Origin of the sequence: Streptomyces spiroverticillatus, from assembly GCA_014650415.1 — a bacterium.
Taxonomy (GTDB): Bacteria; Actinomycetota; Actinomycetes; order Streptomycetales; family Streptomycetaceae; genus Streptomyces; species Streptomyces spiroverticillatus.
On sequence record BMUX01000015.1, the window covers coordinates 168,987 to 226,657 of the forward strand.

Here is a 57,671-nt window from a genome sequence, read left to right on the forward strand (position 1 = left end):
GAGGACCTCCGGGCCGGGCCGCTCGCCCAGCGTCAGCAGCACGCCCGCGATCGGCGGCGTACCGGCACTGTGCGCGGCCAGCGAGCCGACGACCAGGTCGGAGCGGTCGCCGGGGGCCACCACCAGGCAGCCGGGGGTCAGCGCGTTCAGGAAGTTCGGCAGCATCGCGCCGCCGAAGACGAAGTCCAGGGCGTCGCGGGCGAGGCCCGCGTCGTCGCCGAGGAGAACCGTTCCGCCCAGTGCCTGGGTGATCTGCGCGACCGTCGGCGCGGCCAGCGCGGGCTCGTCGGGCAGGACGTACGCGGGGACCGGCAGACGGCTGGTCAGCCGCTCGGCGATCTCGGCGCGGTCCGCGGGGACCACCCGGTTGACGACCATCGCCAGGACTTCGCAGCCCAGGCCGTCGTAGGCGCGGTAGGCGTTGCGGGTCTCGGCGCGCACCGACTCGGCGGTCTGCTTGCGGCCACCGACCACGGGTATGACCGAGGCCCCGAACTCGTTCGCCAGCCGCGCGTTCAGCGCCAGCTCGTCGGGGAGCTGGGTGTCGGCGAAGTCCGTACCGAGGACGAGGACGACCTCGTACCCGCGCGCCGCCTTGTGGAAGCGGTCCACCAGCTGGGAGACCAGCTCGTCGGTGCCCTTCTCGGCCTGCAGCGCGGACGCCTCGTGGTAGTCCATGCCGTACACCGTCGCCGGGTCCTGGGACAGCCGGTAGCGGGTGCGGAGCAGGTCGAAGAGGCGGTCCGGGCCGTCGTGCACCAGCGGGCGGAAGACGCCCACCCGGTCCACCTGGCGGGTCAGGAGTTCCATGACTCCCAGCTCGACGACCTGGCGGCCGTCCCCCCGGTCGATGCCGGTCACGTACACGCTGCGCGTCACGCGTGCTCTCCGTCTCGTGTCGTCGGTAGGCGTGGTAGGTAACTTTGCCTATTTTGTGCGGTTAGGGTGGCCTTGCACCCTTGACAATACCTTTGGGGCTGGATACGGCGCCCGCCGGAAGAAGTACCCGCGATCGAGGGACGAAGGCCCCTGAGTCCCGCTTGTACCGGAGTATCCGAAAGCGCGCGGCCTGTTCCGGCCGTGGAACAATCGGAACCTGGCTCACAAGTACCACCAAGAGCAGGAGACACAGCACGATGCGTATCGGAGTTCTCACCGCAGGCGGCGACTGTCCCGGGCTGAACGCAGTGATCCGGTCGGTCGTGCACCGTGCCGTAGCCGGTCACAACGACGAGGTCATCGGGTTCGAGGACGGCTTCAAGGGCCTCCTCGACGGTCACTACCGCCCCCTGGACCTCAACGCCGTGAGCGGCATCCTGGCCCGCGGCGGCACCATCCTCGGCTCGGCCCGCCTGGAGCGCGACCGGCTGCGCGAGGCCGCCGAGAACTGCGCGGAACTGACCGCCAAGTACGGCATCGACGTCCTCATCCCGATCGGCGGCGAGGGCACCCTGACCGCCGCCCGGATGCTCTCCGACGCCGGAATGCCCGTCGTCGGCGTGCCGAAGACCATCGACAACGACATCAACGGCACCGACCGCACCTTCGGCTTCGACACCGCCGTCGGCGTGGCGACCGAGGCCATAGACCGTCTGAAGACCACCGCCGAGTCGCACCAGCGCGTCATGGTCGTCGAGGTCATGGGCCGCCACGCGGGCTGGATCGCCCTGGAGTCCGGCATGGCCGGCGGCGCCCACGGCATCTGCCTGCCCGAGCGCCCCTTCGAGATCGACTCGCTCGTCAAGATGGTCGAGGAGCGCTTCGCGCGCGGCAAGAAGTTCGCCGTCGTCTGCGTCGCCGAGGGCGCCCGTCCCGCCGAGGGCACCATGCCGTACGAGAAGGGCATCATCGACCAGTTCGGCCACGAGCGCTTCACCGGCATCGGCACCCGCCTCGCCGTCGAGCTGGAGGCCCGGCTCGGCAAGGAGGCGCGACCGGTCATTCTCGGCCACGTCCAGCGCGGCGGCACGCCCACCGCGTACGACCGCGTCCTCGCGACCCGCTTCGGCTGGCACGCGGTGGAGGCGGCGCACGCCGGGCAGTTCGGCAAGATGACCGCGCTGCGCGGCACCAGCATCGAGATGGTTCCGCTGGCAGAGGGCGTGTCCGAGCTGAAGACCGTCCCCGAGGGCCGCATGTACGAGGCCGAGTCGGTCTTCTAGCACCCGCTGGAACCCGCGAGCCGCCAACTGCGCGAAACGGCCCCCGTCGTCTCCCCTGTGGACGACCGGGGCCGTTTCGCGTTCCCCCGCAGTTGGCGCTTCCCACTCTTGAGTTGCGCGGGCGGATCAACAAGGCTTCAGCCTGTCCGGGACATGTCCCAACTCCCTTTCCACGGCCCTCCGGACGCAGGTCAGGCGAGGGGACAGGAGACTTCCCGATGCTGCAACCCGATCCGCGCGGTGCGCTCACCCCCGCCGAGTTCGTCTCGCTGCTGCACGCGCTGAAGGAGTGGTCGGGCCTCACCTACCGCGAACTCACCGCCCGCGCCGAGGCCGGCGGCGACGTCCTGCCCCGCTCCACGGTCGCCAACATGCTGTCCCGCACGACCGTCCCCCGCGAGGAGCTGGTGGCGGCCTACACCCGCGCCTGCGGGTGCGGTCCCGCGTCGGTGGAGGAGTGGCTCTCGGTACGGAAGGAACTGGCGGTACGGGGGAGACGTGCGGCAGAAGCGGGGGAGGGCGGGGCGGAATCCGGGGAGCGCGGGGCGGAATCCGGTGAAGGCGGGGTGGAATCCGGGCTTCCGGAGCCGGAAACTTTGCCGGAACTGGAGACTCCGCCTCCCTCTCCGGCGGCCGGTCCGGGCCCTGTGACCCTGCCCGCCACACCCCGGACGGCCCTGCCGCACCCGGCCGTTCAGCCATCCCCCACCGGGCCGGAAGCCACCACTCCGCGACGGATTTCCAGGGCCAAGGTCCTGGTGCTCGCCCTCGCCCTCGCGGTGGTCGGGGCGACGGTCGCCTGGGTGGTGCAGACCCCGGACGGCGCCGAGGCCCCCGGCGGAGTGCCCGCCGCGCCGTCACCCGGCGAGCGCACCCTGCGCGCCGCGCACTCCGGACTGTGCCTGGGGGAGCGCCCGGAGACCAAGGAAGGCAAGGTCTACCAACGCCCCTGCGAGGCCGCAATCCCGCAGTACTCCCTGGTCAGGACGGGCGAACTGGACTGGCGGGTCGCCTCCTGGCACCCGGAGTACGAGGACGGGTGCATGGGCGTGCACTGGGCCTGGAAGAAGGTCGGCGCCTGGCTGGAGGACGACTCCTGCGAGAACCGCATCCCGGGCGCGGAAACGTTCCGCTTCGAACCGGTGGGCCAGCCGGTCCGGGGCTACCGGATGCGGGTGATGCACACCACGATGTGCATCACCGTGCCCGGGGCCTCCCGCGAACCGTGGACCGCGCTGGAACAACGCCCGTGCACCGAGGACGCGGCGGGCCAGCTCTTCCGCTTCGACCCGGCCTAGGCCCTCGCCGTCAGACCTTCCGCACCCTCTCCCAGAAGTGCCCCACGATCCCCTCCAGGAACTCCCGCCCCGCAGCGCCGTCGCCGGCATCCCCCACGCCACCGCCCCAGCCCAGGGTCGCGACCATGCGGGACTGGTAGTCGGCGTGCAGCCGCGGCAGGGCGTCCTCGATCGTGGCACGGTCCACCGGCACCAGTTTGGCCAGCGGCTTCACGTACGCCTGCCACCGCGTGCTGACGGCACTGCGCAGCATCTCGGCCAGCTCCCCGTCCCGCCCGGCGGCCGTCATGAACTGGGCGGGGGAGAGCCCGAGCACGGCGATCAGCGCGGCGGACTGCCGCTCGGTGCCGCGCCACAGCCCGCTCTCCTCCATCTTCCGATACGCATCCACGCCCAGCCCGACCCTGCGCGCCAGGTCCGCGACGGCCACCCCACGCACGGTCCGGTGCTCGCGCAAGGTACGTGCGGCATACAGCAGTTCAGCCGGATCACACCACAACACCCCGGCCAGCGCGGTCACTTCCCGACTGTCGGGCGTCCGCAGCCCCCGCTCCCAGGCGCCGACCAGATCCGGCCCCACGTCCAGCCCGTACTGCGCCCGCAGCCCGTACGCGACATGCCCGGGCAGCATCCCGAGCGCCTCCCGCAGCCGCCGCGCGGCGGCTGCGTCGAACGGCGGGGCTTCGGCGGGCGTGCCGTCTGACGGCGGGGTGTGCTGCACGCGCACACGGTAAGGAGGAGATGCGGGAGTTGGCTACGGTGCGTTCGGCCAACGTCACGGCTCGTAGGAACGTCCAGGGTGTACGAGGCCCGGTGCGGGGTGTACGAACGAGCCGATCTGTGAACTCTACGACCGTAAGGGTGTGTTGGCGCGCGGGGTGATGCATAGTCGCGGGACCCACCCCCACGTGGGCGAAGCCGGTGAGACGAGGAGGGCCCTGTGGCCGTGGCGGAGACGGAGGCCGGGCAGGCGCCCGCGCCGAAGAAGCGGGACCGGTCGCACTTCCTGTACCTGGCGGTGATCCTCGCGGTGCTGCTCGGCATCGCCGTCGGCTTCCTGGCGCCCGGGGTGGCCAAGGACCTGAAGCCGATCGGCACCGGGTTCGTGAACCTGATCAAGATGCTGATCTCGCCGATCATCTTCTGCACGATCGTGCTGGGCATCGGTTCCGTCCGCAAGGCCGCCAAGGTCGGTGCGGTGGGCGGGCTCGCCCTCGGCTACTTCATGGTCATGTCGACCGTCGCCCTCGCCATCGGCCTGCTCGTCGGCAACCTGATCCACCCGGGTACGGACCTGGACCTGGACGCGCACAAGGGCGAGGGCGCGAAGCAGGCCAAGGGGGCGAGCGAGGGGACGTCGGACTTCCTGCTCGGCATCATCCCGAAGACGCTGGTGTCCGCCTTCACCGAGGGGTCGGTGCTCCAGACTCTTTTCATCGCCCTGCTGGTGGGCTTCGCGCTCCAGTCGATGGGCCGGGCCGGTGAGCCGGTGCTGCGCGGGATCGGGCACATCCAGCGGCTCGTGTTCCGCATCCTCGCGATGGTGATGTGGGCGGCTCCGGTCGGGGCCTTCGGCGCCATCGCGGCGGTGGTCGGCGAGACCGGGGGCAAGGCGCTCACCGCGCTCGCGACGATCATGATCGCCTTCTACATCACGTGCGTGCTCTTCGTGTTCGTCGTGCTCGGCGCGATCCTGAAGATCTTCACGGGGATGAACATCTTCCGGCTGCTGCGGTACCTGGGGCGGGAGTTCCTGCTGATCCTGTCGACGTCGTCGTCGGAGACGGCGCTGCCGAGGCTCATCGCGAAGATGGAGCACCTGGGGGTCAGCAAACCGGTCGTCGGCATCACAGTCCCGACGGGGTACTCCTTCAACCTCGACGGCACCGCCATCTACCTGACGATGGCCTCGCTCTTCATCGCCAACGCGCTGGGCGACCCGCTGAACATCGGCGAACAGATCGCCCTGCTCGGGTTCATGATCATCGCTTCGAAGGGGGCGGCGGGGGTGACGGGCGCGGGCCTGGCGACGCTGGCGGGCGGGCTCCAGTCGCACCGGCCCGAACTGGTCGACGGGGTCGGGCTGATCGTGGGGATCGACCGGTTCATGAGCGAGGCTCGTGCTTTGACGAACTTCGCGGGGAATGCGGTGGCGACGGTGCTGGTGGGGACGTGGACGAGGGAGATCGACCGGGACCGGGTCGAGCGGGTGCTGTCGGGGCGGGCTCCTTTTGACGAGCGGACGCTGTTGGACGACGGTCACGGGGTGGCTCCGGAGGGCGAGCCCTCCGCCACGGGGCCTTCCTTGGCCAAGTAGGGCTTGCTGCCGGGGGCGAGGCCGTTCGGTGATGCCCGTGGCGCCGGGGTCCTGTTCGGGTCGGCAGCCGGTGACGGGGCGTTTTCGCCCCAGCCCCGCCCCTTCACCTAAAGCGCTCGCCGCGCGGCATCATTCAGCCCGTCCGGCGTTTGAGGACGCGCGGGCGCAGCCCGTGCAGGGGGCAAGGGGCGTAGCCCCATCAGGAACAGCACCCCACCAACCGCCCCGCAGGGTCTAGGTGAAGGGGCGGGGCTGGGGCGAATCCGCCCCGGTACCGGGTGCCGATCCCGACCGTTCCGCCCCGCGCCTCAGCGCCCGGTACCGGGTGCCGATCCCGACCGTTCCGCCCCGCGCCCCAGCGCCCGGTACCGGGTGCCGATCCCGACCGTTCCGCCCCGCGCCCCAGCGCCCGGTACCGGGTGCCGATCCCGACCGTTCCGCCCCGCGCCCCAGCGCCCCGCACCGGGTGCCGACCCGACTGCCCCCTACGACCCCACCCGCGCCAGCAAACCCTCCGCCTCCTCCACCCCCACCCCCGCCGACAACAGCGCCGTCCGCGCCGCCGCCCGCCCGGCATCCGCAGCGTCCAGGGCGCCCGAGTTCACCGCCTCCATCAGCCCGAACAGCGTCTGCTCGTGCACGTACGCCAGCGCCCCCGCCGGCACCGGCGACCGGAAGACCCCCGACTCCTGGCCCCTGCGCAGCAGCGCCACACAGTCCTCCCGGACCGGCGTCAGCCGCTGCTTGATGCCCTCCATCGTCACGCTCCGCTGCGCCAGCGCCACCAGCAGCCGGTAGCGGTCCGCGATGTCCCACACCGCGAGCATCGACCGTGCGAGCGCCTCCGCCGGGTCGTCCACCCCGGCCCGCCCCGCCGCATGGGCCTCGATGACCGCTTCCGTCGCCCCGTCGACGAGCGCGGCGATCAGCGCCTCCCGGTTGGGGAAGTGGCCGTACACCGTGCGCCGCACGACCCCCGCCGCCCGCGCGATCTGATCCATGCTCGCGTCCGGATCGTGCAGCAGCTCCGCCAGCGCCACGTCCATGATCCGTCGCCGGTTCGTATCGGCCCTGCTGGAGGAGGAACTGCCTGAGCTACCCGTGGTCATACCCCCCATTTTGCACACGGCTGTGCATTGACGTAACTTGCACACCGATGTGTAATTGCACAGCCGTGTGCAATCAATGACGTGCAGTGAGGTGACCCCGTGCCCCTGGTCGCGAACCAGCCGGTCGACGCAATGGACAAGCCCTACCCCAAGCGCTGGTGGGCCCTCCTCGTCCTCTGTCTCAGCCTGCTGATCATCGTGATGGCCAATACGGCCCTCACCGTCGCCGCCCCCGACATGACCAAGGACCTCGGTCTGGGCAGCGCCGACCTCCAGTGGGTCGTCGACGGCTACACCGTCCCGTACGCCGCGCTGATGCTGCTGCTCGGCGCCATCGGCGACAAGTACAGCCGCCGGGGGGCCCTCGTCCTCGGCCTCCTCGTCTTCGGCGGCGGAGCCGTCGCCGGCTCCCTCGTCGACAGCGCCAACGGCGTGATCGCCGCCCGCGCCGTCATGGGCGTCGGCGCGGCGATGATCATGCCCGCGACCCTCTCCCTCCTCGCCGCGGCCTTCCCGCGCGCCGAACGCGCCAAGGCGATCGTGATCTGGACCGCCACCGCCGGGCTCGCCATCGCCGCAGGCCCCCTCGTCGCCGGTGCGCTCCTCGAACAGCACGGCTGGGCATCGACGTTCCTCATCAACGTGCCCGTCGCCGCCCTCGCGATCATCGGCGCGTTCACCCTCGTACCGCCGTCCAAGGCGAGCGAGCACGGCCGTATCGACTACGTCGGCGGGCTGCTGTCCGTCGTCTGGATCGCCGCGCTCATCTTCGCGATCATCGAGGGCCCGCACTTCGGCTGGGACGGCAAGGCCATCGGCGCGGCAGTCGTCGCCGGTGCCGGGCTCGTCGCCTTCGTGCTCTGGGAGCTGCGCCACCCGCGCCCCGTCCTCGACGTCCGCCGCTTCCTCGACCGCGCCTTCGCCGGGTCCAACCTCGCCGTCGCGCTCTTCTTCCTCGCCGTCTTCGGCGCTTTCTACTTCCTCACCCAGCACCTCCAGTTCGTGCTCGGGTTCAACGCGCTGGAGACCGGCGTACGGATGCTGCCGCTGGCCGGTGCCGTCTTCGTCGGGTCCGCGCTCACCGGGTTCCTCACCCCGCGCCTGGGCATGAAGGTCACCGTCACGGCGGGCATGGTCGGCGGCACCGTCGCGCTGGCCCTGCTCACCCGGGTCGACGCCGCCTCCTCGTACGGAGACCTCGTCCTGCCCCTGGTCATGCTCGGCCTCGCCATCGGGCTCGCCCTCTCGCCCTGCACCGACGCCATCATGGGCGCCTTCCCCGAGTCGGAACTCGGCGTCGGCGGCGCGGTCAACGACACCTCGCTGGAGCTGGGCGGCTCCCTGGGCATCGCCGTCCTCGGTTCGGTCCTCGCCGGGTCGTACTCCTCGCACCTCGCCGATGCAGTCAGCGGTACGAAGCTGCCCGCCGCCGCACTGGACACCGCCCAGGACTCGGTCGGCGCCGGGTACGCCGTCGCCCAGGGCATCGGCGAGAAGGCCAAGGAGCTGGCCGGACAGGCCGCACACGCCGGCAGCCCCGAGCAGGCCGCCCAGCTCAAGGGCCAGGCCGAAGCACTCGCCCGGGGTGCGCAGGACATGGCGCACGCCGTCGGCTCCGCCTTCTCCGACGCGGTCGCCCACACCAGCCTGGTCGGCGCCGCCGTACTCGGCGCGGGCACCGTGCTCGTCGCCCTCCTGCTGCCGCGCCGCAAGCCCGGCGCGCAGCAGAAGCAGACGCAGGACCAGGCGGACGGGGGCGCATCCGGGCGCGAACTCGCGGACGCGCACGCCTGACGGCCCGGGAAGCCTGCCATGGAGCGCCGCCACCCGGGTAGGCGCTCCTCCGAGGCGCGGCCACCCCGTCCGCGCCTCGCCGCGTAGTCCGCGAGGTGAAGGACATGAACCGGGAAAGCCGCTGGCTGGAAGCGTCCGTCCGACTGGCCGAGCTGATGCAGCCCCACCCGGGGCCGGAGCCCGAAGTCACGGTGTTCCTGCGGGAGTTCTGCCTCCGGGCCGTCGAACTGCTCGACGTCCCGGCGGTGGGCACCATGCTCGCCGAGGAGGGCGGCGCACTGCGGGTCGCCGCCGCCTCCGACGAGAACGCCGAACTCCTGGAGCTGATCGCCTCCCAGCGTCAGAACGGCCCCTGCGTGGAGGGCTACCGCCTGGGCCGGCCGCTGCCCGACGTCGATCTGCGGGCCCACGCCGACCGCTGGCCGGAGTTCTGCGCCCGCGCGCTGGCGTACGGCATCGACCGCACCGCCGTCCTCCCGCTGCGGCACCGGGACGCCTGGCTCGGCACCTGGCAGGCGTACGGCCGCGGTGCGGTGCCCGGCAGCGAGGAACTGGACATGGCCCAGCGGCTGGCGGACATCGCCGTGCTGTCCCTGGTCCAGTCCCGCAACCTGTCCCATCTGGCCCGCTCCGCCGACCAGTTGCGGTCCGCGCTGACCAGCCGGATCGCCATCGAGCAGGCCAAGGGAATGCTCGCCGCCCAGTGGGGCGTGACCCCGGACGCCGCCTTCCAGCCGATGCGGGCCTACGCCCGGTCCCGCCGGCGCAAGCTGCGCGAGGTCGCCCGCGACGTGATCGAGGGGCGGCTCCAGCTCCCTCGGGGGTGAAGCAGATCAGCCCAACTCCCGGCCACGTCAAGGAATTTGCGTAATTTCCACTCGTACGAGTCGGATTTGGATGGACAACCGATTCTGCGTGGGACTCGGCCGCGTACGTTGCATCGAGGCCATCCCAGACCCCGGTGAGTCCGTCAGACGCCACCGATCGTTCGTCAAGGCACCTGGGACGGAAAATGCCCAAATCAGTCGTGGAACAAGCCGTGGAAGTGCGCCGGGCCGGCAGCGCACTCGTCCTCGGGCTCTCCGGGGAGCTGGATCTCTATGCGGGGCTGCGGGTCGGCCCCCTCGTCGACCGGGCCCTGCGCGGGCACCCCCCGCTCGTGGTCGCGGACCTGACCCGCATCACCTTCATGGACTGCGGCGGCCTCTCGCTGCTGCTGCGGGTGCGCGGCCAGACGGCCCGCTGGGGAGGGGACTTCGCGGTGCACTGCCCCTCGCGCCGCGTGCTCAGGATCCTGCGGTACGTCGAGCTGGACGAGCCCCTGCGCTTCGTCACCGCCCTGCCGCCCGGCGACTGACCGCCGTCGCCCCACGCGGGAAGCAGGCGGGCGGGCAAGAAGCGGGCGGGCAAAAAGAAATACCCCGGCGCATTGACAGCCGGGGTATTTCTCTGCGTATATTGGGCGTTTCCATGCCTGCATCTACAAGAGGGCATGGAGAAGCTCGATATGGACACGATAACCCAGTGGGGGAAGCCTTGTCAACCGAGGAATTGTCAACCCGTGAACTGCGGCAGGAGCAGCAGTTCGTGGAGGGGCTCTACGCCCGCCTCGACGCACTCCGCGCGGAGGCCGAAGACGCCGTGCGCGGCTCCTTCGCCCCGACCGGAAACGGCCGCCAGGCCCGCGTGGAGCGCGACGTCGCCGTCGTCGAGCGCTCCGCCACGCTCGCCGCGCTCAACGCGGCCGACTCCGGACTCTGCTTCGGCCGTCTCGACTTCGTGCCGGAGGCGGAGGGCGAGCCCGGCACCACCCACCACATCGGCCGCATGGGCATCCGCCGCGACGACGCCGAGCGCAGCCCCCTGCTGGTCGACTGGCGCGCCCCCGTCGCCCGTCCCTTCTACCTCGCCACCGGCCACACCCCGATGGGCCTGCGCCGCCGCCGTCATCTGACCACCAAGGGCCGCACCGTCACCGCCCTGCACGACGAGATCCTCGACCTCGGCGACACGACACGCACCGGGTACGAGGACCCCACCGGCGACGCCGTCCTGCTGGCCGCCCTCAACGGCGCCCGCACCGGCCGCATGTCCGACATCGTGCAGACCATCCAGGCCGAGCAGGACCGCATCATCCGCGCCCCGCACCGCGGCGTCCTCGTCGTCGAGGGCGGCCCCGGCACCGGCAAGACCGCCGTCGCCCTGCACCGCGCCGCGTACCTCCTCTACGCCCACCGCGAGCAGCTCGCCCGGCGCGCGGTCCTCATCGTCGGCCCCAACCCCGCCTTCCTCTCCTACATCGGCGACGTCCTGCCCTCCCTCGGCGAGACCGGCGTCCTGCTCGCCACCCCCGCCGAGCTCTTCCCCGGCGTCACCGCCACCGGCACGGACACCCCGGAGGCGGCGGCCGTGAAGGGGAGCGCCGCGATGGCGGACGTCCTGGCCGAGGTCGTACGGGACCGCCAGACCGTGCCCGACACGGTGGAGGAGGTCGACCACGAGCAGTGGACGCTCTCCCTGGAGCGCGCCATCGCCGAGGACGCCCGCCACCACGCCCGCGCCACCAAGCTCCCGCACAACCTGGCCCGCGCCCACTTCGGCCGGTACGTCCTGGACGCGCTCACCGAGCAGCTCGCCGACCGCATCGGCCGCGAGCCCTACGAGGCCATCGCGGAGGAGCTGGGCGAGGAGATCCCCGACGGCAACGTCCTCACCGCGCAGGACGTGGAGCAGCTCGGCAAGGAGATCGCCGGCAACCCGGCGGTCCTCGCCGCGATCGACGCCCTCTGGCCGGAGCTGACCCCGCAGCAGCTGCTCACCGACTTCCTGGAGGACCCGACCCATCTCCCGGACGCCGAAGCCGAGTTGATCCGCCGCGCCCCGGGATCCGACTGGACCGCCGCCGACATCGCCCTCCTGGACGAGGCCGCCGAACTCCTCGGCGAGGACGACCACGCCGCCCGCGCCGCCGCCGCCCGCGAGTACGAGCAGCGCGTCGCGTACGCGAAGGGCGTGCTGGACGTGTCGTACGGCTCGCGGACCTACGAGTTCGAGGACCTGGACGACGAGGACTCCGAGGTGCTGGGCGCGCACGACCTCATCGACGCCGAACGGTTCGCCGAGCGGCACGAGGAGGACGACCACCGCAGCGCCGCCGCGCGCGCGGCCGTCGACCGGACCTGGGCGTTCGGGCACATCATCGTGGACGAGGCGCAGGAGCTGTCCGCGATGACCTGGCGGCTCTTGATGCGCCGCTGCCCGACCCGCTCCATGACCCTGGTGGGCGATCCGGCGCAGGTCGGCGACGCGGCGGGCTGCGACTCCTGGAAGCAGATCCTCGACCCGTACGTCGGCGACCGCTACGAGCACACCCGGCTCGGCGTCAACTACCGCACCCCGGCCGAGATCATGGACCTCGCGGCCCGCGTGATGCAGGCCGCCGACCCGACCTTCGAGCCGCCGAGTTCCGTACGCTCCACGGGAGTCGAGCCGTGGGTGCGCGTGAGCACGCCGGGCGAGCTGCCTCGTACCGTCTCAGAAGCAGTGGAAGCGGTGGACGGCGCGGGACGGATCGCCGTCGTCGCCCCCGCCGACCTGCTCCCGGCGCTCGCGGAGGCGATCCCCGGCGCGTCCCACGGCACGACCCCCGACCTCACCGCCCCCGTCGTCCTCCTCGCCCCGCAGCAGGCGAAGGGCCTGGAGTTCGACGCGGTGGTCGTGGCGGAGCCGGACCGCATCCGGTCCGGCTCGCCGCGCGGCCTCAACGACCTGTACGTGGCGCTGACCCGGGCCACTCAGTCGCTGGGCCTGGTCCACACCGGGGGCTGGGAGGTCACGCCGGCCTGAACCAGACGGTCGCCAGCGGCGGCAGCGTCAGCCTGACGCTCGCCGGGCGGCCGTGGCTCGGGTGCGACTCCGGCTTCAGCGGCTCGGGGTTGTGGATGCCGCTGCCGCCGTATGCCGTGGCGTCCGTGTTCAGGACCTCGGTCCACGCCGGTACGTCGTCGGGGACGCCGATCGCGTACTCGTGCCGTACGACGGGGGAGAAGTGGGAGACCGCGAGGAGCGGGTTCCCGGCGGCGTCGTAGCGCAGGAACGCGAACACGTTGTCCTCGGCCGCGTCGCCCGCCACCCAGGCGAAGCCCTCGGGGACGGTGTCGCGCTCCCACAGGGCCGGGGTGGCGTTGTAGGCGGTGTTCAGGTCGCGGACGAGGTCGCGCACGCCCCGGTGGTCGCCCTCCGCGCCGTACGACGGATCGAGCAGCCACCAGTCCGGGCCGTGCGCCTCCGACCACTCGGCGCCCTGCGCGAACTCCTGTCCCATGAAGAGGAGTTGCTTGCCGGGGTGGGACCACATGAAGCCCAGGTAGGCCCGGTGGGTGGCGCGTTGCTGCCACCAGTCGCCGGGCATCTTGGACACCAGCGAGCGCTTGCCGTGCACGACCTCGTCGTGGGAGATGGGCAGGACGTAGTTCTCGCTGTACGCGTAGACCATCGAGAAGGTCATCTCGTGGTGGTGGTACTTGCGGTGCACGGGCTCCTTGGCGACGTAGCCCAGCGAGTCGTGCATCCAGCCCATGTTCCACTTCAGGCCGAAGCCCAGGCCGCCGAAGCCGCCGGGGCCGATGTGGTGGGTGGCGCGGGTGACGCCGTCCCAGGCGGTGGACTCCTCGGCGATGGTGACGACGCCGGGGTTGCGGCGGTAGACGGTGGCGTTCATCTCCTGGAGGAAGGCGACCGCGTCGAGGTTCTCCCGGCCCCCGTGCTGGTTGGGCACCCACTGGCCCTCCTCGCGCGAGTAGTCGAGGTAGAGCATCGAGGCCACCGCGTCGACCCGCAGGCCGTCGATGTGGAACTCCTCGCACCAGTACGTGGCGTTCGCGACGAGGAAGTTGCGGACCTCCGTGCGCCCGAAGTCGAATTCCAGCGTCCCCCAGTCGGGGTGCGCGGACTTCAGCGGGTCCTCGTGCTCGTACAGCGGACGGCCGTCGAACTCGGCGAGCGCCCAGTCGTCGCGCGGGAAGTGCGCCGGCACCCAGTCCATGATCACGCCGATCCCGGCCCGGTGCAGGGCGTCGACGAGGAAACGGAAGTCGTCGGGGGTGCCCATCCGGGACGTCGGCGCGTAGAACCCGGTCACCTGGTAGCCCCAGGACCCGCCGAAGGGATGCTCGGCGACCGGCATCAGCTCGACGTGCGTGAAGCCCAAGTCGGAGACGTACATGGGGAGTTGTTCGGCGAGCTGGCGGTACGTCAGTCCCGGCCGCCAGGACGGCAGGTGCACCTCGTACACCGACAGCGGGGCCTCGTGCACCGGGCGGGCGGCGCGCGATGCCATCCAGGCGGCGTCCTGCCACTCGTGGCGCGAGGTGGTGACCACGGAGGCGTTCGCCGGGGGCACCTCCGCGTGCCGGGCCATCGGGTCGGCGCGCATGGTGTGGGAGCCGTCGGGCCGGGTGATCTGGAACTTGTAGAGCGCGCCCTCGCGGACGTCGGGCAGGAACAGCTCCCAGATGCCCGTCCCGCCGAGCGAACGCATCGGATACCCGGTGCCGTCCCAGTAGTTGAAGTCGCCGACGACGCGGACGCCGCGCGCGTTGGGGGCCCAGACGGTGAAGCGGGTGCCCGTCACCTCCTGGTGGGTCATGGGCTGCGCGCCGAGCGCCTTCCACAGCTCCTCGTGACGGCCCTCGCCGATCAGGTGCAGGTCGAGGTCGCCGAGCGAGGGGAGGAAACGGTACGGGTCGTCGACCTCGATCTCGTTGTCGTCGTACGTCACCTGGAGCCGGTATGCGGGGACCTCGGGGAGCGGCAGCACCCCGGAGAACAGGCCGTCGCCCTCGTCGAGCAGCGGGACGTGCAGCCCGGTGCCGACGACGGCGACCGCCCGCGCGTACGGCCGCAGCACCCGGAAGGCGACACCCCCGGGCACGGGGTGCGCGCCGAGCAGGTCGTGCGGGGCGTGGTGGGCGCCGGACAGCAGGCGGCCGCGGTCGTCCTGGGGGAGCGGGAAGGCGGGGCGGACGGCCCCGGACGCGGCGGGCTTCGGACCCTTCGGCCCGGCCGTGCCCTTCGGGGTCTTGCCGGCGGGCTTCGCGGCCTTCGGCTTCTTCGCCGGGGCTTCCGCAGCCTCCTGGGCCTTGCGCGACTTCGCCGCGGCGGGCTTCTTCGCCGTGCCGCCCGTCGGCCGCTTGCGCGGGCCCGGCGGTACGGCGGACTCCGTGACGGCCTCCGTCACCGGGTCCGGCACGGGTTCCGACCCGGGCGCGGGCAGGCGCGCGGGCGCGGCCGGGGCCTCGGCCGGGGACGAGGTGCGGCGGGGCGGCCGGGGGGTGTCCCCGCCGGAAGTGCCGGAAGCGGGGGTGGGACGGGGGGTCACGGGGGTGTCCTCCTCGTAGGGGTCAACAAGCGGAAAGGGATGGGGAGTTCAGGAGGGCCGGGCGAGTCGTCGGACGGCCGCCATCGGCACCGGGAGCCAGTCCGGCCGGTGCCGGGCCTCGTACAGGACCTCGTACACGGCCTTGTCCGTCTCGTACGCCCGCAGCAGTACGGCCTGGTGGCGCGGGTCGATGCCGGAGGCGGCGGTGTAGCCGTCCAGGTAGGCGGTGCGGCAGCGGGTGGCCCAGTCGGGGTCCCAGGGTTGGTGCGAGCGGGCCGCGTAATCGAAGGAGCGGAGCATTCCGGCGACGTCGCGGACGACCGGCTGCGGGCGGCGGCGCTCGGTGAGGGGCTTCGCGGGCTCGCCCTCGAAGTCGATCACCGTCCACTCGCCGTCCCCGGTGCGCAGCACCTGCCCCAGATGCAGGTCGCCGTGGACCCGCTGGGCGGTCACGACGGGCCCCGCCGCACCCAGCTCCCGTACGGCGTCGAAGGCCTGGCGCAGTCCGTCGGCGTACGGAAGGAGCGCCGGAACCGCCTGTACGGTCGCCTCCAGCCGCTCCGCCATCTGCGCGGTGAGCAGCTCGGCCTGCGGGCGGCCGAGGGTGAGCGTCGGCAGGGAGGCCGCCAGCGCGAGGTGGACCTCGGCGGTGGCCCGGCCCAGCGCGTGCGCTTCGGCGGTGAAGTCCCGGCCCACGGCGAGGGACTTGAGGGCGAGCTGCCAGCCGTCCTCGGCGTCGTGCAGGAAGGGCTGGAGCAGGCCGAGGGTGAAGGGCTCGAAGGGGTCCTCGGGGTTCGCTCCCTCGAACCAGGCGATCGGCGCGGGCACCCGGGCGCTGCCCTCCCCGGCGAGGGCGAGCGGCAGCTCCAGGTCCGGGTTGGCCCCGGCGTGGACCCGCCGGAAGACCTTCAGGATGTGGGAATTGCCGTACACGATCGAGGAGTTGGACTGCTCGGCGCCGAGCGCGCGGGGAGTCAGCCCGGAGCCCACCTCCGCCGTGGGGTCCTTGTCGAACCGCAGCGAGCCGATCGTCCCGGGCAGCCGCAGCCGCTCCAGCAGCAGCCCCGCCAGTCTCGGGTCGGACAGGGCCTCGTACACCGTGTGACCGGCGAGCGGCCCCTGCGCGACCCGGCCGATCAGGGCGGACGCCAGCGTCGGGGGCAGCGACCTGCGCACCCCGAGGAGCAGCTGGTAGCAGTCGGCGGGCGGCGGCGCGGCGGCCCCCTGTGCGGGGACGGTCGGCTGCTGGGCCCGTACGAGCAGATGGAGCAGCCCGGGGGAGCCGGTCAGCGGCAGCAGTTCGGTCGCCGAGACCAGGGTGAAGCCCACGACGGGGCGGCCCTTGCCGGCGAACCAGCGCTGGCGAGGCAGCCAGTCGTGCAGCAGCGGGCTCAGCGAGGTGAGCAGCGCGGCCGAGGCGTGCGGTACGGGCGGTGCGACGAGCGGTGCGGAGAGCGGTGCGGTGGTGCCGTACGGATCAGCGGTGGTGCGGTGCGTATCAGAAGAACCGGGTGTATCAGGCGTACCGGGTGTAACTGACGAGGCGGGAGCAGCCTCCGACATGGCATCGCGTCCTTTCCCCGGGCACACCTCAGAATGCGCAGAGTGTCCCGGATTGCGGCAAAGCTGTCCGGCTGTACGGGACGTGTCGGGAGAGGAAGATCCATTGGGCGAACCATGGTTGATCCATTGGCCGCAGAGACCCGTGGATGAACCGTGAATCGCATACGCGTATGAGAGTCAGAGTGCCCCGGGCGGGGCGGGGAAAACCGTGATCCGGCTCCCCGCCCCGGCCCGCGGCGCTCAGCGCGGCGGCTTCGGCGGGCGGACCAGCGAAGGCGTGTCCTTCCGCAGCCGGAACCAGTAGAAGCCGTGCCCCGCCAGGGTCAGCAGGTACGGCAGCTCGCCGATCGCCGGGAAGCGCACCCCGCCGATCAGCTCGACCGGGTGACGGCCGTTGAAGACCTGGAGGTCCAGCTCGGTGGGCTGGGCGAACCGCGAGAAGTTGTGCACGCACAGGACGAGGTCGTCCTTGTACTCGCGGAGGAACGCCAGCACCGCCGGGTTGGAGGAGGGCAGCTCGGTGTAGGACCCCAGTCCGAAGGCAGGATTCTGCTTGCGGATCTCGATCATGCGCCGGGTCCAGTGGAGGAGGGACGACGGCGAGGTCATGGAGGCCTCGACGTTGGTCACCTGGTAGCCGTAGACCGGGTCCATGATCGTGGGGAGGGACAGTCGGCCCGGGTCGCAGGAGGAGAATCCCGCGTTCCGGTCGGGCGTCCACTGCATCGGCGTGCGGACCGCGTCGCGGTCGCCGAGCCAGATGTTGTCGCCCATGCCGATCTCGTCGCCGTAATAGAGGATCGGCGAGCCGGGCAGCGACAGCAGCAGGGCGGTGAACAGCTCGATCTGGTTGCGGTCGTTGTCCAGCAGCGGGGCCAGACGGCGGCGGATGCCGATGTTGGCGCGCATCCGCGGGTCCTTGGCGTACTCCGCGTACATGTAGTCGCGCTCTTCGTCCGTGACCATTTCGAGGGTCAGCTCGTCGTGGTTGCGCAGGAAGATGCCCCACTGGGCGCTGGAGGGGATCGCCGGGGTCTTGGCGAGGATCTCCGAGACCGGATAGCGGGACTCGCGGCGCACGGCCATGAAGATGCGCGGCATGACGGGGAAGTGGAACGCCATGTGGCACTCGTCCCCGCCCTTGTCGAAGTCGCCGAAGTAGTCGACGACGTCCTCGGGCCACTGGTTGGCCTCCGCGAGGAGCACCGTGTCCGGGTACGAGGCGTCGATCTCGGCCCGTACCCGCTTCAGGAACTCGTGGGTGCGGGGGAGGTTCTCGCAGTTGGTCCCCTCCTCCTGGTAGAGGTACGGGACCGCGTCGAGGCGGAAGCCGTCGATGCCCAGGTCGAGCCAGAAGCGCAGTGCGGAGATGATCTCCTCCTGCACGGCCGGGTTCTCGTAGTTGAGGTCCGGCTGGTGGGAGAAGAAGCGGTGCCAGTAGTACTGCTTGCGCACCGGGTCGAAGGTCCAGTTGGAGGTCTCCGTGTCGACGAAGATGATCCGGGCGTCCTGGTACTGCTTGTCGTCGTCGGCCCAGACGTAGTAGTCGCCGTACGGTCCGTCCGGATCGCTCCTGGACTGCTGGAACCACTCGTGCTGGTCGCTCGTGTGGTTCATGACGAAGTCGATGATCACGCGCATGCCGCGCTGGTGCGTGGCGTCGACGAACTCCACGAAGTCGGCGAGGTCGCCGAACTCCGGGAGCACGGCGGTGTAGTTGGAGACGTCGTAGCCGCCGTCGCGCAGCGGCGACATGAAGAACGGCGGCAGCCAGAGGCAGTCGACGCCCAGCCACTGGAGGTAGTCCAGTTTGGCGGTGATGCCCTTGAGGTCTCCTACGCCGTCGCCGTTGCTGTCCTGGAAGGACCTGACGAGGACTTCGTAGAAGACGGCCCGCTTGAACCACTCGGGGTCGCGGTCCTTGGCGGGAGTGTCCTCGAAGGTGTCGTGGACGGGCTCGTTGAAGATCATGTGGGTGACCCTCCGGTCAGCGGGGACGGTCGCAGGGTCACGATGTGCGCGGGCAGTACGCCCGGCTCCAGGCGCACGTAAGCGTCCCTGCCCCAGTGGTAGGTCTCGCCGGTGAGCTCGTCGCGCACCGGGACGACACTGTGCCAGTCGAGGCCGAGTGCCGGCATGTCCAACGAGACCGTCGCCTCCTGGGTGTGGTGAGGGTCGAGGTTCACGACCACCAGAACGGTGTTCGAGCCTCCATCACCCTCCTGGACCTTCTGACTGCTGCTGCTTTCCGTGGAACGAATGCGCTTCGAGTACGCGATCACCGCGTCGTTGTTCGTGTGGTGGAAGGTGATGTCCCGCAGCTGCTGGAGCGCGCGGTGGCGGCGTCGCAGCCGGTTCAGGGTGGTGATCAGGGGTGCGATCGACCGGCCCTCGCGCTCGGCGGACTCCCAGTCCCTCGGGCGCAGTTGGTACTTCTCCGAGTTCAAGTATTCCTCGGAGCCGTCCCGGATCGGGGTGTTCTCGCAGAGTTCGTAGCCCGCGTACACGCCCCAGGACGGGGAGAGGGTCGCGGCGAGCACGGCCCGCACCTCGAAGGCGGGGCGGCCGCCGTGCTGGAGGTAGGCGTGCAGGATGTCCGGGGTGTTCACGAAGAAGTTGGGGCGCATGTACGCGGCCGTCTCGTGCGCCAACTCCAGGGCGTACTCGGTGAGTTCCTGCTTGGTGTTGCGCCAGGTGAAGTAGGTGTACGACTGCTGGAAGCCGACCGCGCCCAGGGTGCGCATCATCGCGGGCCGGGTGAACGCCTCGGCCAGGAAGATCACATCGGGGTCGGACGTCCGGATCTCGCCCAGCACCCGCTCCCAGAAGACGACGGGCTTGGTGTGCGGGTTGTCGACGCGGAAGATGCGGACGCCGTGCGACATCCACAGGCGCAGGATGCGCAGGGTCTCCGCGACCAGGCCGTCCATGTCCGCCTCGAAGGCGATCGGATAGATGTCCTGGTACTTCTTCGGCGGGTTCTCCGCGTACGCGATGGTCCCGTCGGACCGGTGGTGGAACCACTCCGGGTGCTCGGTGACCCACGGGTGGTCCGGCGAGCACTGGAGGGCGAAGTCCAGGGCGATCTCCAGGCGCAGGTCGCGGGCGGTGGTGACGAAGCGGTCGAAGTCCTCGAAGGTCCCCAGGTCCGGATGGATCGCGTCGTGGCCGCCGTCGGCGGAGCCGATCGCCCAGGGGACGCCGACGTCCTTCTCGGTGGCGGAGAGGGTGTTGTTGGGACCCTTGCGGAAGGTGCGGCCGATGGGATGGATCGGCGGGAGGTAGACGACGTCGAAGCCCATCGCGGCGACGGCGGGAAGCCGCTCGGCGGCGGTGCGGAAGGTGCCGCTGACCGCCGGAACGCCACCTTCGGGTGCATGTGCGCCCTCGGAGCGCGGAAACAGCTCGTACCAGGAACCGAAGAGCGCGCGCGGGCGTTCGACCAGCAACGGCAGTGGATCGGAGGCGGAAAGGGGTTCACGCAACGGGAAGCGGGAGAGGGCGGCGTCGACCTCCGGGGTGAGGGCCGCGGCGAGCCGGGCGGCGGCGGGACGCCGGGTGTCGCGCAGCGCGTCCACGGCCGCGAGGACGGCCTCGCGCCCGTCCTTCTTGGGCACACCCTCGGCGGCGCGCTCGTACAGCTCGGCGCCCTCGGCCAGGACGAGTTCGGTGTCCTGCCCGGCCGGGATCTTGATTCCCGCGTTGTGCCGCCAGGTGGCGACCGGGTCCCCCCACGCCTCGACGACGTACGACCACAGACCCTCGGCGTCCGGTGTCACGTCCGCGCCCCACCGGTCCGTCCCGGGGGCGAGTTCGCGCATCGGCGTCCAGGGGCCCGGCCGTCCGCTCGGATCGAGCAGGACCACATTGGCGGCCACGGCGTCATGGCCTTCGCGGAAGACGGTGGCGGAGACCTGGAAGGTCTCTCCGGACACCGCCTTCGCGGGCCTGCGGCCGCGGTCGACCGCGGGGGAGACGTCGAGGACGGGGATACGACCGATCATGGGCTCACCTGGGGCTGGGGCGGACGGGTCACGATGCCTACGGGGGCGCGCTCTTTGTAGCCGTTCCTTGCTCGGGGTGCTCGTCTTGCGGGCTGCGGGCATGACCGCTCCTGTCAGCGTTCACTCGGCTGGCGGGGGTGCGAGGCGATCCGGGGGGTGCTGCGCGATCCGGGAGCGCCGGAGCTCCGGTGTCCCGGAGCGAGGCGTTCTGGTGTTCTCCTCATCGGGTACCGGGGGAGGCTTCCCTTACACGGGTGGGCGTCAATCCGGCCTTTTGTTAACTACTGACGCGTAACGGCGCACGGTGCATCTGACGAGGCGAAAAGCAAAGGGGCCCCGCCGTTCGCGACGAGACCCGTTTGCTCAACCTTCAGTCATATATGGCCAGTTGTTGACCCCCGACTACGGGTTGTTCACCTGGAGGAGCCGGTTCGGGGAACCCAGCCCCGGGTCCTTCACCTTTCCCTTCACGGCCCGGTCCGTGAGCGCCTTGCTCACCTCGGCGGGCGAGGCCCACGCGTGGTCGGCGAGGTAGAGCGCCGCCGCGCCCGTGGCGTGCGGGGCGGCCATCGACGTACCGGAGGAGAGGCCCTTCGCGGTGTCGCTGGAACTCAGGGCGGAGACGATGTCGACCCCCGGGGCGAACAGGTCGACCCGGCTGCCCCAGTTGGAGAAGCTCGCCCTGCGGTCCTTGATGTCGGTGGCGCCGACCGTGATGCCCTCCGCGACCCGGCCCGGGGAGAACAGGCTCGCGGGCAGGGTGTCGTTGCCGGCCGCGAGGACGAAGGTCACCCCGGACCTGATCGCATTGCGGACGGCAGCGTCCAGCTGGAGGTTGGCCACGCCGCCCAGACTCATGTTCGCCACCGCGGGTTTCTTCGCGTTCTTGGCCACCCAGTCGATCCCGGCGATCACCGACGCAGTCGTCCCACCCCCCTCCCCGTCCAGCACCCGCACACCCACCACTTCGGCCTTCTTCGCCACCCCGTACGTCTCTCCGACGGCCGTCGCGGCGACATGCGTGCCGTGCCCGTTGGCGTCCTGGGCGACGGGATCGTCTTCCACGAAGTCCCACCCGCTGGAGGCGCGTCCGCCGAAGTCCTGGTGGGTGGTGCGCAGGCCCGAGTCGATGACGTACACGTGGACACCCGCACCGGCGCTCTCGGGCCAGGTGTACGACTTGTCCAGCGGAAGGTTGTCCTGGTCGATCCGGTCGAGCCCCCAGGACGGCGGATTCTTCTGCGTGTGCTTCAACGAGACGGTGGTGTCCTGCACCACGGAAGCCACCTTCGGATCCCCGGCCAGCTTCCTCGCCTGCGCCGAACTCACCTTCACCGCGTAGCCGTTGAGTGCACGGCTGTACGTGTGGCGGATTTTCGCCCCGTACTTCGCGGCGAGCTTCTTCCCCGCCTCGGAGGGTGCGGTGACCCCTCCCTTCAACGTGACGATGTAACTGTTTCCGACGGAACCGGCGGCCCCGGCCCCCAGTATTCGCCCCTCCGCCGCCGGAGCGGCGGCCTGAGCAGGCATGGTGATGGCCGAAACTCCCGCTGCCAGGGCGACGGCGACACAGCCTCCGGCCACTCGCATGCGGTGCTGTCGATGAGGTGCCATGTGCGAGGTTTCCCCTCCTCAACCGAGCGCCCCGGACCCGGAATCCGCCCGGACCGCACTTGTCACCCTCTCGTGCGGTGTGAACCCCAACAACCCCCCCGGAGGGGGCGGAACCGGCCATATCGCGCGCCATGCTTTCCGCGCCCCACAGGGGCGCGGGGAACTGCGCGAGCAACCACCCACCCAGCCGCGCGGCGAGCGCTTTAGGCGAAGGGGCGGGACCGGGGCGAATCCCGGGGGTCCGGGGGCAGCGCCCCCGGCACGAACAGCACCCCCCACCCACCCGCACCCACCACGCGCCATGGAGGCCACCGGCCACCCGGGCTTACCGTCAAAAGGAATGCCCCCGCGCGCCCCCGTGGCGCGCCCACCCGGAACCCGACCCCCCTGCAAAGGTGGCCCCGTGAAGGCAATCCGTCGGTTCACCGTGCGTCCCGTCCTCCCCGACCCCCTCCGCCCGCTCAGCGACCTCGCCCGCAACCTCCGCTGGTCCTGGCATACCGACACCCGGGAGCTGTTCCAGTCCATCGACCCGGACGGCTGGCACGCCTCCGCCGAGGACCCGGTACGCCTCCTGGGCACCGTCTCCGCCGAACGCCTCGCCGCCCTGGCCCAGGACCGCCGCTTCCTGCGCAGGCTCCAGGCCGTCGCCGACGACCTCGCCGACTACCTGGGCGGACGCCGCTGGTACCAGAACCAGCAGAACCGGCAAGGCACCGAACCCCCCACCGCCATTGCCTACTTCTCCCCGGAGTTCGGCGTCACCGCCGCCCTCCCCCAGTACTCCGGCGGCCTCGGCATCCTCGCCGGCGACCACCTCAAGGCCGCCAGCGACCTCGGCGTCCCCCTGATCGGCGTCGGCCTCCTCTACCGGCACGGCTACTTCCGCCAGTCCCTCTCCCGGGACGGCTGGCAGCAGGAGCACTACCCGGTCCTCGACCCGAACGAGCTCCCCGTATCCCTCCTCCGCGAGGCCGACGGCACCCCCTGCCGGATCTCCCTGGCCCTGCCCGGCGGCCGCTCCCTGCACGCCAACATCTGGCAGGCCCACGTCGGCCGCGTCCCCCTCCTGATGCTGGACTCGGACGTCGAGGAGAACGGCCCCGGCGAACGCGACGTCACCGACCGCCTCTACGGCGGCGGCAGCGAGCACCGCCTCCTCCAGGAGATGCTGCTCGGCATCGGCGGTGTCCGCGCGGTCCGCTCGTACTGCCGGCTCACCCACCACCCCGAACCCGAGGTCTTCCACACCAACGAGGGCCACGCGGGCTTCCTCGGCCTGGAACGCATCCGCGAACTCGGCACACAGGGACTCGACTTCGACTCCGCCCTGGAATCCGTCCGGGCCGGCACCCTCTTCACCACCCACACCCCCGTCCCCGCCGGAATCGACCGCTTCGACCGCGAACTCGTCGCCCGCCACTTCGGCCACGACGGCGAACTCCCCGGCGTCGACGTCGAACGCGTCCTGGCGCTCGGCATGGAGACCTACCCCGGCGGCGAGCCCAACCTCTTCAACATGGCCGTGATGGGCCTGCGCCTGGCCCAGCGCGCCAACGGCGTCTCCACCCTGCACGGCTCGGTGAGCCGGGGCATGTTCGCCGGGCTGTGGCCGGGCTTCGACCCCGACGAGGTACCGATCACCTCCGTCACCAACGGCGTCCACGCCCCCACCTGGGTCGCCCCCGAGGTCGTACGCCTCGGCGCCCAGCAGATCGGCGCGGGCCGCACGGAGGACGCCCTGTCCGTCGGCGGCTCCCCGCGCTGGGACGCCGTCGCCGACATCGGCGACGCGGAGATCTGGGACCTGCGCCGCACGCTGCGCGAGAACCTGGTCCACGAGGTGCGGGGCCGCCTGCGCGCCTCCTGGCTCCAGCGCGGCGCGGTCGACGCCGAACTCGGCTGGATCGACGGGGTGTTGGACCCCGACGTCCTCACCATCGGCTTCGCCCGCCGCGTCCCCTCGTACAAGCGCCTGACCCTGATGCTCCGCGACCGCGACCGCCTGATGGAACTCCTCCTGCACCCCGAGCGCCCCATCCAGATCGTCGTCGCGGGCAAGGCGCACCCCGCCGACGACGGCGGAAAACGCTTGGTCCAGGAACTGGTGCGGTTCGCCGACGACCCCCGGGTCAGGCACCGCATCGTCTTCCTCCCCGACTACGGCATGCGCATGGCGCAGAAGCTCTACCCGGGCTGCGACGTCTGGCTCAACAACCCGCTGCGCCCCCTGGAGGCGTGCGGCACCAGCGGAATGAAGGCCGCCCTCAACGGCTGTCTCAACCTCTCCGTCCTGGACGGCTGGTGGGACGAGTGGTTCGAGCCGGACTTCGGCTGGGCGATCCCGACCGCCGACGGCGCGGCCGCCGACGAGGACCGCCGCGACGACCTCGAAGCCAACGCCCTCTACGAGCTGATCGAACAGCGCGTCGCCCCCCGCTTCTACGAGAAGGGCCGGGCCCAGCTCCCCGACCGCTGGATCCAGATGGTCCGCCAGACACTCGTCACCCTCGGCCCGAAGGTGCTCGCCGGGCGGATGGTGCGCGAGTACGTGGAGCGGCTGTACGCACCGGCCGCGCTCGCCCACCGGGCGCTCGGCCCGTCCACCGCACGGGAGTTGGCGGCCTGGAAGTCCCGGGTGCGCGCGGCCTGGCCGGGCGTGGCGGTCGACCACGTGGAGGCGGTCGCCGCCACCGCCGTCAACGGCACCGCCGAACTGGGATCGACCCTGTCCCTGCGCGTACGGGCCGGGCTCGGCGACCTCGGGCCCGAGGACGTGGAGGTGCAGGCGGTCGCGGGACGCGTCGACTCCGAGGACCGGATCACCGGCGCACAGACCTTCCCGCTGAAGCCCGCATCCGGCCCCGACCTGGAGGGCCGCTGGACGTACGAGGGCCCGCTCGCCCTCGACCGGACGGGCCCGTACGGCTACACGGTCCGGGTGCTGCCCGCCCACCGGCTGCTGGCGAGCGGCGCGGACCTGGGGCTGGTGGCTCTTCCGACCGAGGCGACGGGGGAGGGAGCCGGGGTACTCATGCGCTAGCTACCGCAGCTCTTCGTTCGGTACGTCGTCGACGAGGTCCTTCGCGGCGAGCGTCCCGTTCGTGAAGCACAGCCGGTAGACGGGAGTCGTCTCGAACCGGTCCGTGCGGAAGTACGTGCAGGTGTCGGTTCCGGCGGGTTCGGGGCCGACACCTGCGGGCGGTCCGTCCAGCGGGTGGTCCGGGAGGAGCTCCCCCAGCGCCTCCCGCCTCTCTCCGAGGTGTACGCGGTCGAACTGGTCTCGGGTGAGCACCGACCGCGACGCCCCGTACTCCTGGTACGCGAGCATCAGCGCCCCGAGTGCGGCGACCACCGCCGCCGGAGCCACGATTGCCTGCACAAGCCCCCGCCGCACCTGGAGCCGGGCCCGGCTCAACTCCCTCTCCGCAACCGGCGCTTGAGGGGTGCGCGGCACCGGGATCCCCGCGAGCGGCAGATGCGCGGCGACCGCGAAGCCGCCGTCCGGAGTGGGGCCGTGGGTGAGGGTGCCGCCCGCGAGGCGGACGCGCTCGTCCAGGCCCACCAGACCGGTGCCGCCCGACGCGAGGCCGGGGGAGGGGGCGGCGCCCGGAGGGGCGGGGTGAGTGACGGTCACCGAGAGGGCCTGCGCCTTGGCATCCCGTACGATCCGCATCCGTACCGGAGCACCCGGCGCATGCTTGGTGGCATTCGTCAGGGCCTCTTGGGCGACCCGGTGCGCGGCCCGCGCGACCATGTCGGGGACCGCCAACTCCGGCCCCTCCTCGAGCAGTTCCACGCTCAGCCCCGAATCCTCCGCCCGCCGCACCAGCTCCGTGACCGTCTCGCCGGCCGGTGTCGTCGGCGCGCCCTCGCCGTCCTCGCGCAGGACGCCCACGATGTCGCGCAGACGGGCGGTGGCGTCGGCGGCGGCGAGACGCAGCTCACCTGCGGCGCGCTGTTCGGCGGGCGGGAGGTGGCGGTTGACCTCCAGGGCGGCGGCCCGTACCGCGATCAGGGAGAGCTCGTGGCCGAGGGAGTCGTGCATGTCGCCCGCGATGCGGGAGCGCTCGCGCAGCCGCTCCCGGTCGGCGACGGCCCGCTGTTCGCGCTCCATCCGGTCCGCCAACTCCCACCCGTTGGCGACCAGTTGGGCATAGCGGCGGACGTAGCGGCCGATCAGCCACGGCACCACGACCTGGAGCAGCAGCGAGGTCAGCTGGGCGAACCACACCCACAACTTGTCGTCGTACGTCAGGCTCAGCGCGAGCCCCGCCGCCGCGTAGGCGGCGAAGACCAGCACGGCGGGCCGCACCCGGGCGTCGTGGCGGCCCGCGAGGAAGGCGAAGAGGCACATCGCGACGGTGTACGACGGGGTGAACAGCTCCGGGCTGCGCAGGGCACTGCACGCCACCGTCACCGTCAGCGAGACCAGCGGCGCGCGGCGGCACAGCAGGACACCGAGGCCGAGCGCTGCGACCCCGGCGGCCATCCGGGGCCAGGACCCGCCGTCGTTGGGGTCCTCCTTCATCGTGACGAAGAAGCTCAGGCAGACCCACAGGGCGAGGTCGAGCAGCAGGGCGCGGCGGGAGTCGCGGCGCAGGGCGGATATGACGTGCATGGGGAGAACGTAAGTGGTGCCCGGGACCGCCGACGGTCCCGGGCACCACTGTCATGTCGTACGAGAGCCTGCCTTCAGCCGGTCAGAAGGTCAGCTTCCAGCTGTTGATGTAGCCGACGTCCTGGGACGCCTTGTCCTGGACGCGGAGCTTCCAGGTGCCGTTGGCGACCTCGGAGGAGGCGTTCACGGTGTAGGACTTGACCAGGTTGTCCGCGCTGCCGCCGGACCGGTTGTGCAGGTTGTAGACCGAGCCGTCCGGCGCGATCAGGTCGACCACCAGGTCGCCGATGTAGGTGTGGACGATGTTCACGTCGACCTTGAGGGTCGACGGGGCGTTGCCGGTGACGCCGGTGACGGTCACCGGGGAGGTGCCGGTGCCGTTGTCCGGCACGGTGACGTCAGCGGTGTTCTCGAAGACCTTGCCGGTCGGCGGGTTGCCGTCGTCCGGACGGCTGCCGACGTTGATCGCGGCCCAGGCGTGCTCGACGCCCTTGACCTCCGGGCTGCCCGCGCCGTACAGCTCGGTCGCCGCGGCCACCGTACCGACGCGCGCGTTGGCGTAGTTGGTGTTCGCCGTGAACTTCGTGGTCAGCGCGCGGAACCAGATCTTCTCGGCCTTGTCGCGGCCGATGCCGACGACCGGCTTGCCGTCGGAGGTCGGCGAGTCGTACGAGGTGCCGTTGATGACCTTCGCGCCGCTGCCCTCGGACAGCAGGTAGAAGAAGTGGTTGGCCGGGCCCGAGGAGTAGTGGACGTCGATGTTGCCGATGCCCGAGTACCAGGCGTCCTTCGACGCGCCGTCCTTGGACGGCTTGTCCATGTAGCGCAGCGGGGTGCCGTTGCCGTTGATGTCGATCTTCTCGCCGACCAGGTAGTCGCCCTTGTCGGTGGCGTTGTTGGCGTTGAACTCGACGGCCGCCGCGAAGATGTCGGAGGTCGCCTCGTTCAGGCCGCCGGACTCGCCGGAGTAGACCAGCTTGGCGGTGACCGAGGTGACGCCGTGCGTCATCTCGTGCGCGGCCACGTCGATCGAGGTCAGCGGCTTGTTGTTGCCCTGGCCGTCGCCGTAGGTCATGCAGAAGCAGGAGTCCTGCCAGAAGGCGTTGACGTACGCGTTGCCGTAGTGGACCCGGGAGTACGCGCCGACGCCGTCACCGCGGATGCCGGTGCGGCCATGCACGTTCTTGTAGTAGTCCCAGGTGAGACCCGCGCCGTAGGCGGCGTCCGCGCCGGCCGTCTCACGGTTCGACGGCAGTCCGTTGCCCCAGGTGTCGTCCGGGCCGGAGAAGAGGGTGCCGGTGCCCGAGGAGCCGCCGTTGAGGTCGTACGTCTTGTGGTTGCCGCGCCCGCCGTCGGTGAGGTTGTACGTCGAACCCGACTGGGTCGATCCGACCGTCACCTGGCCGCTGTACTGGGTGTTGCCGACACCGTTCTCGACGGCCTGCCACTCGTACAGCTTGGCGCCCGTGGCCGCGTCGGTGACGACGTGCAGCTCGTTGGGGGTGCCGTCGTGCTGGAACCCGCCGACGACGGTCTCGAACGCGAGGACCGGCGAGCCGGAGCCCATCCACACCACCTGGCGGGGGGCGATCGACGCCTTCGTCTTGTCGGAGCCCTCCGCCTTCGCGAGGCCGAGTGCCTGCTTCTCGGCGGCCGCGGGGGCGATCTTCGGGGCCGCGGCGATGCCCTGGAGCTTCGCCGTGGTGGAGCGGGAGACGCCCTGGGTGGCGGCGGACTTGTCCTTCTTGACGACCAGGTCGCCACCGAGGACGGGAAGGCCGTCGTAGGTGCGCTCGTAGCGGGTGTGGGTGGTGCCGTCCACATCCTGCTGCACATCGCGGACGACGAGCGCCTCCTTCGCGCCGAGGCCGAGCTCCTTGGCGGTGGCCGCCTTGGTCTCGTTCGCCTTGGCGAGCAGGGCGGCACGCTGCGCCGGGGTGAGCTTCGCCGGCTGCGCCCCCGGGTTGGGCTTGGCGGCGGCGGGGGCGGCCTGCGCGTTGTCGGCGCTGGCGGAACCCGTCTGCATGCCGACGAGCAGGGCTGCGGCGGCGAGCAGTGCGCCGGTGGCCGTGGCGCGCTTGCGGTGCGTGGATCTCACGCGGACTCCTTCTGCGAGGGGGGTACCGGACGGCTGGGTGAGGCCGGCCGGGCAGTGCGTGCAGAGCAGGCAGAGCAGTGGTGCGTGGGGAAGCGGTGGTGCGTTGGAACGTCGGAAGAGTGGCAGCCGGACCGGGGTTGTGTCAGGACCGCGTCAACAACTTGGCCGGAAGCGGTTCGTTGCCCGCAAGGTCATGTTCGGTATCCGGATCGTTTGCCTGTGCGTAAGGAATGCGTCAGTGCGGCTGCGTAGGCGCTCGTACGGATGCGGGGTGCGCTGCCATCGCAAACGGGGCGGGGGGCGGGGGCGCGTCCGGGCCCGCGGAAGGGACGCCTCCACGGGAGGGTCGCGACTTCCCCGCATGGCTGAAATCTTGTGCCGGGTGAGGCCAATTATGTTGCAGGCGTGTGAAGTTGAGGGTGCGGCACGACCATACCCGGGTTGTTGTGGGGGCCACGTGGAGGGGTCCCCCTCGCCCTTTGGGGGGCGAGGGGAGGTGCTTCTCAGGCGCCGGCCCGCACCCCCGCCCCCTCCAGGGCCAGTTCCGCGACCCCGGCGAGTACGGCCTGGGCCCCCGCCGTGAACTCCGGTGTCGCGTGGAAGGCGCCGTCCGACACCAGGTCCTCGATGCCCGGCACGGACAGCGTCGGCGTTGCCGGGCGCAGGCCCACCCGGTCCAGGACCGGCCGGAGCATCTCGATCGCCGGAGCGCCCCCGGAGGGCCCCGCGCTGTAGCTGATCAGGCCGACCGGCTTGTCCTGCCATTCGGCGTAGAGGGAGTCGATCGCGTTCTTGAGCGGCGCGGTGAAGCCGCCGTTGTACATCGGCAGGACGAAGACGAAGGCGTCGGCGGGGAAGATCAGCTCGCTCCAGGCCCGGGTGTGCGGATGCGCGTACCGACCCGTCGACGGGTACTCCGGCTCGTCCAGGAAGGGCAGCGCCACCTCCGCGAGGTCGACCGTCGTCACCTCGAACTCGGTCCGGGCCGCGGCGAGTTCCGCGATCCACCGGGCCAGCGGCCTCCCGGACGAGGTGGGGCGGGTGCTTGCGGACAGGACGTACAGGCGAGAAGGCATGGGGGGGAATCCTTTGTGGAAGAGCGAAATCAAGAAGGGAGCGTGAAGCGCTTCAGGGCCGGTTGGGCCAGCGGGCCTATCGCCACCGCGAAGAGGACCGTCCCGACGCCCACCGTCCCGCCGAGCAGCCAGCCCGCCGCCAGGACGGTCAGCTCGATGCCCGTGCGGGCCAAGCGGATGGAGACGCCCCGGCCGGCCAGGCCCGTCATCAGGCCGTCGCGCGGACCGGGCCCGAGCCCCGCCCCCACGTACAGCCCGGTCGCCACCGCGTTGAGCGCGATCCCGGCGAGCAGGAGTGCCACCCGCGCCGCCAGGCCGTCGAAGGACTCCGGCAGCAGCGCGAGCGTCGCGTCCGCGACCAGGCCGACGACCAGGATGTTGCACACGGTGCCCACGCCCGGCCGCACTTTCAGCGGTATCCAGGCCAGCAGCACCAGCACACCGACCCCGTTCACGACGAGCCCGAACGAGATCCCGGTGCTGCGGGACAGCCCCTGGTGGAGTACGTCCCAGGAGGCGACACCCAGACCCGCCACGACCATCAGCGCCATGCTGACGCCGAACAGGACGAGCCCCAGGGCGAGTTGTGCCGCCCGGCGGCTCCGCGAGGCGGGGTGCGGCCGGTCCTGTTTCTGCCCGGTGGTGGCCACGGCGCCCCGTCCCGTCGAATGAATGGTTGACGTGTCATCAATAACGTAGGGGTGATATCGATGACGTGTCAACCATTTCCCGGTAGGCTGTCCCCGTGACCTCCGAACCCCGCTGGCTGACCGACACCGAACAGCGCACCTGGCAGGCCTACCGCCGTATGCAGCTCCTGCTCGGCGCGCAGGTCTCCCGCGACCTGAACGCCGACAGCGGCCTCTCGGACGCCGACTACGACGTCCTCTCCCACCTCGGCTTCTCGGACCGGAATCGTTGCCAGATCAGCGAGTTGGCGGACCGCATGCTGTGGTCGCGCAGTCGCCTCTCCCACCACCTGACGCGGATGCAGCAGCGCGGTCTTGTCGTACGGGAGGGCTGCGCGAGCGACGCCCGGTGCTCGGAGGTCGTCCTCACGGCCGAGGGCCTGCGCACGCTGGAGGAGGCCGCTCCGCTGCACGTGGAGTCCGTACGCCGCAACTTCATCGACCTGCTCACCCCCGAGCAGCACGCCGCCTTCGCGGAGATCGGCGAGGTTGTCGTCCGCCATCTCTCCGCCGGCGCGGAGCCGCGCGCGAAGAAGTCACGGGGCGCGGCGTAGTCGAGCAGAAGAAGGGCCCGGCGCCCTCGCGTGAGGATGCCGGTTCCCGGTGCTCTGCCGATCGGCATAGGCGACCGCCCGGGGCCCCGGCAGATCTGCCGATCAGCGGATGTCCCGCGCGGGCCGTGCTTGACAGCCTTGGGGGCGACGGAGCGGAGAAGCTCCCCCGGCTCCCCCGAGGAGGCTGTCGACCATGGTCAGTACGACGAAGGTCAGTACGACGAAGCGCAGGGTGCACGTGATCAGCCCGGCTCCTGCCCCGCCCCGGAAGGCCCGCGTCCGGGCGGAAGGTCCCGGCCGGTTCCGGCGGTTGTGGTCCCGGTGGCCGCACTGGGCGCTGCCCGCCGCGCTCGGCTGGACCCTGCTGTACGGCGCGGCCCACGTCTACTGGGCGCTCGGCGGGGCCGCGTACCCCTTCGCCGAGGTCCACGAGGACCGCGCCTCGGCCTCGGTCCTCGACCCGAGCCCGGTGGGGATCGTCTCCCCTGCGTTCGCGGCTCTGTGCGCGGTCGCGGTGGGGGTCGGGGTGCTGATGTGGCGTCAGCAGCGGGCAGGGCGCGCGGTGTCGCGGCGGGTGCGGGCCGCCGTGATCGGCTTCGGGTGGGTGATGGCGGGGCTGCTGGCCCTCGTCGTACCGGACTACACGCTGATCATGGTGGTGGCCTTCGCGCCGCTGATCGTGGTGTTCGCGTTCACCGGACTGCCGGGGCCGCAGGGCGGGTTGGAGGACCTGCTGTACTGGCACCGCGACCACCTCGTCATCGTCTTTGTCGGCGGACTGCTCTGGGCCCTCGCCACCCTCGCGTACCAGCGCCGTACCGCCCACCGCTGCACCAACTGCGGGCGCGGCCACCGGGCGGCCGCCGCCTGGACCTCGCCCGAACGCGCCCTGCGCTGGGGGCGCAAGGCCGTGTGGGTGGCGGTGCTCGCGACGATCCCGTACGACCTGACCCGCCTGGCCTGGTACTTCGGGTACCCGCTGGGGATCTCGGAGGAGTTCCTGAAGGAGATGCAGGACACCCCCGGCATGCTCGCCATCGGGCTGGGGCTCGGGATCCTGTCCACGCTGGGCAGCCTGCTCACCCACGGGCTCGTCAGCCGGTGGGGCGAGGTGTGGCCCCGGTGGGTGTGGTTCAGGGCGGGACGGCCGATCGACCCCCGGACCGCGATCATCCCGGCGTCGCTCGTGGCGCTGGTGCTCGTCCCCGGCGGGCTCATGAACCTCCGCAGCGGCGGCATCGACGCCCAGATGTGGGGCACGAACGGGCCGATGCTGTTCTGGGTGGTGTGGGGCGTGGCGCTCGGCGCGGCGACGTACTCCTACTACCTGCGGCGGCGCACCGCCTGCGGCAGCTGCCTCCGTGGGTGACCTTCGCGGGGGCAACTGCCCGGTCATCTCGGGGAGTTAGGATCCGGCGTCCGAACGGGAGGGGGAGATCATGAGCGAGGTCCCGTGGCTGTGGCGGGTGGGGGACGTTGTCGCCGGGCTCTACGAGGTGACCGCCGTGCACGACGGCGGCGGGATGGGCGTGGTCTACAAGGTCCGGCACCGGGTCTGGGACGTCGACCTCGCCGTCAAGAGCCCGCGGCCGGAACGGTTCCGGGGCGCCGCCGACCGTGAACTCTTCGTCGCCGAGGCCGAGTCGTGGGCCTCGCTGGGCCTGCACCCGCACGTGTGCGCCTGTCACTACGTCCGTACGCTCGGGGAGGTTCCGCGGATCTTCGCCGAGTACGTCGAGGGCGGCAGCCTGCGCGACTGGATCCACGACCGCCGGCTGTACGAGGGCGGGCGGCAGGCGGCCCAGGCCCGCATCCTGGACACGGCGATCCAGGTCGCCTGGGGGCTGGCGCACGCCCACGACCGGGGGCTCGTGCACCAGGACGTCAAACCGGCCAACGTCCTCCTGGACACCGCCGGCACGGCCAAGGTCACCGACTTCGGGCTGGCCAGGACCCGGCCCGTCACCGCCCCCGCCCCCGACGGCACGCCGGGACTCAGCGTGCCGGTGCCCGGCGGCGGGCTCACCCCCGCCTACGCCTCCCCGGAGCAGGCCACCGGGCGCCCCCTGGGACGACGTACCGACATCTACAGCTTCGCCGTGTCGGTGCTGGAGATGTTCACCGGTGGAGTGACCTGGATGCTCGGAGCGGTGGCGGGCGAGGCGCTCGCCCACTACCGCACCGCAGGGCCGCCCGACCCGGACCTGCCCCCCATGCCGGACTACCTGCACACCCTCCTCGCCCGGTGCCTCGACGAACGGCCCGAGCGCAGACCCGCCTCGATGAACGAGGTCGCCGGTCAACTGGCCCGCATATACCGGCGGTTGACGGGCGCTCCCTACCCCCGACCCGCCCCCACGGCCGCCGACCTGCGCGCCGACGAACTCGGCAACCGCGCCCTGTCCCTCCTGGACCTCGGCCGTGAGACCGACGCCGACGCGGCGTTCGCGGCAGCCCTGGCCGCCGACCCGCGCCACCTGGAGACCACGTACAACACCGGAGTACGGCGATGGCGGCGCGGCGCGACCTCCGACCAGGAACTCGTCGCCGAGATCGAGACCGTACGGGCCGACACCGGCGACACCTGGCAGGCCCGGCACCTCCTCGCCCAGGTGCACATGGAACGCGGCGACCTCGCCTCGGCCCGCGAACTCCTGGACGGAGCCGTACGGGAACAGCCCGAGGCGCACGCGACCCTGCGCGCCCTCGACTCCGGCCGGATCACCGACGCCCGCTGCGTCACCGCCCTCGACATGCCCTGGCTGAGGGACGCACCGCCGCGCACCAAGCTCCCGATCCGGCTCAGCCACGACGCCACCCGGGCGCTGACCGGGGAGGCGGACGGCACGGTGCGGCTGTGGGAGCTGGACACCGGGCAGTGCCTCCTGACGCTGACCGGGCACAGCGGGCCCGTGCAGTCGGTCGACCTCAGCGCCACGCACGCGATCTCCGTCGGCCGGGACGGCACCGTACGGCTGTGGGACCTGGCCGACGGCCAGTGCCTGCGGGTCGTTCCCGCGCAGGCCGGGGCGGCGTGCTTCGGGCTGGGCGGGCGGGTCGCGATCCACTCGGACTCGTACGGCAGATCGCATGTGTGGGACGTCGGCGACGAGCGCGTACGGGGGACGCTGAAGGGCCGGGGCGGGCTCCGCGCGCCGCGCGTCAGCCCGGACGGGCGGTGGGCCCTGATCGCCGAGCCCGGGTCCCGGTCCACCATCGAGGTGTGGGACCTGGAGGACTGCCGCCTGAGGCACGAACTCACCGGCCACGGGGCGGGGTTGGCCTGCCCGATCGGGTTCAGTCACGACGGGCGGCTCGCGATCACCGGGACGCTCGGCGGGCCGATCCGCCTGTGGGACCTGCGCGAAGGCCGGTGCGTGCGGGTGCTGGAGGACGCCCGCGCGGGCGACACCGGATCCCTCAGCGCCGACGGTCGCTCCCTGCTGTCCGGCCACGGCACGTTCCTGCGCTTCTGGGACCTGGACACCGGTCGCTGCGTACGGACCTTCACCGCGCACCGGGGCGGGGTGCGGGCCGTCCGGCTCGACCCCGACGGGCGGTCCGCGCTGTCCGTCGGCGACGACCACACCGTACGCCGGTGGAACCTGCCGCACGGCTACCGCGCCGCGCCCGTCCTCAGCCGCCCCCGCCCGCAGGCCGAGCTGAACCGGCTCGGGGAACGGGTGGACGCCATGGTCGCCGAGGCCGAACGGGCCCTGGCGGACGGCCGGTTGCCCGCCGCGCTCGACCTGCTCAGGGACGCGCGCGAGATACCGGGGCACGAGCGGGCACCGGGTGTGCTGTCCGCCTGGCGGGCCCTGGGCAGTCGTACCGTACGGACAGGACTGCGGGCGGCCTGGCCGCTGAAGGACCTCACCGGACACACCCGCGAGGTCAACGACCTCGACCTCACCGCCGACGGCCGGACCGCCGTCTCCGGCAGCGACGACGGAACGATCCGGCTGTGGGACGTCGAGAGCGGCACCTGCACCGGCGTGCTCAAGGGACACCAGAGCCAGGTGGACTCGGTGTGCCTGAGCCCCGACGGGCGGCGGCTGCTGTCCGGCGACTGGAGCGGCGTCGTCCGCCTCTGGCGGCTGGACACGGGCGACTGCCTGCTCGCCCTCCCCGGCACCCACGCGCTGCCCGACCTCCTCGTGCGGGAGGTCGCCACCGGCGGATGCGTACGGAGCGAACCCGTCACCGGGACCGCGCACGTGGGGTTCAGCGCCGACGGGCGGCTGGCGGTCGTCGGGGGCGCCGACGGGGGCGTACGGCTGTGGGACCTGGACACCGGCCGCCACCTGCGCACTCTCCGGGGCGATGAGGGTGCACCGGCCAGGGGCGGCAGCGAGGCGATCCGTGTCACCGCGCTGTGCGTCGGGGATCTCGCCGCGTCGGCGGACCGGGGCAGGATCCGCCTGTGGGACCTGGACAGCGGTCAGTGCCTGCGCGACTTCTCTGCACGGGGGGATGCCGGTTCGGTGCTCCGGGAGAAGGTGACGGCGCTGACCCTCAGCCCCGACGGCCGCCACGCGCTCTCCAGCGGGCAGGCGAGCTGGGCGCTGCGGCTGTGGGACACCACGACCGGGGAGTGCGTACGGGAATTCGAGGAGGGCGGGGGCTGGGCGACCCAGGCCCGCTTCACCACCGACGGCCGCTTCGCGTTCGCCGCCCACACGAGCGAGGTCACCGTCTGGGACGTCGGGACCGGCAAGCTCCTGCGCTCCCTGAAACTCCCCGGGAAGGGGCACCCGAGCTGCCTCGCCCTGTCCCGGGACGGGCGCTTCGTGGTGGCGGGGGACAGCGCGGGGGCCGTGCGGCGGTGGGAGCTGGACTGGGAGCTGGGGGTGCCGGGCGGGTTGTGAGGGGGGCCCGCGCGACGGTGCGCCGGGCCCCGCCCGCGTGGGAGCCGCGCTCCCGCCCCCCTCCCGGCCCGGCAGGCCGCCCCCTACACCAGGCTGTCCCGCCACGCCCTGTGCAGATCCGCGAACCGCCCCTCCCCGCCGATGAGTTCCGCCGGAGTGCCGTCCTCGACCACCCGGCCCCGCTCCATCACCAGCACCCGGTCCGCCACCTCCACCGTCGACAGGCGGTGGGCGATGACCACGGCCGTACGGCCCTTCAGCACCGTGTGCATCGCGTGCTGCACCGCCCGCTCGCCCGGGATGTCGAGGGAGCTGGTCGCCTCGTCCAGGATCAGGACCGCCGGGTCGGCCAGGAGTGCGCGGGCGAAGGCCACCAACTGGCGCTGGCCCGCCGAGATCCGGCCGCCCCTCTTGCGTACGTCCGTGTCGTAGCCGTCGGGCAGGCTCGTGATGAAGTCGTGCGCCCCGATCGCCTTCGCCGCCCGCTCGATGTCCTCCCGGGTGGCCTCCGGGCGGCCGATCGCGATGTTCTCCGCGACCGTGCCCGAGAAGAGGAAGGCCTCCTGGGTGACCATGACCACGCCACGCCGCAGTTCGGGGACGGCGAGAGAGCGCAGGTCCGTGCCGTCGAGGAGGACGCGGCCCTCGGTGGGGTCGTAGAAGCGGGCCAGCAGCTTGGCGAGTGTCGACTTTCCGGCGCCGGTCGAGCCGACCACCGCGACCGTCTCCCCGGCCGCCAGGCTCAGGTCGAAGCGGGGCAGCACCTCGCCGCCGGTGCGGTAGGCGAAGCGGACGCCGTCGAACTCGACCTTCCGGCCCGGGTGTTCGGAGTCGTTCGCGGGGAGCGCCTGGGGCGAGGCGGGCTCCGGCACCGTCGGCGTCTGGGCCAGCAGGCCCGCGACCTTCTCCAGCGACGCCGCCGCCGACTGGTAGGAGTTCAGGAACATCCCCAGCCGGTCGATCGGGTCGTACAGGCGGCGGAGGTAGAGGACGGCCGCCGCCAGCACGCCGAGCGCCAGGGTGTCCGAGGCCACCCGGTACGCGCCCCACAGCACGATCCCCGCCACCGCCGTGTTCGCGACCAGACGCGAGCAGACGACGTACCGCGCCATCTCCAACAGGCTGTCCCCGTTGGTGAGTTCATGCCTGCGGTTGAGTGCGGCGAAGGCCTCGTCGTTGGCCTTCTCGCGGCGGAACGCCCGCACCGGCCGGATCCCGTTCAGCGTCTCCGCGAACTTCACGATCACCGCCGCCACGGCCGTCGACCGCGCCCCGAACACGACCCCGACCCGGCGCCGGTACATCCGTATCAGCAGATACAGCGGTACGAACGACGCCACCGCCACCCCGCCCAGACCCAGGTCCAGCCACAGCAGCATGGCCGAGATCGAGACGAAGGACAGGACCACGCCGATGAGTTCCTGGAGGCCCTCGGAGAGCAGTTCGCGCAGCGACTCGACGTCGGTCGTGGAGCGGGAGATGAGCCGGCCCGAGGTGTAGCGCTCGTGGAAGTCCACGCTGAGTGCCTGCGCATGGCGGAAGATCCGGCCGCGCAGGTCGAGCAGGACGTCCTGGTTGAGGCGGGCCGACACCATCAGGAACGCGTACTGGAGGCCGCCCGCCGCCGCCGAGCAGATCAGATAGCCGACCGCCACCGCGATCAGCGGCCCGTAGTTCTCCTCCCGGAAGGCCGGCACGCCCCGGTCGATCGCGTACGCCACGAGCAGCGGACCCGCCTGCACCGCCACCTGCTGGAGCAGCAGCAGGACCACACCGAGCGCCACCCGGCCACGGCCCGCGTGCAGCAGCGAGCGCAGCAGGCGGCCGGTGGCGCCGGGCGGGGAGGGGAGGTCGTCCTTGTCGAAGAGGTCGTCGGCGGCCTTGGTCCGTATCTCCTCGGACGACTCGGCCGACTCGGACGACTCGGTCCCCTCGGCGTCGTCCGCGGCCCTTGCGGGCTTCTCCTGGTCGATGGTGGTCACGCGTCCGCCCCCTCGTGAGTCCTCTCGCCCGACATCAGCCAGGCGTACTCCGCACTGTCCCGCAGCAGTTCCTGATGCGTACCGACCGCCGTGATCCGCCCGCCGGACAGCAGCGCCACCCGGTCCGCCAGCAGCACCGTCGACGGCCGGTGCGCGACGACCAGCGCCGTCGTGTCCTCCAGCACCCGCCGCAGCGCCGCCTCCACCAGCGCCTCCGTGTGCACGTCGAGCGCCGACAGCGGATCGTCCAGTACGAGGAACTGCGGCTCCCCGACCACCGCCCGCGCCAGCGCCAGCCGCTGCCGCTGACCGCCGGACAGGCTCAGCCCCTGCTCGCCCACCTGCGTGTCCGCGCCTTCGGGCAGTCTGTGTACGAAGTCGGCCTGCGCGACGGAGAGCGCGCGCCGCAGCTCCGCGTCGCCCGCCTCCTTGCCCGCCCCCATCAGTACGTTCTCGCCGACCGACGCCGAGAACAGCGTCGGCTCCTCGAACGCCACCGACACCAGCTCCCGCAGCTCCGCGCGCGGCATCGCCGTGATGTCCCGCCCGTCCAGCGTGATCCGCCCGCCGGTCGCCTCGTGCAGCCGGGGCACGAGCGCGGTGAGCGTCGTCTTCCCGGACCCGGTCGCACCGACCAGCGCGAGCGTCTCGCCGGGCCGGATGTGCAGGTCGATGTGTTGCAGCAGGGGTACGGAGTCGGGCTCGGCGTCCGGGTAACGGAACTCCACGCCCTCGAAGCGGAGGCCGTCCCGAACGGAAGGCGTCGAGGAAGCGGGGGCGTCCTCCGCCTCCTCCTCCGCGTCCATCACCTCGAAGAACCGCTCCGTCGCCGTCGCCGCCTCCTGCGTCATGGCGAGCAGGAAGCCGATCGACTCCACCGGCCACCGCAGCGCCAGCGCCGTCGACAGGAACGCCACCAGGGTTCCGGCGGACAGCCCGCCGTCCGCCACCTGGATCGTGCCCAGCACCAGCGCCGCCCCGATCGCGGCCTCCGGGATGAACGTGATCATCGCCCAGATGCCCGCCAGCAGCCGCGCCTTGAGCAGCTCGGTGCCGCGCAGCTCCTGCGAGAGCTCGCGGAAGGCCTGCGACTGCGCCTTGTGCCGGCCGAAGCCCTTGATGATCCGGATACCGAGGACGCTCTCCTCGACCACCGTCGTCAGATCGCCGACCTGATCCTGCGCCTTGCGCGCAACCAGCGCGTACTTCGCCTCGAACACCGACAGCAGAATCATCAGCGGGACCACCGGCACCAGCAGCACCAGACCCAGCGACCAGTCCTGCGCCAGCAGGATCGCGAACCCGGCCAGGATCGTCGTCCCGTTCACGATCAGGAAGGTCAGCGGGAACGCCAGGAACATCCGGATCAGCATCAGATCCGTCGTCCCGCGCGACAGCACCTGCCCCGACGCCCACTTGTCGTGGAACGCCACCGGCAGCCGCTGCACATGCCGGTACAGATCCGCCCGCAGCTGCGCCTCCACCCCCGCCAGCGGCCGGGCCACCAGCCACCGCCGGAAGCCGAACAGCGCCGCCTCCACGATGCCCAGCACCAGCAGCGCGGCCGCCCCCAGCCACACCCCGCCCGGGTCCCGGTCGGCGACCGGACCGTCGACGATCCACTTCAGGACGAGCGGGAAGACGAGACTCAGACAGGACGCCACAATCGCGACAACTGCCGCACTGCCCCAGCGTATTCGCACCGGCCGTACGTACGGCCAGAGCCGCAGCAGGCCCCGCAGGGAGGACCGCTGCGGGGCTTCGGGACTCTCGGGGCTCTCGGTGGCGGGGCCGGGATCCGACTCCGTCTCGGACTCTGGGGCGGTGCGTGTATCGCTCATCGGACATGAGAGTACGAGGAGGGAACGCCGTCGCCCAGTGAGTATTCGGGGGCGCAGGGCAGCACGGCCCGTCCCGTGACGGGCGGGACACCGTACGACCCCCAGAGCCCCTACGGGTCGTACGGGGCGGATCGGCCGACCGGCGCCGCCATCAACCGATCGGCTGATGCCCGGCCCGAGCGCGATGGCCGATACCGGCGCGCCCCGCGCACGGCGATGCTCGTGCCATGCCTCAGAACACACCTCTGGTCGAAGTCAGGGACCTCCGCAAGAGCTACACCGGCCGGACCGTCGTCGACGGTGTCTCCTTCTCCGTCGAGGAGGGCGAGATCTTCGGCATCCTCGGCCCCAACGGCGCCGGCAAGACCACCACCGTCGAGTGCGTCTCCGGTCTGCGCACCCCCGACTCCGGCACCGTCCGCGTCGCCGGTCTCGACCCGGTCGCCGACCACGACCGCACCACCCACCTGCTGGGCGCCCAGCTCCAGGAGAGCGACCTCCAGCCCAAGATCCTGGTCCGCGAGGCCCTGGAGCTGTACGCGTCCTTCTACAAGAACCCGGCCGACTGGCAGCACCTCGCCGAACGCCTGTGCCTCACCCAGAAGTTGACCACCCGCTTCGCCAAGCTCTCCGGCGGCCAGAAGCAGCGCCTGTCCATCGCACTCGCCCTGGTCGGCAACCCCCGCGTCGTCGTCCTGGACGAGCTGACCACCGGTCTGGACCCGAGGGCCCGCCGCGACACCTGGAAGCTCATCGAGGACGTACGCAACCAGGGCGTCACCGTCCTGCTGGTCACCCACTTCATGGAGGAGGCCCAGCGCCTCTGCGACCGCATCGCGGTCATCGACAAAGGCCGGGTCGCGGCCCTGGACACACCGTCCGGCCTGATCGGCAGCTCCGCCGGCTCCACCGTCATCACCTTCACCCCGTCCCGCCCGCTCGACCCGGCGCACCTGTCCGGCCTGCCCGAGGTCGCCTCCGTCGACCGGCGCGGGGAGCAGCTCACCATCACCGGCACCGACGCCACCGTCAACGCGGTGATCACCCTGCTCGCCCAGCACCGCATCACCGCCCGCCAACTCCGCGTCACCGACGCCACGTTGGACGACGCCTTCCTCGACCTCACCGAAGCCACCGCCCCGACCGCCCCGACCGCCGGAAAGGCCGCCTGAACCATGACGACCGCAGCCCCCGCCCCCACCCACGCCCACAGGCCCGTCCCCGGCGGTCCCGCCCTCGCCGCCGTCTTCAAGGCGGAGGGCAGGCTCTTCCTCCGCGAGCCCGGCTCCCTCTTCTGGATGATCGGCTTCCCGACGGCCCTCCTGGTGATCCTCGGCCTGATCCCGTCCTTCCGGGAGGCCAACCCCGACCTCGGCGGCCGCCGGGTCATCGACCTCTACGTACCCATCGCCGTACTCCTCGGCATGATCATGGCGTCCATCCAGGCCATGCCGCCGGTCCTCACCAGCTACCGCGAACGCGGCATCCTGCGCCGCCTGTCCACCACCCCGGTCCGCCCGCCGGCCATCCTCGGGGCCCAGATCGCCCTGCACGGCATCGCGATGATCGTCTCCTCGCTGCTCGCGATCACCGTGGGCAGGCTGGCCTTCGGCGTCGCACTGCCCTTCGCGCAGCCCGGCTACATCCTCTCCATGCTGCTGATGATCGCCTGCGCGCTGGCGCTCGGCGCGACCCTCTCCGCCGTCGCCGCGACGACCAAGGCGGCCACGGCGATCGGTTCCGTCGCCTTCCTCGTCATGATGTTCACCTCGGGCGTCTGGATGCCGGTGCAGACGATGCCCGACCTGCTCCAGACCATCGTCTCGCTCACCCCCTTCGGCGCCGCGTCCCAGGCCCTGGACCGGGCGATGCTCGGAAGCTGGCCGGAATGGCAGCACTTGGGAATCATGGTCCTGTGGGCGGCGGGTCTCACCGGTGCGGCGTCGCGCTGGTTCCGCTGGGAGTAGGCAGATGGGACCGGGGGAGCGGCCGATGGTGATCGAGGACGAGCTGCGGGGGAAGATCTTCCGCTGGGGACCGTACGGAATCCTGGCCCTCGCGCTGGCCGTCGCCCTGTCCACCGTCAAGGAACTGGAGATGACCACCGGCGAGTTGTACGCGCTGGTACCCGTGATCGCCGTGGCACTGGTCCTGCACACCTGGGCCGGACGCGCCGGGCTGTTCCAGTTCGACGGGGGCAACGACTCCACCACGAGCCAGACCGTCTACTACGTCCTCCGGACGATCCTCGCCTTCGTCCTCACCCACCTCAATCCCTTCTTCTCCATCTACGCGGTGCTCGGCTACTTCGACTCCCACGACATGCTGGGCCTCCGCTGGGGCCGGATCGGCCTGCTGGCCACGGCGGTCACCATGGCGTACGGACAGGCCGGGGGCGCCTGGTGGCTGTTCGGCGCACTGCTCGCCCTGCACGTCTCCCTGGCTCTGACCTTCGAACGCTTCGGGCACAAGGCCGAGATGGACCGGCAGAACAAGGTCGCCACCATCCAGGCCCTCGAAGAGTCCAACGCCCGCCTGGAGGAGGCCCTCGCCGAGAACGCCGCCCTGCACGACCAACTCGTCGTCCAGGCAAGGGAGGCCGGGGTCTCCGACGAGCGCCGCCGCCTCGCCGCCGAGATCCACGACACCATCGCGCAGGCCCTCACCGGCATCGTCACCCAGCTCCAGGCCGCCACCGACAGCCCGGACCAGGAGACCGCCCGGACCCACGTGGACCGGGCGACCGCCCTCGCCCGCACCGGCCTCGGCGAGGCCCGCCGCTCGGTGCGCAACCTGAGCCCGGCCGCCCTGGAGCACGACGACCTCCCCGAGGCCCTGAAGAAGACCGTCGATGACTGGTCCCGATCGGCCTGTGTACCCGCCGAGTTCACGGTCACCGGCACGGTCGACCCGCTCCACGACGAGATCCAGGCCACCCTCCTGCGCATCGCCCAGGAAGCCCTCACCAACACCGCCAAGCACGCCCACGCCACCCGCGTGGGCGTCACCCTGTCCTACCTCGGCGACGAGATAGCCCTCGACGTCCGCGACGACGGCCGGGGCTTCGACCTCGCCGCCGACACGGCCGTCGGCTTCGGCCTGGGCGGGATGCGCGCCCGCGCCGAACGCCTCGCCGGAACCGTCGACATCGAGTCCGAACCCGGCTACGGCACGGCGATATCGGCCCGCGTACCTTTGGTCGACCATGCCTGAGAACACTGACGACGCTTCCGTGATCACTCTCCTCCTCGTCGACGACCACCCGGTCGTACGGGACGGACTGCGCGGCATGTTCGCCGCGGCCCCCGGCTTCGAGGTCCTCGGCGAGGCCGAAAGCGGCCCGCAGGGCGTCGAGTTGGCGGAGCGCCTGGCCCCCGACGTGATCCTGATGGACCTCCGGATGCCGGGCGGCGGGGGAGTGGCCGCCATCGCCGAACTCACCCGCCGCGGTGTCGCCTCCAAGGTCCTGGTCCTCACCACGTACGACACGGACACCGACACCCTCCCCGCCATCGAGGCGGGCGCCACCGGCTACCTCCTCAAGGACGCCCCCCGCGACGAACTCTTCACGGCCGTCCGCGCGGCAGCCGCCGGCCGCACGGTCCTCTCCCCGGCGGTCGCCACCCGCCTGGTCACCCAGGTCCGCAACCCCCGCCCCGCGTCCACCACTTCCGACTCCCCCCTCTCCACCCGCGAACTGGACGTCCTGCGCCTGGTCGCCAAGGGCACCTCCAACCGCGAAATCGCCCGCATCCTCTTCATCAGCGAGGCCACGGTGAAAACCCACCTCACCCACCTCTACGCCAAGCTGTCCGTCAACGACCGGGCAGCGGCGGTCGCCACGGGCTACGAACGCGGCATCCTGGGCTGAACCCCGCCGTATTGCCGCCCCTTCCGGAACATCGTGATCCGGCCGTGCTTTTCGCCTCACGGGCCTCAGCCGCACCATGGGTCGCCGTATGTGAACGTGAGGGGTGGGGGACATGAAGAGGATGCGCATACGCGCCTGCGTCGTGCTGACAGCGGCTCTGCTCCTGGGGGCCGTGGGCTGCGACGACGCCACCGGCCCGAAGCCGGACGCGCGCCCCACCGCCCCGCCCAGGCATCCCGTCTACTCCGAACGCCTCGCCGACCAGTTGGTGGCCGCCGGGAAGACGACGAAGGCCGCCGGAACCGCCCGCTTCACCTCCACCTTCACCTGGGACTCCCCGGCCGGGAAGCTGGTCGACACCACCACCGGCGACCAGTCCTTCGGCAGCGCCACCGCTCACGCGACCCGAACGCTCACCATCCCCAAGGGCTTTCCGGAGACCGTCCAACACGCCTACGCGGACAACCCCGGCAGCACCCGCCGCACCTACGCGGTCCAGGACACCGACGTCTTCTACCGCACGAAGCAGGGCGGCTGGCTGCGCTACCCGTCCGACTCCACCTGGGACTTCGCCTGGGCGAAGGGCGACCTCGCCGACCTGGCGGGCACGATCACTCCCTACGGAGGCACCCTCGCGGACGTTGCCTTCGCCAGCTTCCCGACCGCCCCGCCCAAGACCCTCGCCGACGGCACGCGCCGCTACAGCCTCAAGGTCCCCAGCGGCAACGTCTCCCCCCTGTTGCCCCACCTGGAGTCTCCTGCAGGCAAGGACTCCCGACGCGTCCCCGAGATCCCCCTCACCGTCGACCTCGACAAGAACGGCCGCCTGGTCCGCTCCACCGCCGACCTGACCGCATTCCTCAAGGAGTTCGACGTCGGCAAAGCCACCTCCCTGCGCGCCGAACTGACCTTCACCGGCTACGGGACCCCGGTCGCCGCCGCCGTGCCGCAGGGGCAGAAGACCGAGGACGCCTCGAAGGCGCTCACCCTCCTGACGCAGGTCGAGCCCGGCGACTGCGCCGTCACCGACAACGGGCTCGGCACCTGGGCGCTGGTCCGCAGGACCGACTGCGGCGACCCGCACGACCTGCGGGTTTTCGGGCAGGTCACGTTGGAGGAGTCCCACAAGGGCACGCTCACCGAGGACGACGGTTACGACATGGCCATGGATCGCTGCGGTGACAAGTACGACGCCGTCCCCCAGTCCTGGGTCGCCGAGGCGCTCCCGTCCGGTTACTACTACACGAACGGCACCGGTTCGGCCGGCAGCGACGGGAACATCCAGGACGGTGCCAGCACCAGGGTTCACGGCAAGTACACCTGCTACGTCCGCACCTCCTGACCTCGCCCTCTCAGCCCTCCGGCCCGCCTCTTGCCTCACCGGCCCCGGCCCGCCTCCTTTCACTCCGTCCTCGGCCTGCCCCTTTGGGCCCCGCCCTTCCCCTTCCGCTGAGCCCCCTTGGGCGGCGGACCGCCCCCCTTCCCTTTCCCCCGCCCCCTTGGGCGGCGGACCGCCCCCACCCCCCTCGTCCCCCGCCCCCTTGGGCGGCGGGGCCGCCCCCCCGGGGGCGGGACGGGCGGGCAAGGGGGCGGCCCCTCCCGCTCCCGGCCCGCCCGGGTGCCGCCCCTGCCCGCACCTTGCACGCCGGACGCGTCCAGCCCCGGGGCCCTCGGGGCGCCTCCCCGTGCCGGGCACGTGAAGCCCCGGCCCGCCGGGCCAAGAGGGTCCCCAGCCCCGCCCCTTCACCTAAACCCGCGGGGCAAGAGGGGACCGGTTGCCGTGCGGACGCGTCGTGGCTGGGCGCGCAGTTCCCCGCGCCCCTAAAGGGGCACGGCAAGAGCGCGACCGCGCAGCGGAGCCGCAGAGCCAGCCCGAGTTGGGCTGAATGTCCGCAGGGGTGCGGCACCCCCACCGCACACGTAAGATCCCCGCCCGATCCCCCGCCCCCCGGCGGCGGGCCCCACCGCGCACAGGGACAGGGACCGATGAAGCACCCGTACGCACACAAAGCCGCAGCCGCAGCACTCGGCCTCACCCTCCTGACCGGCACCGCCACCGCCTGCGCCCCGACCGGCGAGGGCGCGGGGGCCGCCCCGCACCCCGTCTACTCCGCCCGCCCCGCCGACCAACTCGTCGCCGCCCGCAAGGCCACCCAAGCCGCCGGCTCGGCCCGCTTCACCTCCACCCTCACCTGGCAGCACCCCCGCACCAGCAGGAACCTCACCGACCGCACCACCGGCGACCAGTCCTTCACCCACGGCGTCGCCCACGCCAACCGCACCGTCACCGTGCCCGACGACTTCCCCGAGACCATCGCCGACCTCTACGGCGACCGGCCCGGCCGCAAGCGCTACGGGTACGCCGTCCAGGGCAGCGACGTCTTCTACCGCACCCTCACGGGCACCTGGCTGCGCTACCCCTCCGGCGCCCCGCAGGAGTTCGCCCAGGCCACCTGGGGCTTCAACGACCGCGCCGGCTCCCTCACCCCGTACGGCGGCACCCTCGCCGACGTCGCCTTCGCCAGCTTCCCCACGGCCCCGCCGAAGACCCTCCCCGTCGGAACGCGCCGCTACACCCTGAACGCCGACGGCGGCGTCGCCGAGTCCCTCCTCCCCAAGGGCCTCGCCCTCCGCGACTCGCCCGAACCCGCCGTCGCGAAGTCCGCCCCCGTCCAGGTCCCCCTCACCGTCGACCTCGACCAGGACGGCCGCCTGACCAGGGCCACCGCCGACCTCACCCCCCTCCTCGCGGACCGCGAGACCGACGAGGACGACGGGGCCGAAGACAACCTCTCCCTCCGCGCGGAGCTCAACTTCACCCACTACGGCACCAGAACCGGCCCCCCGGTCCCCCCGGGCGACCGCACCGAGGACGCCACCCGCACCCTCACCCTCCTGACCGGCCTGAAGCCCGGCGCCTGCGCCACCACCGACACCGGTCTCGACGGCCTCTCCCTCGTCCGCCCGGCCGACTGCGCCGCCGGCCGGCACGACCTGCGCGTCCTCGGCCAGGTCAAGGTCAAGAAGTCCACCCGGGCCCCGATCACCACCCAGGACGGCGACGACATCGCCGTCCGCCGCTGCGCCACCCTCGCCGCGAACGCCGCTCCCCGCCTGCGCGCGGAAGCGCACCCTCCGGGCAACTACGCCGCGTACGGCCAGAGTCAGTGGTCCACCCTCATGGGCGGCTCCGACGGCGGCACGAACACCGTCGAGGGCCAGTACACCTGCTATTTCCTCACCTCGGTCCCGGTCGACCCCGACTCCGTCCAAGAGGTCTGAGTCACCGCACCACCCGCATCAGCATCACCGTCCGCCCCGCCACCGAAACCACCGCACCCCCCTCGTGCCGGACCCCCGCCCCCTCCTGCACCTCCGCCGACGTGTCCACCACCACCTCGTACCCCGCCGCCCACGGCTCCCCGGGCAGCGTGAACTCCACCGGGTCCGCCCCCGCATGCAGCACCGCGAGGAAGCTGTCGTCCTCTATCGGCAGCCCCCGCGCGTCCCGCCCCGGGATGTCCGTCCCGGACAGATACATGCCCAGGGTCGAGGTCGGCGCGTACCAGTCGTCCTGCGTCATCTCCTCGCCCCGCGTCGTGAACCACGCCAAGTCCCGCAGCCCGTCCGCCCCTTGGGGCCTCCCGGAGAAGAAGGCGCGGCGGCGCAGCACCGGATGCGCGTGGCGCAGGGCGAGCAGCCGGGAGGTGAGGTCGAAGAGGGAGCGCCATTCCGGCTGGTCGAGGAGGGACCAGTCCACCCAGCTCGTCTCGTTGTCCTGACAGTAGGCGTTGTTGTTGCCGCCCTGCGTGCGCCCCATCTCGTCGCCCGCGACCAGCATCGGGACACCGGTCGACAGCAGCAGCGTCGTCACCAGATTCCGGAGCTGCCGCCTCCGCAGCGCCAGGACGGCCGCGTCGGACGTCTCGCCCTCCGTCCCGCAGTTCCACGAGCGGTTGTCGTGCGTGCCGTCGCGGTTGCCCTCGCCGTTGGCCGCGTTGTGCTTCTGCTCGTACGAGACCAGGTCGCGCAGCGTGTAACCGTCGTGCGCCGTGACGAAGTTGACCGAGGCGTACGGGCGGCGCCCGCCCCACGCGTACAGGTCGCTGGAGCCGGACAGCCGGTACCCCAGGTCCCGTACGTCCGGCAGCGCGCCCCGCCAGAAGTCGCGCACAGCGTCCCTGTAACGGTCGTTCCACTCGGTCCACAGGGGCGGGAAGGCACCCACCTGGTAGCCCCCGCTCCCCACGTCCCACGGCTCGGCGATCAGCTTCACCCGCCGCAATGTCGGATCCTGCGCGATCACCGCCAGGAACGGGGACAGCATGTCCACGTCGTGCATCGAGCGGGCCAGCGCCGCTGCCAGGTCGAAACGGAAGCCGTCCACGCCCATTTCGTTGACCCAGTACCGCAGAGAATCTGTGATCAGGCGCAGCACATGCGGCTGGACGACGTGCAGCGTGTTGCCGCAGCCCGTGTAGTCCGCGTACCGGCGTGCGTCGTCCTGGAGGCGGTAGTAGCCCCGGTTGTCGATGCCCCGCATCGAGAGCATCGGGCCCAGCTCGCCCGCCTCCGCCGTGTGGTTGTAGACCACGTCGAGGATGACCTCGATCCCGGCCGCGTGCAGCGCCTGCACCATCCGCTTGAACTCACCGACCTGCTGCCCGGCCGTGCCGGAGGCCGCGTACGCCGCGTGCGGGGCGAAGTAGCCGATGGAGTTGTAGCCCCAGTAGTTCTTCAGGCCCCGCCGCAGCAGGTGGTCCTCGTGGGCGAACTGGTGCACCGGGAGGAGTTCGACCGCCGTCACTCCGAGACGTACGAGATGGTCGATGGCCGCCGGATGGGCCAGGCCCGCGTACGTACCCCGCAGTTCCTCGGGGATTCCCGGGTGGCGCATGGTGAAGCCGCGCACGTGGAGTTCGTAGATGACGGAGTCCGCCCAGGGGGTCTTGGGGCGGCGGTCGTCCACCCAGTCGTCGTCGTCATGGACGACCACGCCCTTGGGGACGTACGGCGCGGAGTCCCGCTCGTCGCGGACGGTGTCCGCCACGTGCTGCTGCGGCCAGTCGCGGACGTGCGCGTACACCTGCGGGGGGAGGGAGAAGTCGCCGTCCACGGCGCGTGCGTACGGATCGAGGAGCAGCTTCGCCGGGTTCCACCGGGCGCCCGTCCACGGGTCCCAGCGGCCGTGCACCCGGAACCCGTACCGCTGACCGGGCCGCACCCCCGGCACGAAGCCGTGCCACACCTCGTGCGTCAGCTCGCTCAGCGGACACCGTGTCTCCGTGCCCGCCTCGTCGAACAGGCACAGCTCGACGGCCTCCGCACCCCCCGCCCACAGCGCGAAGTTGGTGCCCGCCACCCCGTCCGGGCCGACCCGGAAGCGGGCCCCCAGGGGGTTCGGAGCCCCCGGCCACACGGGTGGCCGGGGGCTCTCGCCGGGCTGCTTGTGGCCGCCGTTCTCGTGCACGGCCCTGGTCGCGGCCCCGTCAGGGGGGCCGTGGAGCGCCTCGCCTGTACGTACCACCTGCACGTCTCGCTCGGGTGCGCTCGACACCTGTCAGCCTCCTGCGGCTCGTCGGGGACCGGCGAGTCGAGAGGCTTTGGCGGCGTCCCGGCCGCCAGGCTCTCCACATGAGGTCCTTCCTGCTGTCATGCCCAGAGTGGCGCTCGCACTCACGTTTCCCCCGCAGGCCGCTGGTCGTTGGCCCGAACGTGAGACACACAGCCCCGGAAAGCGTGAGACACACCGCCCCGAAAGCCGGACGCCCCCCGAGGCGCGCGCTCCGGACCGGACTCGCCGCCCTGCTCCTCCTCTCCCTCACCGGCTGCTCGGGCGGCATCGGCTCCTGGTTCGACGGCGCACCCCTGACGCCGGAGGAGGCCATCCGTATCGTCCCCGAGGACCGGGCCCGCGACGTGAAGGCCGGCTCGCCGCTCGAAGTCACCGTTCCCGAGGGCCGCCTGGAGCGGGTGAAGGTGCTGCGCGTCGAGGACTCCGAGCGGCAGGAGGTACGGGGGAGGATCAGCGCCGACGGCACCTCCTGGCAGCCGGACGCCGGCGACGCCTCCGCCCGGCTGGTGCTGGCCGCCAAGTACACCGTGCACGCCGTTGCCGTCGACGAGGACGGCAAGCGGCAGGCCCGTACGACCTCCTTCACCACCTTCGTCCCCGAGGAGCGCTTCATCGGGTACTTCAAGCCCGAGAACCGCTCCACCGTCGGCACCGGAATGATCGTCTCCTTCTCCTTCAACCGGCCCATCCGCGACAGGGCCGCCGTCGAGCGCGCCATCCGCGTCACCTCGCAGCCCGCCGTGCCGGTCGTCGGGCACTGGTTCGGCAAGGAGAGGCTCGACTTCCGGCCGCGTACGTACTGGAAACCGGGCACCCGTGTCACCACCGACATCCGGCTGCGCGACGTCCAGGCCGCCCCCGGCGTCTACGGCATCCAGAACAAGACCGTCGGCTTCACCGTCGGCCGCCACCAGACCTCCCTCGTGGACGCCGACGAGCACACCATGACCGTCACCCGCGACGGCGAGGTCCTCAGCGAGGTGCCGATCAGCGCCGGAGACGCCAAGAACCCCACGTACAACGGAAAGATGGTGGTCACCGAGATGCAGGACGTGACCCGGATGAACGGCCGCACCGTCGGATTCGGCGGCGAGTACGACATCGCGGACGTCCCGCACGCCATCCGGCTCACCTCCTCCGGCACCTTCCTGCACGGCAACTACTGGGCGCGCGGAGTCTTCGGTTCCAGCAACACCAGTCACGGCTGCATCGGCCTGCGGGACGTGAAGGGCGGCAGCCAGTCCACCCCGGCGGGCTGGTTCTTCGACCGCACACTGATCGGCGACGTGGTCGAAGTGGTCAATTCGACCGACCGAAATGTCGCTCCCGACAACGGCCTCGGCGGCTGGAACATGGGATGGGACCAGTGGACGGCGGGCTCCGCCCTGCGCTGATCCCCGGGAGGCCGGTCCTGGCCTGCGACGTATCCGCAGGCCACCCGCCTGACACCGGCCCGTCACTTGGAACGGAACGGTGACATTTCCGGGGAGTTCCCACCGCGCCCGGTGTGATTATCTAGCGCAGTGTGCGCGGTAGTTGCGTACGGGGGTGCGGGCCTGGTCAGGCCGTGCGCGAGGGGAGAATTCCACATTGAACAGCCAGCCGGTCCAGACCTTCGAGGTCCGGGCATCCACGGGACGCCGGGCGGCACGCGGGAACGGCGGCCGGGCCTTGCTCGCGCTCGTGCTCGGTGCGCTGCTGCTTCTGGTCACCGCGTGCGGCGGCGGGGACAAGAGCCCCGCCGCGAAGGAGAAGCAGGAGCCGGGCAAGGCGGACACCAAGGCCTCCCAGGCCGTCGTGACCGTCGCCCCGAAGAACGGTGCGAAGGACGTCGCCACCAGCGGCACCCTGAAGGTCACCGCCGAGAAGGGCAAGCTGTCCGAGGTCAAGGTCACCGACACCAAGGGCAATGAGATCGACGGCAAGATCTCCGCCGACGGCGCCGGCTGGGAGCCCACCCACCACCTCGCGGCCAGCACCACCTACAAGGTGCACGCGCTCGCGAAGGACGCCGAGGGCCGCGCCTCCGCGCAGGACACCAGCTTCACCACGCTCGTCCCCAAGAACACCTTCATCGGTGACTTCCGCCCGGAGAACGGCTCCACGGTCGGCGTCGGCATGCCGGTGTCCTTCCGCTTCAGCCGAGGCATCACCTCGCCGGACGACGTCGAGAAGGCCATCAAGGTCACGGCCGAGCCGTCGGTGCCGATCGAGGGCCACTGGTTCGGCAACGACCGCCTGGACTTCCGCCCGGAGAAGTACTGGGCGCCCGGCACCAAGGTCACCGTCAAGATCAACCTGGACGGCGTCGAGGGCCGCAAGGGCGTCTACGGCAAGCAGACCCGCACCGTGAAGTTCACCATCGGCCGCAGCCAGGTCTCCACGGTCGACGCGAAGAACCACACCATGAAGGTCGTCCGCGACGGCAAGACCCTGCGCACGATCCCGATCACCGCGGGCGCGCCGTCCACGACGACGTACAACGGCGAGATGGTCATCTCCGAGAAGCTCAAGGTGACCCGCATGAACGGCGCCACCGTCGGCTTCGGCGGCGAGTACGACATCAAGGACGTCCCCAACGCGATGCGCCTGTCGGACTCCGGCACCTTCATCCACGGCAACTACTGGGCGGGCTCCGGCACCTTCGGCTCCGCCAACGTCAGCCACGGCTGCGTCGGCCTGCGCGACGTGCGCGGCGCGGGCGACAGCGGCACCCCGGCGGGCTGGTTCTGGGAACGCTCCATGATCGGCGACGTCGTGATCGTCAAGAACTCGCACGACAAGAAGATCGCCCCGGAGAACGGCCTCAACGGCTGGAACATGTCCTGGGCGGACTGGACGAAGTAACCCTTCCGACTCCGTACGTGTAAGGGCCCGGCGCACTGTGACCAAGTGCACCGGGCCCTTGCGCATCCGGGGGTTCCGCGTCCGTGAACGCCCGCTAACCTCCCCCGTATGACAGTCACTCTCGAAGTCGCCTCCGGCGTCGGCACCATCCGCCTCGACCGCCCCCCGATGAACGCCCTCGACGTCGCCACCCAGGACCGGCTGCGCGAGCTCGCCGACGAGGCGACCCGCCGCGAGGACGTCCGCGCCGTCGTCCTCTACGGCGGCGAGAAGGTGTTCGCCGCCGGCGCGGACATCAAGGAGATGCAGGCGATGGACCACACCGCGATGGTGGTCCGCTCCCGCGCCCTCCAGGAGTCCTTCACCGCAGTCGCCCGCATCCCCAAGCCGGTCGTCGCCGCCGTCACCGGCTACGCGCTCGGCGGCGGCTGCGAGTTGGCCCTCTGCGCGGACTTCCGCATCGCCGCCGACAACGCCAAGCTGGGCCAGCCCGAGATCCTGCTCGGCCTGATCCCCGGCGCGGGCGGCACCCAGCGCCTCTCCCGCCTGGTGGGCCCCTCCAAGGCCAAGGACCTCATCTTCACCGGCCGCATGGTCAAGGCGGACGAGGCCCTGTCCCTCGGCCTGGTCGACCGCGTGGTCCCGGCCGCCGAGGTGTACGAGCAGGCGCACGCCTGGGCCGCGAAGCTCGCCCAGGGCCCGGCGCTCGCCCTGCGTGCGGCGAAGGAGGCCGTCGACACGGGCCTGGAGACGGACCTGGAGACCGGTCTCGCCGTCGAACGCACCTGGTTCGCCGGCCTGTTCGCCACCGAGGACCGCGAGCGCGGCATGCGGTCCTTCGTGGAGGAGGGCCCCGGCAAGGCCAAGTTCCTCTGAGGAATGGCCAATTGACGACGGGTCACCCGGAGGTGAGGGTTAGCTCAGCCTTAAGCGCGGCTTAAGGTCTGCGCGGCCCGCACTCCGGGTGATCACTCACATGCGGCTAGTCATCGCAGGTCAGGCCGGTAGTGGCGACCCGCTTTTGTCTCCGGCACATGCCAGGAGCCGCCCTGTGGAGGGGATGTTCCGGGGGATTGTTTCTCCCGGAACACCCCGTACCGCCCCGGCGGCGGCCATGATGGGGGCATGGCGGGCCTGGAGGGTATGGAGGAACCGCGGCAGCAGGGGCAGGCGACCGCTGCGCGGTGGATGCCGGCCGTCGAGTGCGAACGTACACGCGGGGAGCGGGAGACGTTCGGGGACCCGACGGAGGGCGAGGTGAAGCTGCCCTCGCTCGGCGAATCGGCGGGCACCGCGCGCCGGCTCACGCTGTGGGTGGTGCAGCACAAGTGGGGGCTCTCCGCGCAGGTCTCGGAATTCGCGGTGCTCCTCGTCTCGGAGCTGGTCGGCAACGCGGTGCGGCACACGGGGGCGCGCGTCTTCGGGCTGAAGATGCTGCGCCGCAGGGGCTGGATCCGCATCGAGGTGCGCGACCCCTCGCGCGGGCTGCCGTGCCTGATGCCGGTGGGGGAGCTGGACGTGAGCGGCCGGGGCCTCTTCCTGGTCGACAAGCTCTCCGACCGGTGGGGCGTGGACCTGCTGCCGCGCGGCAAGACGACCTGGTTCGAGATGCGGGTCGTGGACCGGGAGCGCTGAAGGCTCCCCGGGGTGAAGTTCAGCCGCACTTCATCGATGATTCACGCATCCAATCCCATACTTATGCAGAGAATGCCAGGCCAGTGGCCCATCTCACCAACGATTCACATCTAAACTGTGGCGGTTTGCGCGCTTTGTCCGAGTAAGGACTTTTGGCTTGAAGCCACCCGTCTGCCATAGTCGACAACGCGAACCCCATTGACCCGGGCGAGTTCGTCATCAGGCCCTGGAGCACACCCCTTCCGCTCCTCGGCCCCCTCGGAAGCCCCCGCAGAGCGCCCCACCCCGGCGCCTGGGGGCTTCTGGCGTTTCCGGGTCCGGCTCGGCCCCGTACGCGAGAGCGCCCAGGGCCTTGGTCCCCTTGGTCCCGAAACGCCCTCATCGGACCAATCGTCAGATTCTTCGCTTGTCACACTTATGGTGCTCACCCGGGGCGCCCCCGCCCCCGCCCGTCGCCCCACCCGACACCGGCGAGGTGAGCCCCATCGCACCACCGACCGACCGCCGCACCCTGCTGCGCGCGGGAACAGGCGCCGCCCTGACCGCAGCACTGGGCACCGCCTGCACGTCTCCGTCGGTACGATCCGGAACCGCGACACCGGCGGGCCCCGCCGACGGCACGGGCACCACGCCCCCGACCCGGCCGGGCCCCGACGCGGGCCTCGCCGACGGCACCGGCACGACCACCCCGACCCACCCGGCCACCCCCTCGGGCCCGGACGGCATGACGGGCACGGGCGGCACGCCCACGGACGCGGGCTCCACGGGCGGCGCTGCCTCTCCGTACGGCACGAATCCGTACGGCACGCATCCGGACCGTACGAACGGAACGGCCGGCCCCGGCACCCCCGGTGGCAGCACCCGGACCCGGTCCGCGCCAGCCCCGCGCCGCTTCCCCGGTCACCCCGCGCAGATCGAACACGGCCCCCGCAACCGCCCCGCCGTCGCCCTCACCTTCCACGGCCAGGGCGACCCGGCCATCGCGCGCACCCTCCTCGCCCAGGCCGAGCGCGCGGGCGCCCGGGTCACCGTCCTCGCCGTCGGCAGCTGGCTCGACGAACACCCGGCGATGGCCCGCCGCATCCTCGACGGCGGCCACGACCTGGGCAACCACACCCAACGCCACCTCACGGTCTCCGACATGACGGACGCGGAAGCCCTCCGCGAGATCACCGACTGCGCGGCCCGCCTGCGCCGCCTCACCGGCTCCATCGGCACGTGGTTCCGCCCGTCCCGCACCCAGTTCGCGACCCCGCGCATCCAGCGCCTCGCCCACCGGGCCGGCTACCCCCACGTCCTCTCCTACGACGTGGACTCCCTCGACTTCACCTCGCCCGGCGCGACGGCCGTCACCCGCAAGGTCGCCGGGGAGATCCGCAACGGATCCGTGGTGAGCCTGCACTTCGGCTACGCGGACACGGTCGCCGCGCTGCCCGCCCTCCTCGACGACCTCCACCGCCGCGGTCTGCGCGCGGTCACCACCACGGAGCTGCTGACCCCATGACCTCCCGCAAACGCACCCTCTGCCTGGCCGGAATCCTCCTCTCCACGCTGGCGGCCTGTGCCGACCCCGGCGGCAAGGAGAACGTCGAGGCCCTCGGCACCAAGGCGGCCGCCCCGCCCGCCCTGAAGAAGGCGGCACCGGCCGGCCTGCCCGGCATGCCCCCGGTGCAGAACCCGAACGACATCTACGCGGCCAACCGCCCCGGCAACATCGCCCCCGTCGCCCGGAACTTCCCCTCCCGCGTCTACGTCCCCAACACCAACTCCAACACGGTCTCCGTCATCGACCCGAAGACCTACAAGGTCATCGAGACGATCCCGGTGGGCATCCAGCCCCAGCACGTCGTCCCCTCCTGGGACATGAAGACCCTCTGGGTCAACAACAACCGCGGCCACACCCTGACCCCCATCAACCCCGCCAACGGCAAGGCGGGCAACCCTGTCGAGGTCCACGACCCCTACAACCTCTACTTCACCCCGAACGGCAAGCACGCCGTCGTCATGGCCTCCATGGACCGCGAACTGGTCTTCCGCGACCCCCACACCATGAACCGCGTCAAGACCGAACCCGTCACCTGCGCGGGCGTCAACCACGCCGACTTCTCCGCCGACGGCCGCTACTTCGTCGTCTCCTGCGAGTTCTCCGGCGAACTCCTCAAGGTCGACACCGAGAAGATGAAGGTCATCGGCCAGCAGAAACTCCCCTTCGAGGGAGCCATGCCGCAGGACGTCAAGATCTCCCCGGACGGCAAGACCTTCTACATCGCCGACATGATGGCCCACGGCATGTGGGTCCTGGACGGCGAGAAGTTCACCACCCCCAAGCTCCTCCCCACCGGCAAGGGCTGCCACGGCCTCTACATCTCCCGCGACTCCAAGGAGATGTACGTCCCGAACCGCGGCGAAGGCTCCATCTCCGTCTTCGACTTCGCGCAGAACAAACTCACCAAGAAATGGCACCTCCCCGACGGAGGCAGCCCCGACATGGGCGGAGTCTCCGCCGACGGCAAGGTCCTCTGGCTGGCCGGCCGCTACGACTCCGAGGTCTACGCCATCGACACCACCACCGGCCGCCAACTCGCCCGCATCCCGGTCGGCGACGGCCCCCACGGCCTCGCCGTCTACCCCCAACCGGGCCGCTACTCCCTCGGCCACACAGGCATCTTCCGCTGACCCGCACATTCCCACACCGGCCCACCAACCCCGCGCCCCTTCCAGGGGCGCGGGGAACTGCGCGACCAGCCACGACGCTCCCGCACGGAACCCTCCCAATTGCCCCGCAGGGTTTAGGTGAAGGATTGCCCCGCAGGGTTTAGGTGAAGGGGCGGGGCTGGGGCGAAAACCGGGGGTCCGGGGGCAGCGCCCCCGGCCTGAACCGCAACCACCCACCACCCCGCACAGCCCCCCCTCACCCCCGCACCATCAGCACCTCCGACCCCACCGCCTGATACCCCGCCCCCTGAAACACCCTCACACTCCGCGCATTCCCCGGCGGCTGCTGCGCCCACACAACACCCCCCGGCACCAAGTGCCGCGCCGCAACCGCCAGTTGCCTCCCCAGCCCCCGCCCCTGCGCCCCCTCATCCACCTGAATCGCCGCCTCCCACCGCCCCGCAACACCCCGCCCGAGGATCAGCACACCCCCACCGGCCGCCCGCCACACCCGCACCTCATCCCGGAACTTCCTCGCCCGCACCACTCGCGGATGCGAAGGATCATCAAGCTCCACCAACCCCAGCCCCGCATCCGGCGCCCCCGGCAACGCCTCCGCCAGCGTCAGCAGATCAATGGTGTCGTTCATCCGCCGCCCCGCCTTCTCGGCCAACGCCACCAGGAACACGGGGTTCATGGACGCGGCCAGCGGATCACACGGGGTCCGAGCCAGCGTCGTACGCACCCACTCCGGATCCTGATCCGTGAAGATCACCGAGTGGGCGGTGAAGGCCAGCACCCCCGCCACCCGCTCCTCCGCCTGCGGCACCACGGTCACCCCGCCGTCTGGCGGCGGGAACACCCCTTGGGCAGCCGAATCAAGAATGCGGGCAAGCGAGTCGGGGCATTCGAAAGCATGCGCAAGGTCTCTCATGCAGAGATCCAAGCACCCACCGTTCCTAGACAGTGTGCAGGAGTGGGTCTTGGACCCAGGTCCTGGTACTGCGCACATCCCGAACGGTGTTGGATGCGCTGGTTGCCCGCGTTCTTGGTGTCCCGGTTCGGTGACGCGCATCGAGTGCACGGTCCGTGACGGGTGGGCGGGTTCCCTCACGCCCC

The 57,671-nt window shown here is 71.5% G+C and carries 39 protein-coding genes (2 of these 39 cut by a window edge); 23 read left to right on the forward strand and 16 right to left on the reverse strand.

The window, feature by feature from the left end:
• A protein-coding gene (gene pta, locus IE269_RS32085; RefSeq protein ID WP_189826752.1) for a phosphate acetyltransferase crosses the window boundary here: on the reverse strand, positions 1-879 show its start. It extends 1,197 nt beyond the left edge of the window; the window shows 879 of its 2,076 coding nt (coding positions 1-879); the start codon lies at positions 877-879; its stop codon lies off the left edge, out of view.
• Positions 880-1,136: 257 nt separating this feature from the next.
• Here pta and IE269_RS32090 point away from each other — a divergent pair, with 257 nt between their 5' ends.
• Complete coding sequence (locus IE269_RS32090; RefSeq protein ID WP_189826753.1) at positions 1,137-2,162, forward strand: ATP-dependent 6-phosphofructokinase; 1,026 nt, start codon at positions 1,137-1,139, stop codon at positions 2,160-2,162.
• 218 nt (positions 2,163-2,380) lie between these two features.
• Positions 2,381-3,460 carry an RICIN domain-containing protein gene (locus IE269_RS32095; protein WP_189826754.1) on the forward strand — a complete coding sequence of 360 codons (1,080 nt, stop codon included), beginning with the start codon at positions 2,381-2,383 and terminating at the stop codon, positions 3,458-3,460.
• Between the two features lie 10 nt (positions 3,461-3,470).
• Here the strand turns inward: IE269_RS32095 and IE269_RS32100 are convergent, their stop codons facing one another.
• On the reverse strand, positions 3,471-4,091 hold the full coding sequence (locus IE269_RS32100) for a helix-turn-helix domain-containing protein (RefSeq protein WP_229898394.1): 621 nt from the start codon (positions 4,089-4,091) through the stop codon (positions 3,471-3,473).
• Between the two features lie 315 nt (positions 4,092-4,406).
• Between IE269_RS32100 and IE269_RS32105 the strand changes: the two genes are divergently transcribed.
• Positions 4,407-5,777, forward strand: coding sequence for a cation:dicarboxylate symporter family transporter (locus tag IE269_RS32105; RefSeq protein ID WP_189826756.1), 1,371 nt, complete (start codon positions 4,407-4,409; stop codon positions 5,775-5,777).
• 485 nt (positions 5,778-6,262) lie between these two features.
• Here IE269_RS32105 and IE269_RS32110 read toward each other — a convergent pair whose 3' ends face one another.
• Complete coding sequence (locus IE269_RS32110) at positions 6,263-6,895, reverse strand: TetR/AcrR family transcriptional regulator (protein ID WP_189826757.1); 633 nt, start codon at positions 6,893-6,895, stop codon at positions 6,263-6,265.
• 123 nt (positions 6,896-7,018) lie between these two features.
• Here IE269_RS32110 and IE269_RS32115 point away from each other — a divergent pair, with 123 nt between their 5' ends.
• The 4 genes from IE269_RS32115 to IE269_RS32130 all read left to right on the forward strand — a co-directional run bounded on the left by IE269_RS32115 (position 7,019) and on the right by IE269_RS32130 (position 12,526).
• Positions 7,019-8,680 carry an MFS transporter gene (locus IE269_RS32115; RefSeq protein ID WP_438817649.1) on the forward strand — a complete coding sequence of 554 codons (1,662 nt, stop codon included), beginning with the start codon at positions 7,019-7,021 and terminating at the stop codon, positions 8,678-8,680.
• A gap of 104 nt (positions 8,681-8,784) precedes the next feature.
• Positions 8,785-9,507, forward strand: a complete 723-nt coding sequence (locus IE269_RS32120; protein ID WP_189826759.1) for a GAF and ANTAR domain-containing protein — start codon at positions 8,785-8,787, stop codon at positions 9,505-9,507.
• A 185-nt stretch (positions 9,508-9,692) separates the two neighbouring features.
• A complete protein-coding gene (locus tag IE269_RS32125; RefSeq protein ID WP_189826760.1) occupies positions 9,693-10,037 on the forward strand; it encodes an STAS domain-containing protein in 345 nt (114 codons plus the stop codon).
• Between the two features lie 209 nt (positions 10,038-10,246).
• Complete coding sequence (locus tag IE269_RS32130; RefSeq protein WP_229898393.1) at positions 10,247-12,526, forward strand: HelD family protein; 2,280 nt, start codon at positions 10,247-10,249, stop codon at positions 12,524-12,526.
• Here IE269_RS32130 and glgB read toward each other — a convergent pair.
• From glgB to IE269_RS32155, 5 genes are all read right to left on the reverse strand, one after another.
• Positions 12,513-15,059 carry a 1,4-alpha-glucan branching enzyme gene (glgB, locus tag IE269_RS32135; RefSeq protein ID WP_229898381.1) on the reverse strand — a complete coding sequence of 849 codons (2,547 nt, stop codon included), beginning with the start codon at positions 15,057-15,059 and terminating at the stop codon, positions 12,513-12,515. The two genes, IE269_RS32130 and glgB, sit on opposite strands and share 14 nt — an antisense overlap.
• Before the next feature lie 48 nt (positions 15,060-15,107).
• Positions 15,108-16,622: a maltokinase N-terminal cap-like domain-containing protein gene (locus tag IE269_RS32140; protein ID WP_189826762.1), complete on the reverse strand. Its 1,515-nt coding sequence runs from the start codon at positions 16,620-16,622 to the stop codon at positions 15,108-15,110.
• Positions 16,623-16,862: 240 nt separating this feature from the next.
• Entirely contained in the window at positions 16,863-18,593 is a 1,731-nt protein-coding gene (gene treS / locus IE269_RS32145) for a maltose alpha-D-glucosyltransferase (RefSeq protein ID WP_189826763.1), read from the reverse strand.
• Complete coding sequence (locus IE269_RS32150; protein ID WP_189826764.1) at positions 18,590-20,626, reverse strand: alpha-1,4-glucan--maltose-1-phosphate maltosyltransferase; 2,037 nt, start codon at positions 20,624-20,626, stop codon at positions 18,590-18,592. The genes treS and IE269_RS32150 overlap by 4 nt, the downstream gene beginning before the upstream one ends.
• 402 nt (positions 20,627-21,028) lie before the next feature.
• Positions 21,029-22,240 carry a S8 family peptidase gene (locus tag IE269_RS32155; protein WP_189826765.1) on the reverse strand — a complete coding sequence of 404 codons (1,212 nt, stop codon included), beginning with the start codon at positions 22,238-22,240 and terminating at the stop codon, positions 21,029-21,031.
• A 403-nt stretch (positions 22,241-22,643) separates the two neighbouring features.
• On the opposite strand from IE269_RS32155, the gene glgP reads away from it, so the two are divergent.
• Positions 22,644-25,283, forward strand: coding sequence for an alpha-glucan family phosphorylase (gene glgP, locus IE269_RS32160; RefSeq protein ID WP_189826766.1), 2,640 nt, complete (start codon positions 22,644-22,646; stop codon positions 25,281-25,283).
• Here the strand turns inward: glgP and IE269_RS32165 are convergent, their stop codons facing one another.
• The 4 genes from IE269_RS32165 to yczE all read right to left on the reverse strand — a co-directional run bounded on the left by IE269_RS32165 (position 25,284) and on the right by yczE (position 30,685).
• A complete protein-coding gene (locus tag IE269_RS32165) occupies positions 25,284-26,861 on the reverse strand; it encodes a sensor histidine kinase (RefSeq protein WP_189826767.1) in 1,578 nt (525 codons plus the stop codon).
• Positions 26,862-26,943: 82 nt separating this feature from the next.
• Positions 26,944-28,959, reverse strand: a complete 2,016-nt coding sequence (locus IE269_RS32170; protein ID WP_189826768.1) for a M4 family metallopeptidase — start codon at positions 28,957-28,959, stop codon at positions 26,944-26,946.
• A gap of 503 nt (positions 28,960-29,462) precedes the next feature.
• Positions 29,463-30,035 (reverse strand): NADPH-dependent FMN reductase, encoded by a 573-nt coding sequence (locus IE269_RS32175; protein ID WP_189826769.1) that lies wholly within the window; start codon positions 30,033-30,035, stop codon positions 29,463-29,465.
• Between the two features lie 29 nt (positions 30,036-30,064).
• Positions 30,065-30,685, reverse strand: coding sequence for a membrane protein YczE (gene yczE / locus IE269_RS32180; RefSeq protein ID WP_189826770.1), 621 nt, complete (start codon positions 30,683-30,685; stop codon positions 30,065-30,067).
• A gap of 95 nt (positions 30,686-30,780) precedes the next feature.
• Here yczE and IE269_RS32185 point away from each other — a divergent pair, with 95 nt between their 5' ends.
• The 3 genes from IE269_RS32185 (at position 30,781) to IE269_RS32195 (ending at position 36,146) form a co-directional block, all read left to right on the forward strand.
• Positions 30,781-31,278, forward strand: a complete 498-nt coding sequence (locus IE269_RS32185) for a MarR family winged helix-turn-helix transcriptional regulator (RefSeq protein ID WP_229898380.1) — start codon at positions 30,781-30,783, stop codon at positions 31,276-31,278.
• 193 nt (positions 31,279-31,471) lie between these two features.
• Positions 31,472-32,647, forward strand: a complete 1,176-nt coding sequence (locus IE269_RS32190) for an NYN domain-containing protein (protein ID WP_229898379.1) — start codon at positions 31,472-31,474, stop codon at positions 32,645-32,647.
• Between the two features lie 70 nt (positions 32,648-32,717).
• Positions 32,718-36,146, forward strand: coding sequence for a serine/threonine-protein kinase (locus tag IE269_RS32195; protein WP_189826771.1), 3,429 nt, complete (start codon positions 32,718-32,720; stop codon positions 36,144-36,146).
• 83 nt (positions 36,147-36,229) lie between these two features.
• Here IE269_RS32195 and IE269_RS43870 read toward each other — a convergent pair whose 3' ends face one another.
• The gene (locus tag IE269_RS43870; protein ID WP_474184277.1) at positions 36,230-39,976 is read right to left on the reverse strand and encodes an ABC transporter ATP-binding protein; all 3,747 of its coding nucleotides are present in this window, start codon (positions 39,974-39,976) and stop codon (positions 36,230-36,232) included.
• Positions 39,977-40,196: 220 nt separating this feature from the next.
• Here IE269_RS43870 and IE269_RS32210 point away from each other — a divergent pair, with 220 nt between their 5' ends.
• From IE269_RS32210 to IE269_RS32235, 6 genes are all read left to right on the forward strand, one after another.
• Positions 40,197-41,141, forward strand: a complete 945-nt coding sequence (locus IE269_RS32210) for an ABC transporter ATP-binding protein (RefSeq protein ID WP_189826773.1) — start codon at positions 40,197-40,199, stop codon at positions 41,139-41,141.
• A 3-nt stretch (positions 41,142-41,144) separates the two neighbouring features.
• The gene (locus IE269_RS32215) at positions 41,145-41,936 is read left to right on the forward strand and encodes an ABC transporter permease (RefSeq protein ID WP_189826774.1); all 792 of its coding nucleotides are present in this window, start codon (positions 41,145-41,147) and stop codon (positions 41,934-41,936) included.
• A 25-nt stretch (positions 41,937-41,961) separates the two neighbouring features.
• Entirely contained in the window at positions 41,962-43,182 is a 1,221-nt protein-coding gene (locus IE269_RS32220) for a sensor histidine kinase (RefSeq protein ID WP_189826775.1), read from the forward strand.
• Positions 43,175-43,840, forward strand: a complete 666-nt coding sequence (locus IE269_RS32225) for a response regulator (protein ID WP_189826776.1) — start codon at positions 43,175-43,177, stop codon at positions 43,838-43,840. Before IE269_RS32220 ends, IE269_RS32225 begins: the two co-directional genes overlap by 8 nt.
• Before the next feature lie 112 nt (positions 43,841-43,952).
• Entirely contained in the window at positions 43,953-45,182 is a 1,230-nt protein-coding gene (locus IE269_RS32230) for a hypothetical protein (RefSeq protein WP_189826777.1), read from the forward strand.
• A gap of 644 nt (positions 45,183-45,826) precedes the next feature.
• Complete coding sequence (locus IE269_RS32235) at positions 45,827-47,122, forward strand: hypothetical protein (protein WP_189826778.1); 1,296 nt, start codon at positions 45,827-45,829, stop codon at positions 47,120-47,122.
• 1 nt (position 47,123) lies between these two features.
• Here IE269_RS32235 and glgX read toward each other — a convergent pair whose 3' ends face one another.
• Positions 47,124-49,397: a glycogen debranching protein GlgX gene (gene glgX, locus IE269_RS32240; RefSeq protein ID WP_189826779.1), complete on the reverse strand. Its 2,274-nt coding sequence runs from the start codon at positions 49,395-49,397 to the stop codon at positions 47,124-47,126.
• 182 nt (positions 49,398-49,579) lie between these two features.
• Between glgX and IE269_RS32245 the strand changes: the two genes are divergently transcribed.
• The 6 genes from IE269_RS32245 to IE269_RS32270 all read left to right on the forward strand — a co-directional run bounded on the left by IE269_RS32245 (position 49,580) and on the right by IE269_RS32270 (position 56,573).
• Positions 49,580-50,809 (forward strand): L,D-transpeptidase, encoded by a 1,230-nt coding sequence (locus IE269_RS32245; protein ID WP_229898378.1) that lies wholly within the window; start codon positions 49,580-49,582, stop codon positions 50,807-50,809.
• A 196-nt stretch (positions 50,810-51,005) separates the two neighbouring features.
• Complete coding sequence (locus IE269_RS32250; RefSeq protein WP_189826781.1) at positions 51,006-52,262, forward strand: L,D-transpeptidase; 1,257 nt, start codon at positions 51,006-51,008, stop codon at positions 52,260-52,262.
• Between the two features lie 108 nt (positions 52,263-52,370).
• Positions 52,371-53,138 carry an enoyl-CoA hydratase/isomerase family protein gene (locus IE269_RS32255; RefSeq protein WP_189826782.1) on the forward strand — a complete coding sequence of 256 codons (768 nt, stop codon included), beginning with the start codon at positions 52,371-52,373 and terminating at the stop codon, positions 53,136-53,138.
• 249 nt (positions 53,139-53,387) lie between these two features.
• Positions 53,388-53,897 carry an ATP-binding protein gene (locus IE269_RS32260; RefSeq protein ID WP_189826783.1) on the forward strand — a complete coding sequence of 170 codons (510 nt, stop codon included), beginning with the start codon at positions 53,388-53,390 and terminating at the stop codon, positions 53,895-53,897.
• Between the two features lie 724 nt (positions 53,898-54,621).
• Positions 54,622-55,401 (forward strand): polysaccharide deacetylase family protein, encoded by a 780-nt coding sequence (locus IE269_RS32265; protein ID WP_189826803.1) that lies wholly within the window; start codon positions 54,622-54,624, stop codon positions 55,399-55,401.
• Positions 55,398-56,573 carry a YncE family protein gene (locus IE269_RS32270; protein ID WP_189826784.1) on the forward strand — a complete coding sequence of 392 codons (1,176 nt, stop codon included), beginning with the start codon at positions 55,398-55,400 and terminating at the stop codon, positions 56,571-56,573. The genes IE269_RS32265 and IE269_RS32270 overlap by 4 nt, the downstream gene beginning before the upstream one ends.
• Before the next feature lie 235 nt (positions 56,574-56,808).
• Here the strand turns inward: IE269_RS32270 and IE269_RS32275 are convergent, their stop codons facing one another.
• Positions 56,809-57,486, reverse strand: coding sequence for a GNAT family N-acetyltransferase (locus tag IE269_RS32275; RefSeq protein WP_189826785.1), 678 nt, complete (start codon positions 57,484-57,486; stop codon positions 56,809-56,811).
• Positions 57,487-57,511: 25 nt separating this feature from the next.
• On the reverse strand, positions 57,512-57,671 hold the 3' portion of the coding sequence (locus IE269_RS32280; RefSeq protein WP_189826786.1) for a transposase. The gene runs 1,484 nt beyond the window's last position; the window shows 160 of its 1,644 coding nt (coding positions 1,485-1,644); the start codon falls outside the window, past its right edge — the gene reads right to left on this strand; its stop codon occupies positions 57,512-57,514.

What these genes read in the sequence shown, in the direction of transcription:
- IE269_RS32140 (WP_189826762.1), bottom strand. Translation starts at nt 16,622, where the DNA reads ATGTCGGAGGCTGCTCCCGCCTCGTCAGTTACACCCGGTACGCCTGAT.
- IE269_RS32220 (WP_189826775.1), top strand. Translation starts at nt 41,962, where the DNA reads ATGGTGATCGAGGACGAGCTGCGGGGGAAGATCTTCCGCTGGGGACCG.
- IE269_RS32215 (WP_189826774.1), top strand. Translation starts at nt 41,145, where the DNA reads ATGACGACCGCAGCCCCCGCCCCCACCCACGCCCACAGGCCCGTCCCC.
- IE269_RS32095 (WP_189826754.1), top strand. Translation starts at nt 2,381, where the DNA reads ATGCTGCAACCCGATCCGCGCGGTGCGCTCACCCCCGCCGAGTTCGTC.
- treS (WP_189826763.1), bottom strand. Translation starts at nt 18,593, where the DNA reads ATGATCTTCAACGAGCCCGTCCACGACACCTTCGAGGACACTCCCGCC.
- IE269_RS32120 (WP_189826759.1), top strand. Translation starts at nt 8,785, where the DNA reads ATGAACCGGGAAAGCCGCTGGCTGGAAGCGTCCGTCCGACTGGCCGAG.
- IE269_RS32165 (WP_189826767.1), bottom strand. Translation starts at nt 26,861, where the DNA reads ATGCACGTCATATCCGCCCTGCGCCGCGACTCCCGCCGCGCCCTGCTG.
- IE269_RS32255 (WP_189826782.1), top strand. Translation starts at nt 52,371, where the DNA reads ATGACAGTCACTCTCGAAGTCGCCTCCGGCGTCGGCACCATCCGCCTC.
- IE269_RS32115 (WP_438817649.1), top strand. Translation starts at nt 7,019, where the DNA reads ATGGACAAGCCCTACCCCAAGCGCTGGTGGGCCCTCCTCGTCCTCTGT.
- IE269_RS32235 (WP_189826778.1), top strand. Translation starts at nt 45,827, where the DNA reads ATGAAGCACCCGTACGCACACAAAGCCGCAGCCGCAGCACTCGGCCTC.
- IE269_RS32225 (WP_189826776.1), top strand. Translation starts at nt 43,175, where the DNA reads ATGCCTGAGAACACTGACGACGCTTCCGTGATCACTCTCCTCCTCGTC.
- IE269_RS32150 (WP_189826764.1), bottom strand. Translation starts at nt 20,626, where the DNA reads ATGATCGGTCGTATCCCCGTCCTCGACGTCTCCCCCGCGGTCGACCGC.
- IE269_RS32110 (WP_189826757.1), bottom strand. Translation starts at nt 6,895, where the DNA reads ATGGGGGGTATGACCACGGGTAGCTCAGGCAGTTCCTCCTCCAGCAGG.
- IE269_RS32275 (WP_189826785.1), bottom strand. Translation starts at nt 57,486, where the DNA reads ATGAGAGACCTTGCGCATGCTTTCGAATGCCCCGACTCGCTTGCCCGC.
- IE269_RS32260 (WP_189826783.1), top strand. Translation starts at nt 53,388, where the DNA reads ATGGCGGGCCTGGAGGGTATGGAGGAACCGCGGCAGCAGGGGCAGGCG.
- IE269_RS32125 (WP_189826760.1), top strand. Translation starts at nt 9,693, where the DNA reads ATGCCCAAATCAGTCGTGGAACAAGCCGTGGAAGTGCGCCGGGCCGGC.
- IE269_RS32265 (WP_189826803.1), top strand. Translation starts at nt 54,622, where the DNA reads ATGACGGGCACGGGCGGCACGCCCACGGACGCGGGCTCCACGGGCGGC.
- IE269_RS32100 (WP_229898394.1), bottom strand. Translation starts at nt 4,091, where the DNA reads ATGCTGCCCGGGCATGTCGCGTACGGGCTGCGGGCGCAGTACGGGCTG.
- IE269_RS32190 (WP_229898379.1), top strand. Translation starts at nt 31,472, where the DNA reads ATGGTCAGTACGACGAAGGTCAGTACGACGAAGCGCAGGGTGCACGTG.
- IE269_RS32210 (WP_189826773.1), top strand. Translation starts at nt 40,197, where the DNA reads ATGCCTCAGAACACACCTCTGGTCGAAGTCAGGGACCTCCGCAAGAGC.
- IE269_RS32195 (WP_189826771.1), top strand. Translation starts at nt 32,718, where the DNA reads ATGAGCGAGGTCCCGTGGCTGTGGCGGGTGGGGGACGTTGTCGCCGGG.
- IE269_RS43870 (WP_474184277.1), bottom strand. Translation starts at nt 39,976, where the DNA reads ATGTCCGATGAGCGATACACGCACCGCCCCAGAGTCCGAGACGGAGTC.
- IE269_RS32175 (WP_189826769.1), bottom strand. Translation starts at nt 30,035, where the DNA reads ATGCCTTCTCGCCTGTACGTCCTGTCCGCAAGCACCCGCCCCACCTCG.
- IE269_RS32270 (WP_189826784.1), top strand. Translation starts at nt 55,398, where the DNA reads ATGACCTCCCGCAAACGCACCCTCTGCCTGGCCGGAATCCTCCTCTCC.
- IE269_RS32155 (WP_189826765.1), bottom strand. Translation starts at nt 22,240, where the DNA reads ATGGCACCTCATCGACAGCACCGCATGCGAGTGGCCGGAGGCTGTGTC.
- IE269_RS32230 (WP_189826777.1), top strand. Translation starts at nt 43,953, where the DNA reads ATGAAGAGGATGCGCATACGCGCCTGCGTCGTGCTGACAGCGGCTCTG.
- IE269_RS32090 (WP_189826753.1), top strand. Translation starts at nt 1,137, where the DNA reads ATGCGTATCGGAGTTCTCACCGCAGGCGGCGACTGTCCCGGGCTGAAC.